47 protein-coding genes (2 of these 47 cut by a window edge) are annotated in these 57,671 nt (G+C 72.0%); 26 read left to right on the forward strand and 21 right to left on the reverse strand.

The window, feature by feature from the left end; translation table 11 throughout:
- Together IE237_RS36375 and IE237_RS36380 are read left to right on the forward strand one after the other, a co-directional pair.
- Window positions 1-2,161 carry the 3' portion of an RICIN domain-containing protein gene (locus tag IE237_RS36375; RefSeq protein WP_189806463.1) on the forward strand. Its footprint begins 89 nt before the window's first position, so the window shows 2,161 of its 2,250 coding nt (coding positions 90-2,250); its start codon lies beyond the left edge, outside the window; it ends in the stop codon at window positions 2,159-2,161.
- Window positions 2,162-2,190: 29 nt separating this feature from the next.
- On the forward strand, window positions 2,191-3,426 hold the full coding sequence (locus IE237_RS36380) for a ThuA domain-containing protein (protein ID WP_189806537.1): 1,236 nt from the start codon (window positions 2,191-2,193) through the stop codon (window positions 3,424-3,426).
- A 59-nt stretch (window positions 3,427-3,485) separates the two neighbouring features.
- Here IE237_RS36380 and IE237_RS36385 read toward each other — a convergent pair whose 3' ends face one another.
- Window positions 3,486-4,133 carry an alpha-ketoglutarate-dependent dioxygenase AlkB family protein gene (locus IE237_RS36385; protein ID WP_189806464.1) on the reverse strand — a complete coding sequence of 216 codons (648 nt, stop codon included), beginning with the start codon at window positions 4,131-4,133 and terminating at the stop codon, window positions 3,486-3,488.
- A 283-nt stretch (window positions 4,134-4,416) separates the two neighbouring features.
- On the opposite strand from IE237_RS36385, the gene IE237_RS36390 reads away from it, so the two are divergent.
- Window positions 4,417-5,271 carry a DMT family transporter gene (locus IE237_RS36390; protein WP_189806465.1) on the forward strand — a complete coding sequence of 285 codons (855 nt, stop codon included), beginning with the start codon at window positions 4,417-4,419 and terminating at the stop codon, window positions 5,269-5,271.
- 96 nt (window positions 5,272-5,367) lie between these two features.
- Here IE237_RS36390 and IE237_RS36395 read toward each other — a convergent pair whose 3' ends face one another.
- The 3 genes from IE237_RS36395 to IE237_RS36405 form a co-directional block, all read right to left on the reverse strand.
- Window positions 5,368-7,302: a serine/threonine-protein kinase gene (locus IE237_RS36395; RefSeq protein WP_229843894.1), complete on the reverse strand. Its 1,935-nt coding sequence runs from the start codon at window positions 7,300-7,302 to the stop codon at window positions 5,368-5,370.
- Between the two features lie 756 nt (window positions 7,303-8,058).
- Complete coding sequence (locus IE237_RS36400) at window positions 8,059-8,262, reverse strand: cold-shock protein (RefSeq protein ID WP_189806466.1); 204 nt, start codon at window positions 8,260-8,262, stop codon at window positions 8,059-8,061.
- Between the two features lie 152 nt (window positions 8,263-8,414).
- Window positions 8,415-9,149: an SDR family oxidoreductase gene (locus IE237_RS36405; RefSeq protein WP_189806467.1), complete on the reverse strand. Its 735-nt coding sequence runs from the start codon at window positions 9,147-9,149 to the stop codon at window positions 8,415-8,417.
- Window positions 9,150-9,220: 71 nt separating this feature from the next.
- Between IE237_RS36405 and IE237_RS36410 the strand changes: the two genes are divergently transcribed.
- Complete coding sequence (locus tag IE237_RS36410; protein WP_189806468.1) at window positions 9,221-10,165, forward strand: LysR family transcriptional regulator; 945 nt, start codon at window positions 9,221-9,223, stop codon at window positions 10,163-10,165.
- An 8-nt stretch (window positions 10,166-10,173) separates the two neighbouring features.
- Here the strand turns inward: IE237_RS36410 and IE237_RS36415 are convergent, their stop codons facing one another.
- Window positions 10,174-11,007, reverse strand: coding sequence for an aldo/keto reductase (locus tag IE237_RS36415; protein ID WP_189806469.1), 834 nt, complete (start codon window positions 11,005-11,007; stop codon window positions 10,174-10,176).
- 340 nt (window positions 11,008-11,347) lie between these two features.
- On the opposite strand from IE237_RS36415, the gene IE237_RS36420 reads away from it, so the two are divergent.
- From IE237_RS36420 to IE237_RS36430, 3 genes are all read left to right on the forward strand, one after another.
- Window positions 11,348-12,379, forward strand: a complete 1,032-nt coding sequence (locus IE237_RS36420) for a helix-turn-helix domain-containing protein (RefSeq protein WP_189806470.1) — start codon at window positions 11,348-11,350, stop codon at window positions 12,377-12,379.
- A 346-nt stretch (window positions 12,380-12,725) separates the two neighbouring features.
- Entirely contained in the window at window positions 12,726-16,115 is a 3,390-nt protein-coding gene (locus IE237_RS36425) for a S8 family peptidase (RefSeq protein ID WP_189806471.1), read from the forward strand.
- A gap of 250 nt (window positions 16,116-16,365) precedes the next feature.
- A complete protein-coding gene (locus IE237_RS36430; protein ID WP_189806472.1) occupies window positions 16,366-16,788 on the forward strand; it encodes a hypothetical protein in 423 nt (140 codons plus the stop codon).
- Between the two features lie 96 nt (window positions 16,789-16,884).
- Here IE237_RS36430 and IE237_RS36435 read toward each other — a convergent pair whose 3' ends face one another.
- On the reverse strand, window positions 16,885-17,280 hold the full coding sequence (locus tag IE237_RS36435) for a cupin domain-containing protein (protein ID WP_189806473.1): 396 nt from the start codon (window positions 17,278-17,280) through the stop codon (window positions 16,885-16,887).
- Window positions 17,277-18,695, reverse strand: a complete 1,419-nt coding sequence (locus IE237_RS36440; RefSeq protein ID WP_229843895.1) for an MFS transporter — start codon at window positions 18,693-18,695, stop codon at window positions 17,277-17,279. The genes IE237_RS36435 and IE237_RS36440 overlap by 4 nt, the downstream gene beginning before the upstream one ends.
- A gap of 88 nt (window positions 18,696-18,783) precedes the next feature.
- On the opposite strand from IE237_RS36440, the gene IE237_RS36445 reads away from it, so the two are divergent.
- Window positions 18,784-19,452: a TetR/AcrR family transcriptional regulator gene (locus IE237_RS36445; RefSeq protein WP_189806474.1), complete on the forward strand. Its 669-nt coding sequence runs from the start codon at window positions 18,784-18,786 to the stop codon at window positions 19,450-19,452.
- A 271-nt stretch (window positions 19,453-19,723) separates the two neighbouring features.
- On the opposite strand, the gene IE237_RS36450 is transcribed toward IE237_RS36445, so the two are convergent.
- Window positions 19,724-20,158, reverse strand: coding sequence for a MarR family winged helix-turn-helix transcriptional regulator (locus IE237_RS36450; protein ID WP_229843896.1), 435 nt, complete (start codon window positions 20,156-20,158; stop codon window positions 19,724-19,726).
- A gap of 116 nt (window positions 20,159-20,274) precedes the next feature.
- Here IE237_RS36450 and IE237_RS36455 point away from each other — a divergent pair, with 116 nt between their 5' ends.
- Window positions 20,275-21,402 carry an NADH:flavin oxidoreductase gene (locus tag IE237_RS36455; RefSeq protein ID WP_189806475.1) on the forward strand — a complete coding sequence of 376 codons (1,128 nt, stop codon included), beginning with the start codon at window positions 20,275-20,277 and terminating at the stop codon, window positions 21,400-21,402.
- A gap of 95 nt (window positions 21,403-21,497) precedes the next feature.
- On the opposite strand, the gene IE237_RS36460 is transcribed toward IE237_RS36455, so the two are convergent.
- The gene (locus IE237_RS36460) at window positions 21,498-21,776 is read right to left on the reverse strand and encodes a hypothetical protein (protein WP_229843897.1); all 279 of its coding nucleotides are present in this window, start codon (window positions 21,774-21,776) and stop codon (window positions 21,498-21,500) included.
- A gap of 237 nt (window positions 21,777-22,013) precedes the next feature.
- On the opposite strand from IE237_RS36460, the gene IE237_RS36465 reads away from it, so the two are divergent.
- Together IE237_RS36465 and IE237_RS41085 are read left to right on the forward strand one after the other, a co-directional pair.
- On the forward strand, window positions 22,014-23,222 hold the full coding sequence (locus IE237_RS36465; protein WP_189806477.1) for a serine hydrolase domain-containing protein: 1,209 nt from the start codon (window positions 22,014-22,016) through the stop codon (window positions 23,220-23,222).
- Window positions 23,223-23,401: 179 nt separating this feature from the next.
- Entirely contained in the window at window positions 23,402-23,890 is a 489-nt protein-coding gene (locus IE237_RS41085) for an ATP-binding protein (protein ID WP_229843898.1), read from the forward strand.
- 48 nt (window positions 23,891-23,938) lie between these two features.
- Here the strand turns inward: IE237_RS41085 and IE237_RS36475 are convergent, their stop codons facing one another.
- Window positions 23,939-24,688, reverse strand: coding sequence for an anti-sigma factor (locus IE237_RS36475; RefSeq protein WP_189806478.1), 750 nt, complete (start codon window positions 24,686-24,688; stop codon window positions 23,939-23,941).
- Window positions 24,685-25,248 (reverse strand): ECF RNA polymerase sigma factor SigK, encoded by a 564-nt coding sequence (gene sigK, locus IE237_RS36480; protein ID WP_370468342.1) that lies wholly within the window; start codon window positions 25,246-25,248, stop codon window positions 24,685-24,687. The genes IE237_RS36475 and sigK overlap by 4 nt, the downstream gene beginning before the upstream one ends.
- Window positions 25,249-25,796: 548 nt before the next feature.
- On the opposite strand from sigK, the gene IE237_RS36485 reads away from it, so the two are divergent.
- On the forward strand, window positions 25,797-26,192 hold the full coding sequence (locus IE237_RS36485; protein ID WP_189806479.1) for a YXWGXW repeat-containing protein: 396 nt from the start codon (window positions 25,797-25,799) through the stop codon (window positions 26,190-26,192).
- A 127-nt stretch (window positions 26,193-26,319) separates the two neighbouring features.
- On the opposite strand, the gene IE237_RS36490 is transcribed toward IE237_RS36485, so the two are convergent.
- The 6 genes from IE237_RS36490 to IE237_RS36515 form a co-directional block, all read right to left on the reverse strand.
- Entirely contained in the window at window positions 26,320-27,459 is a 1,140-nt protein-coding gene (locus tag IE237_RS36490; protein WP_189806480.1) for an FAD-dependent oxidoreductase, read from the reverse strand.
- A gap of 223 nt (window positions 27,460-27,682) precedes the next feature.
- A complete protein-coding gene (locus IE237_RS36495) occupies window positions 27,683-28,378 on the reverse strand; it encodes a TetR/AcrR family transcriptional regulator (RefSeq protein ID WP_189806481.1) in 696 nt (231 codons plus the stop codon).
- Between the two features lie 259 nt (window positions 28,379-28,637).
- Window positions 28,638-29,054: a hypothetical protein gene (locus tag IE237_RS36500; RefSeq protein ID WP_370468343.1), complete on the reverse strand. Its 417-nt coding sequence runs from the start codon at window positions 29,052-29,054 to the stop codon at window positions 28,638-28,640.
- Window positions 29,055-29,315: 261 nt separating this feature from the next.
- On the reverse strand, window positions 29,316-30,476 hold the full coding sequence (locus IE237_RS36505) for an agmatine deiminase family protein (RefSeq protein ID WP_189806482.1): 1,161 nt from the start codon (window positions 30,474-30,476) through the stop codon (window positions 29,316-29,318).
- A 326-nt stretch (window positions 30,477-30,802) separates the two neighbouring features.
- Window positions 30,803-32,629, reverse strand: coding sequence for an alpha/beta fold hydrolase (locus tag IE237_RS36510; RefSeq protein ID WP_189806483.1), 1,827 nt, complete (start codon window positions 32,627-32,629; stop codon window positions 30,803-30,805).
- Window positions 32,626-33,219 (reverse strand): TetR/AcrR family transcriptional regulator, encoded by a 594-nt coding sequence (locus IE237_RS36515; protein ID WP_229843899.1) that lies wholly within the window; start codon window positions 33,217-33,219, stop codon window positions 32,626-32,628. The genes IE237_RS36510 and IE237_RS36515 overlap by 4 nt, the downstream gene beginning before the upstream one ends.
- 324 nt (window positions 33,220-33,543) lie before the next feature.
- Here IE237_RS36515 and IE237_RS36520 point away from each other — a divergent pair, with 324 nt between their 5' ends.
- The 12 genes from IE237_RS36520 to IE237_RS36575 all read left to right on the forward strand — a co-directional run bounded on the left by IE237_RS36520 (window position 33,544) and on the right by IE237_RS36575 (window position 52,713).
- Window positions 33,544-34,416 (forward strand): class I SAM-dependent methyltransferase, encoded by an 873-nt coding sequence (locus tag IE237_RS36520; protein ID WP_189806484.1) that lies wholly within the window; start codon window positions 33,544-33,546, stop codon window positions 34,414-34,416.
- Window positions 34,417-34,516: 100 nt separating this feature from the next.
- Window positions 34,517-34,993 (forward strand): MarR family winged helix-turn-helix transcriptional regulator, encoded by a 477-nt coding sequence (locus tag IE237_RS36525; RefSeq protein ID WP_189806485.1) that lies wholly within the window; start codon window positions 34,517-34,519, stop codon window positions 34,991-34,993.
- A gap of 809 nt (window positions 34,994-35,802) precedes the next feature.
- Window positions 35,803-37,743, forward strand: coding sequence for an AfsR/SARP family transcriptional regulator (locus IE237_RS36530; protein WP_189806486.1), 1,941 nt, complete (start codon window positions 35,803-35,805; stop codon window positions 37,741-37,743).
- Between the two features lie 211 nt (window positions 37,744-37,954).
- The gene (locus tag IE237_RS36535; protein WP_189806487.1) at window positions 37,955-40,201 is read left to right on the forward strand and encodes a TOMM precursor leader peptide-binding protein; all 2,247 of its coding nucleotides are present in this window, start codon (window positions 37,955-37,957) and stop codon (window positions 40,199-40,201) included.
- Window positions 40,198-42,213: a TOMM precursor leader peptide-binding protein gene (locus IE237_RS36540; protein WP_189806488.1), complete on the forward strand. Its 2,016-nt coding sequence runs from the start codon at window positions 40,198-40,200 to the stop codon at window positions 42,211-42,213. Before IE237_RS36535 ends, IE237_RS36540 begins: the two co-directional genes overlap by 4 nt.
- Window positions 42,214-42,254: 41 nt before the next feature.
- On the forward strand, window positions 42,255-43,892 hold the full coding sequence (locus IE237_RS36545; protein WP_189806489.1) for a nitroreductase family protein: 1,638 nt from the start codon (window positions 42,255-42,257) through the stop codon (window positions 43,890-43,892).
- Between the two features lie 11 nt (window positions 43,893-43,903).
- The gene (locus tag IE237_RS36550) at window positions 43,904-46,726 is read left to right on the forward strand and encodes a lantibiotic dehydratase (RefSeq protein WP_189806490.1); all 2,823 of its coding nucleotides are present in this window, start codon (window positions 43,904-43,906) and stop codon (window positions 46,724-46,726) included.
- Window positions 46,714-47,874, forward strand: a complete 1,161-nt coding sequence (locus tag IE237_RS36555) for a lantibiotic dehydratase C-terminal domain-containing protein (protein WP_189806491.1) — start codon at window positions 46,714-46,716, stop codon at window positions 47,872-47,874. Before IE237_RS36550 ends, IE237_RS36555 begins: the two co-directional genes overlap by 13 nt.
- Complete coding sequence (locus tag IE237_RS36560; protein WP_189806492.1) at window positions 47,871-48,977, forward strand: metalloprotease; 1,107 nt, start codon at window positions 47,871-47,873, stop codon at window positions 48,975-48,977. Before IE237_RS36555 ends, IE237_RS36560 begins: the two co-directional genes overlap by 4 nt.
- A gap of 21 nt (window positions 48,978-48,998) precedes the next feature.
- Window positions 48,999-49,988, forward strand: a complete 990-nt coding sequence (locus tag IE237_RS36565) for an ABC transporter ATP-binding protein (protein WP_189806493.1) — start codon at window positions 48,999-49,001, stop codon at window positions 49,986-49,988.
- Window positions 49,989-49,990: 2 nt separating this feature from the next.
- On the forward strand, window positions 49,991-50,746 hold the full coding sequence (locus IE237_RS36570) for an ABC transporter permease (protein ID WP_189806494.1): 756 nt from the start codon (window positions 49,991-49,993) through the stop codon (window positions 50,744-50,746).
- Window positions 50,743-52,713: a TOMM precursor leader peptide-binding protein gene (locus IE237_RS36575; protein ID WP_229843900.1), complete on the forward strand. Its 1,971-nt coding sequence runs from the start codon at window positions 50,743-50,745 to the stop codon at window positions 52,711-52,713. The genes IE237_RS36570 and IE237_RS36575 overlap by 4 nt, the downstream gene beginning before the upstream one ends.
- A 100-nt stretch (window positions 52,714-52,813) precedes the next feature.
- Here IE237_RS36575 and IE237_RS36580 read toward each other — a convergent pair whose 3' ends face one another.
- Complete coding sequence (locus IE237_RS36580) at window positions 52,814-52,984, reverse strand: thiazolylpeptide-type bacteriocin (protein WP_030757923.1); 171 nt, start codon at window positions 52,982-52,984, stop codon at window positions 52,814-52,816.
- Between the two features lie 234 nt (window positions 52,985-53,218).
- On the opposite strand from IE237_RS36580, the gene IE237_RS36585 reads away from it, so the two are divergent.
- Both IE237_RS36585 and IE237_RS36590 read left to right on the forward strand, forming a co-directional pair.
- On the forward strand, window positions 53,219-54,463 hold the full coding sequence (locus tag IE237_RS36585; RefSeq protein WP_229843908.1) for an amidohydrolase: 1,245 nt from the start codon (window positions 53,219-53,221) through the stop codon (window positions 54,461-54,463).
- Between the two features lie 72 nt (window positions 54,464-54,535).
- Entirely contained in the window at window positions 54,536-55,120 is a 585-nt protein-coding gene (locus tag IE237_RS36590; RefSeq protein WP_189806497.1) for a DinB family protein, read from the forward strand.
- Between the two features lie 164 nt (window positions 55,121-55,284).
- On the opposite strand, the gene IE237_RS36595 is transcribed toward IE237_RS36590, so the two are convergent.
- The 3 genes in view from IE237_RS36595 to IE237_RS36605 are tightly spaced (at most 1 nt apart) and all read right to left on the reverse strand, a layout consistent with a single transcriptional unit that may run on beyond the window.
- On the reverse strand, window positions 55,285-55,584 hold the full coding sequence (locus IE237_RS36595) for a hypothetical protein (protein WP_189806498.1): 300 nt from the start codon (window positions 55,582-55,584) through the stop codon (window positions 55,285-55,287).
- Entirely contained in the window at window positions 55,577-57,088 is a 1,512-nt protein-coding gene (locus IE237_RS36600) for a S1 RNA-binding domain-containing protein (RefSeq protein WP_189806499.1), read from the reverse strand. Before IE237_RS36600 ends, IE237_RS36595 begins: the two co-directional genes overlap by 8 nt.
- Window position 57,089: 1 nt before the next feature.
- Window positions 57,090-57,671 carry the 3' portion of a recombinase family protein gene (locus IE237_RS36605; protein WP_189806500.1) on the reverse strand. 24 nt of this gene lie beyond the right edge of the window, so the window shows 582 of its 606 coding nt (coding positions 25-606); its start codon lies off the right edge, out of view; it ends in the stop codon at window positions 57,090-57,092.

Genomic DNA, 57,671 nt, shown 5'->3' on the forward strand with positions numbered 1-57,671 from the left:
CGCGGCGTTCTGCTCGGCGCTGGTCGCCGCCTCCCCCGGCTCCGCCACGGCCGCGGTCGGCTCGGCCGCCGCCGAGGTCCCCACGGGCCTGGTCACCGTCGTGAACTCCGGCAGCGGCAAGTGCCTCGACGCCCGCGCCGCCGCCACCGCCAACGGCACCGCCGTCCAGCAGTACGCGTGCAACGGCACCACCGCGCAGCAGTGGACCATCGCCCAGACCTCGGACGGCCACGTCAGGATCGGCAGCCGCAACGACTCCGCGCAGGTCGTCGACGTCAAGGACGTCTCCACCGCCGACAACGCCGCCGTCCACCTGTGGACGTACGGCGGCGGCCTCAACCAGCAGTGGCGGGCCGTCGACGAGGGAGGCGGTGCCTTCCACCTCGTCAACCGCAACAGCGGGAAGTGCCTCGACGTCCCCGCGGCGTCGACCGCCGACAGCGTCCCGCTCGTCCAGTACACCTGCAACGGCTCGGCCGCCCAGCGCTTCCAGGTCACCCCCGTGAGCACCGCGCCGGGCGACGTCGACCTCGGCCCCAACGTCGTCGTCCTCGACCCGTCGATGCCCTCGGCCACCGTCCAGAACCGTCTGAACACGATCTTCCAGCGGCAGGAGACCAACCAGTTCGGGCCGGAGCGGTACGCCGTCCTGTTCAAGCCGGGCACGTACAACAACGATGTCAACGTCGGCTTCTACACCCAGGTCATCGGCCTCGGTCAGTCGCCCGACGCCGTGACGATCAACGGCGCCGTGCACGTGGAGGCCGACTGGTTCCCGCCCCAGAACGCGACCCAGAACTTCTGGCGCGGCGCCGAGAACCTGTCCGTCAACCCCACCGGCGGCACCGACCGCTGGGCCGTCTCCCAGGCGTCGGCGTACCGCCGGATGCATGTGCGCGGCAACCTGGAGCTGAGCGACGGCGGCTGGTCCAGCGGCGGCTTCATGGCCGACACCAAGATCGACGGCCAGGTGCGCTCCGGCACCCAGCAACAGTGGCTGACCCGCAACTCCCAGCTCGGCTCCTGGACGGGCTCGAACTGGAACATGGTGTTCGTCGGCAGCCAGGGCGTCCCCGGCACCAGCTTCCCCAACCCGCCCTACACGACCGTGGACCGCACCCCCGTCGTCCGCGAGAAGCCCTTCCTCACCGTCGACGCCACCGGCGCCTACAAGGTCGTCGTGCCCGCCCCGCGCAACGACTCCACCGGCACCACGTGGGCCGCCGGCGGCGCCCCCGCCGGGACCCAGCTCGACATGGACCGCTTCCACATCGTGAAGCCGGGCGCGACGGCGGCCGGGATCAACGCCGCCCTCGCCGCGGGCAAGGACCTCCTGGTGACCCCCGGCGTGTACCACCTCGACCAGACCCTCCGGGTCACCCGCCCCGACACCGTGATACTCGGCCTCGGTCTCGCCACCTTCGTCCCCGACAACGGCGTCACCGCCATGACCGTCGCCGACGTCGACGGGGTGAAGATCGCGGGCATCCTCTTCGACGCCGGTACGGTCAACTCGCCGTCCCTGCTGGAGCTCGGCCCCACGGGATCGTCCGCCTCCCACGCGACGAACCCGACCTCGCTCCACGACGTCTACTTCCGGGTCGGCGGCGCGGCCGTCGGCAAGGCCACCACCAGCCTGGTCGTCAACAGCGACCACGTCATCGGCGACCACCTGTGGGTCTGGCGCGCGGACCACGGCACCGGAGTCGGCTGGACGACCAACACGGCCGACAACGGTCTGGTCGTCAACGGCGACGACGTCACCATGTACGGCCTGTTCGTCGAGCACTACCAGAAGCACCAGACCGTCTGGAACGGCAACCGCGGCCGCACGTACTTCTACCAGAACGAGATGCCGTACGACCCGCCCAACCAGGCCGCCTGGACGAACGGCACCACCCAGGGCTACGCCGCCTACAAGGTCGCCGACTCCGTCACCAGCCATCAGGCCTACGGGCTCGGCAGCTACTGCTATTTCAACGTCAATCCCGGCGTCGCCGCCGAGCACGCCATCGAGGCCCCCAACCGCCCGGACGTCCGCTTCCGGAACATGGTCACCGTCTCCCTCGGCGGCACCGGCACGATCCGCCATGTCGTCAACGACCGCGGCGGCCCGTCCAACTCCTCCACCAACGTCGCGAACCTGGTGAGCTACCCGTGAGACGACTCCTGCTCCGACTCCTCGGCCTCATGGCGCTGGTCCTCGGCCTCGGGACCGTCGCCCCCGCCCAGGCGGCACCCGCCGCGCCGGACTTCCGGGTGATCGCCTTCTACAACGGCACCTGGGACGCGGCCCACATCGACTTCGTCAAGGAGGCCAACGACTGGTTCCCCCGTACCGCGGCCGCCCAGAACTTCGGCTACACGGCGACCACCGACTGGAACCTGCTCGCCAACGGCGGCGTGGACGCGTACGACGTCGTCGTCTTCCTCGACGACGCCCCGCAGAGCGCGGCCCAGCGTGCCGGATTCGAGCGGTACATGCGGGGCGGCGGGGCGTGGCTCGGCTTCCACGTCTCGGCGTTCACCACGAACGCCCCGAGCTGGAACTGGTACTACAACCAGTTCCTGGGCAGCGGGAACTTCCGCTCCAACACCTGGGGCCCGACCACCGCCGTCGTACGCACCGAGAACGCGGCCCACCCCGCGGCGGCGGGCCTGCCCGCGACGTGGACCTCGGCCGTCAGCGAGTGGTACAGCTGGAGCAACGACCTGCGCGCCAACCCGTCCATCAAGGTGCTCGCCTCGGTCGACCCGGTCAGCTTCCCGCTGGGCACCGACCCGAACCAGTCCTGGTACAGCGGTGACTACCCGCTCGTGTGGACCAACACGCAGTACCGCATGCTGTACGCCAACTTCGGCCACAACGCCATGAACTACAGCACCGACACCCGGCTGTCCTCGACCTTCGCCAGCCCCACCCAGAACCGTCTCCTGATCGACGGCCTCAAGTGGCTCGCGGGCACCGGCGCCACCACGCCGCCGGGCACCTTCCCCGGGGACTCCTGGTACACGCTGGCCGCGGAGGCGAACGGTCTGTGCGTCGACGCCCGGGCGGCGGGCACGGCCAACGGCACGGCCGTCCAGCAGTACACCTGCAACGGCACCCAGGCCCAGCAGTTCCGCCTCACCCCGACGACCGACGGCTACACCCGCATCGGGGTCCGCAACGCTCCCCAACAGGTCGTCGACGTCGCCGACCGGTCCACCGCCGACGGCGCACCGCTCCAACTGTGGTCCTACGCGGGCGGCGCCAACCAGCAGTGGCTGCCGGTGAGCGAACCGTCCGGCCGCTACCACTTCGTCGCCCGCCACAGCGGCCAGTGCCTCACCGCCGGCGGCGGCACCACGCCGGGGATCCAGCTCGTCCAGCGCCCCTGCGACAGCGGCCCGTCGCAGAGCTTCCGCCCGACCGCGACGCCGTAGGGCCTGTCCGACCCTGATCCGATGGACACCCCCTAGCCCGTCGGCCTCCGCACCAGGTCTCAGCGCACTCCGCGAGGGCGGAACTGGACACTGATGCGGGGGCCGACGGCGCGGCTCGTCTTGGGGACGGCGTGCTCCCACGTCCGCTGGCAGGAGCCGCCCATCACCACCAGGTCGCCGTGTCCCAGCGGGAGGCGGAGGGCCGTCGGGCCGCCGGAGCGGGGACGGAAGGCGAGGTCGCGGGGGTCGCCGAGGGAGAGGATGGCGACCATCGTGTCGTGGGTGGCGGAGCGGCCGGTCCGGTCGCCGTGCCAGGCGACGCTGTCGTGACCGTCGCGGTAGAGGCAGAGGCCGGCGGTCGCGAAGGGTTCGCCGAGCTCGGCGGCGTAGTGGGCGCCGAGGGCGTCCCGGGCCTGGGCGAGCGCGGGGTGCGGGAGGGGCACGCCCTCCCCGTAGTGGGCCAGGAGCCGGGGCACGGCGACGACGTTGTCGTACATCGGGCGTTCCTCGGCCCGCCAGGGCACCCGCCCGGCCAGCTCCTCGAACAGCGCGTCGGCGCCGTGCAGCCAACCGGGCAGGTGATCGATCCAGGCACCGCCGTCGAGCACCGTCCTCCGGAGCCCGTCCAGCGGGCCGCACCGGATGTCGTCGCCCTGATCGAACAGGGAGGCCTGGAGTCCGGGCAGGGCGGGTCGTGCTGCGGTCATGGGTTCAGCGTAGACCATGAACCGAACACGTGAGCGAATCCTGGCGTGGTCGGCCCGATGGGCGGCACCGTCGAGGCGGCTACGCCTGACCGGCGCGGCGGGCCGGTCGCCCATGCGGCCTCGGAAGCCGCCGGCCCCAGCACCGCCGCCGCATCGATCCATGTCCGCGCACTCACACCTGGCATCGGCCGCCGTCCTCCGGCGTTGGCCCGACCGGGTCCTCCGTACGGGCGCCCGCCGGTGTCGCCCTCCGGGCGGCCGCAGCCCCGGTGAGGATCGGTGCATGGGCGTCGTCCTGCCGGTCCTCTTCGCACTGTTCGCCGCGTTCAGCAACGCGCTGGCCACGGTGCTCCAGCGGCGTGCGGCGCTCACCGTCCCGCAGTCCGACTCCTTCCGCCCCGGACTCGTCCTCGACCTGTTGCGCCGCCCCCTGTGGCTGGCCGGCATCCTCGCCGTCATCGCCGCCGGCGTCGGACAGGCGGCGGCCCTCGCGACCGGGCCCCTGGCCCTGGTGCAACCGCTCTTCGTCCTTGAGCTACCCCTTGCCCTGCTGATCGCCTCCCTCCTGACCCGCGAGCGGCTGCCCGCGCGGCTCTGGGCGGCCGTCGCCGGCGTCGTGGCCGGACTCGGGGTGGCGCTCGCGGCCGCCTCGCCCACAGGCAACCGCACCCACGTGGAACTGGACCGCTGGGTGCCGGTCCTGGTGGCCTGCGCCGTCGCCGTGGTGGTCCTCGCCACCGTCGGACTGCGCAGACCGCCGGGGCGCGCGAGGGCCGGCTGTCTCGGTACCGCGACAGCGATCTGCTACGCGCTCACCGCCGCCCTCATGAAGACGTCCATGCACATCCTCACCGACGACGGCATCGGCGCCTTCCTGACGGCCTGGCAGACCTACGCCTTCTGCGCGGCAGGGATCGCGGCCCTCCTGCTGCTCGAACACGCCATGCAAGGCGGACCACTCGTCGCCTCGCAGCCCGCTCTGACCCTCGGCGACGCCACCGTGAGCCTGGCCCTCGGCATCCTGCTGTACGAGGAACACGTACGGGCGGGCTGGTGGCTGCTGCCCCAGCTCGCGGGCATCGCACTGATCGTCCTCGGAGTGTTCGCCCTGACCCGCAGCGGCGCGGGCGCGACCTGACCGCTCGTCGCCCAGTCGGCCTCGGCGGGGCCCGTCCCCACGCCCTTTGATGAGGCAGGTCCAGGGCCGCCTACGGCGTCGCGGCGCTGCTCAGGCTCAGCCCTTCGGGCAGCTTCCGGAATCGAGGATCTGCTTCTCACCCTCGTTCCCCCAGTACAGGGCAACGACGTAGCGGTCGTACCGCCACCCACCGTTCGTGTCGGCCTCGGCGAGCAGTTTCCTGCAGCCGGTCTTCGCGACCACGTCCGTCAGGTGCGACTGCTGTGCGCGCCCGCCGAGCGGTCCGTAGCCGTCCTCGTCTGCCCACACGTACATCGCGTGCTCCACGGGGTCGAACCCGAGCTTGACCGTGCCCGCGCCAAGAGGCGGCAGGCTCATCTCGCCCGCCCTGGCGTCCCACGCCGCCTGGAGGGCCTTCACCGTGCTGTCCGCGACACGGATCTCGGCCTTGTCGCTGCTGGGGATTCCGGCGGTCGCCAGGCCGGAGTCGTCGCCCAGCCATCTGCCGGCGATCTCGCGGGAACAGCCGTCGGCCGCGTCTCCGAACCCGAGAACCGACTCGTCGTTCGCCTGCTTCCCGTACAGCCAGTACACGGAGAACCGCCCGTACGGCCATGTGGCCGGCTGTTCCTTCAGGTGGCGGGAGGCGACGGTGCATGCGGCCATCTCTCCGATGCGGCGGAACAGATCCTGGTGGTCTTCGGGGATCTGCGGGACGGGACCCGCGGTCACCACGACGGTTTGTGCCTCGCGGTTGAACGTGACGTCGGGAATCGACTGCTCCCAGCCCTTGGTGGCGAGCATCCTCCGGGCGAGGTCTCGGATCTCCTGGGCTGCCGCCGTCTCCTGTGAGGTCTCGGCGCGTGTGCTTGCCGCCCATTCACCGGGCATGGGCTGAGTCTCGTCTTCGGAGCGGGTGTAAGCCGGGTCGGGCACGGATGCGAGCGCGTCTCTGACGGACCGGGGCGTCGGAGGGGCTCCGGTCCGCGCGGCCGGGGTGGTGCTGGAGTTGCTGTCCGTCGACGGTGCGTTGCCATGACTCACGGGCATCGTGGACCGGGCTGTCGTGCTCTTGTCCGTGCTGCCGTGAGACGACGGGAACGCAAGGGCGCCGCCCGCGACTCCGCCGACGACACTCCCGATGACGATGGCGGTGATGACCGCGCGCTTCCGGGACGAGGGACGCCGGATCTGCCAGGCGGGGTCGTCCAGGGTGGGCATGTGCCACTCTGCCTCAATGAGGCCGCCGACCAGGGTCGGTTCCATGCCTGTCGGCACGGGCAGAACCTGCGTCGTCTGGCCGGAGAGCAGGCTGGTGCACCGCTCGGCGGCCTCGTGAGCGGAGGGCCGCTCGTCGGGATTCTTGGCGAGGGCCTTCTCCACGAGCTCCCCCAGAGGTTGAGGAAGACCCGCAAGATCGGGAGCTTCGGACATGACGCGGTACGCGACCACGTCCGGGGCGGCGGTGCCGAACGGAAGCCGTCCGGTGGCGGCGTACGCCACGATCGCTCCCCAGGCGAACATGTCCCCGGCCGGTCCGGCGGTTCCTGTGCGGTAGTGCTCGGGACTGATCCAGCCCGGTGTCCCCGTCATGACGCCGGTGCGAGTGACGGAGGTGCCGTCGGCGGCGTGCGCGATGCCGAAGTCCAGGACGCGGGGTCCGACGGGGGTGAGGATGACGTTCTGCGGCTTCACATCCCGGTGCACCACACCGGCCTGATGGATCGCGGCCAACGCCTGGGCCGTACCGGCGGCGAAGGCATACAGGCTGCCACCTGCGAGCGGCCCGTGCGTGGCCAGGTGCTGATTCAGGGTGGGTCCTGGCGCGTACTCGGTGGCCAGCCAGGGGGTTTCGGTCTCCGTGTCAGCCGCCAGCAGGGGTATCAGGCAGGGGCCCACGACGCGGGAGGAAAGGGTGACTTCACGGCGGAACCGAGCCCGGAACTCAGGGTCCTCCGCCTGCGCCGGGTGGATGACCTTCACCGCGACCCGTACCCCCTGGGGGTCGAGTCCGGCGTGCACCGTTCCCATGCCACCTGCACCGAGACGGCCGATGATCCGGAAAGGGCCCACCTTCTTGGGATCACCCGGGCGGGCAGGCAGAACCCTCCCGCCGGAGCCAGACACACTCACAGGGGCTTCTTCCTTCGACGTCGTTCCGTTGCGAGGAGAACGGGGCAGCCGCCCGAGAGGGCAAGCCCAACCAGCCACGCCAGTCTCACGGCGGATGCTATCCGCGGAACGCCCTGCTGGGACGGCATATCTCAGCAACAGGGCAGCAGCACCGTGGCAGGCACGGTGCGCCGACTCCTGCAGCGGCCTGAGTCTGGGTCAGACAAGGGGTGCGACGCAGACAAGTACGGTGCCGCCGGTCAGGCACGGACTCGACGGAGGAGCTCCTCGGAGCCGGCGTGGCGGCGATCTACGTCGCCGTTCTGGGCCCCAGTTCATCCCCGCCGGCGCAAGCCGCTTCACCATGGGGCTCCTGCTCACCACGGTGCACGTCCTCATCGGTCTGATGTGGTCGGCCGTCCTCACCGGGCACGTCAGCGCTTTCAGGCGGGTGCCGCGCGCGCCTGCGGCCTCCCGTGGGGAGCCGGGAGGCGGGCGCGGCCATGACCCGCACGGGGGACGCGGGGCAGGGCCGACGGCCCGGTCCGCGAGGAGCGGTGCGGTGGGCCGCTTTCCGTTCACCCTGCCACTGGGCCGGTCGGGTACGCCAGAGGCGTGCACGAACCGGCCACAGGCATCTGCGTCAGCGCCCCGGGGCGTCCGCTTGCGACCCGGTCAGATGGGGCGGACCTGCTCGGCCTGCGGGCCCTTCGGGCCCTGTGAGGTCGTGAACTCCACCCGCTGGTTCTCCTCCAGCGACCGGTAGCCGGAGGAGTCGATCGCGGAGAAGTGCACGAAGACGTCCGGCGTGCCGTCGTCCGGTGCGATGAACCCGAAGCCCTTCTCTGCGTTGAACCACTTCACAGTCCCCTGAGCCATGCGATGCCTTCCCTGTGCAGAACCGGACGCGTGACCGTGTCCGGGAATGTGAGGATTGTCTATCACTTCCTCGCGTGGAAGGTGGATTGCCGGTCATTGCATTCGTATGAGTGAGGGACTCGGGACGCTGTTGACCACGCGGGCTCGCCGTCTCACCAGGGGATCGGCCCCTCCTCGGCCAGAAGGGCGCCCGTCGGGCCGTCCTCGCCCGCCGTCGCCAGGTCGACCGCCACGGTCGCGCCCTCCTCCGCCGTGCGTATCCCGCTGTGGCGGTTGAGGTCGGTCGCGCAGTAGCCGGGACTCACCGCGTTGACCAGGATCCCTTCGGCGCGCAGTTCATTGGCGTAGAGCACGGTGACCGCGTTCAGGGCGCTCTTCGAGGTGCAGTAAGGGAGGAGGATCGAGGTGTAGGCGGCCCACGGGCTGTCCGGGTCGGCCTGGTGGGTGAGGGAGCCGAGTTCGCTGGACATGTTGACGATGCGTGCGGCGGCGGAGCGGCGAAGCAGGGGGAGCATGGCATGGGTCACCGCGATGACACCGAACACGTTGGTCTCGTAGACCTGCCGGACGGTGGCTGCTGGGGTCTCACTCGGCTTCTGCGGTCCGGCGGCGATCGCGGCGTTGTTGACGAGGATGTCGAGGCGGCCGAACGTGGCGTCGATGTGCTGGGCGGCGGCCTGGACCGAGGTCTCGTCGGTGACGTCCAGTGGTACGAACCGTACGTCGGCGCCGTCGGCGCGCAGCTCCTCGGCCGCCGCCTCGCCACGCTCGGCGTCGCGGGCGCCGATCAGCACGGTGATGCCGAGGGCTGCGAGCCTGCGCGCCGTCTCCTTGCCGATGCCCTTGTTCGCGCCGGTGATCAGAGCAGTCTTCTGTGAAGTCGTCATGGCACCCAGCCTCCCCTCGCCCACGGGCGGCAGGGAAAGACCAGCTGGCTCTGGATCTATAGTCCACAGATATGAGTGAGCTAGAGGTGCGGGAGCTGAGGTACTTCATCGCGGTCGCCGAGGAACTGAACTTCAGCCGGGCCGCGCAGCGCCTGGGAATGGCGCAGCCCCCGCTGTCGAAGGCGATCGCTCAGATGGAGTCCCGTGTCGGGGTACGCCTGCTGGAGCGCACCACCCGGCAGGTGAGGCTGACCAACGCCGGTCAGGTGCTGCTCGATCAGGCCCGGATCGCGGTCGACGCGGTGCACGCGGCGGCCCGGCGTGCACGCCGGGCCGGTCAGCCGACGCCCCAGCTCGTCGTGGCGGTCAAGCCGGGAGGCGATGCCGGGCTGCTGCGGGAGATCCTCGCCGCCTACCGGGGAACGGGTTCGCATCTGCCGCCGCCCGAAGTGGTCGTCGGCGGCAGCGGAGAGCCGATCGCCATGCTGCGGGACGGCCGTGCCGATGTGGCGCTGCTGCGCAGCCCGTTCGACGGTCGAGGTCTGGATTCCCAGACTCTCCTGGTCGAGCCGCGACTGGCCGTCCTCCCCGCCGCGCACCGCCTGGCCGGACGCCGACGACTGCGGCCGACCGACCTCAAGGGTGAACCGATCCCGCGCTGGAAGGGGGCCGCCCCCTCCACCATCGCCTACTACACCGGATGCGACGGAGCGGAAGCCGGCGATGGCGACACAGGCTCGGCGGCGACCGACCCTCCTGAGGGGCCGCTCGTGGCCAGCGTCGAGCAACTCCTGGAAGTGGTCGCGCTGGGCCAGGCGGTGGCGTTCCTGGCCCGCTCCACCACCGAGCGGCACCAGCGCCCGGACATCGCCTACCGGCCGGTCACCGGCCTCAGTCCCAGCGCGGTCATGGTCGCCTGGCCGGAGACCTCGCGATCCGCTGCCGTCGCCGCCTTCGTCCGAGCCGCCCACGACGTCGCCACCCACCACCCCGACCACCTGACCGCACTGGCCTGAAGTCCCTCCTACCCGGCCAACCGGTCGAGGCGGTCGAGGCGGGCCTGGTCGAGGCGGAGCTGCGCCGCAGCGAGGTTCTCCTCCAGGTGGCCGATCCGAGCCGTGCCCGGAATCGGGAGGATGACCGGGGAGTGGTGAAGGAGCCACGCGAGCGAGACTTGAGCCGGGGTGGCGTCGAGTTCGGCCGCCACGGCCGCGATCTCGGCCGACGCGGCCGACGCCGCCCCGGCGACCGGCCGCCACGGCAGAAAAGCGATCCCCGCCGCTTCGCACGTGGCGAGCACCGGCTCGTGCTCGCGGTCGAGCAGGCTGTATCGGTTCTGCACGCTGGCGACGTCGACGATCTCCCGTGCCCGTTCCAGTTCTGCGACGGTGACCTCGGACAGTCCGATCCGTCCGACCTTGCCCTCCGTCTGCAGTTCCCGCAGCGCGCCGAGCTGCTCCGCCAGGGGCACCTCCGGATCGATGCGGTGCAGCTGGAGCAGGTCGATCCGTTCCACGCGCAGCCGCCGGAGGGCGTGGTCGACCTGAGCGCGCAGGACGTCCGGCCGGGCGTCGAGTTTCCACCCGGCGGAGGAGGGCGATCGTGCGACACCCACCTCGGTGGTGATGAGCAGTCCGTCCGCGTAGGGATACAGGGCTTCGGCGAGCAGTTCCTCGTTCGCTCCCCAGCCGTACATGTGGGCGGTGTCGATCAGCGTGACACCCAGCTCGACGGCCCGTCGGGCGACCGCGAGCGATGCCTCGCGGGCGGGACCTGCCTCCGTCGGCAGCCGCATCGCTCCGAACCCGAGCCGCCGTACGCCCAGGTCCCCACCGATGTGGAACATGGTCGATGTCATGCCGTCTTCCCCCTCGATCAAGGGCCCACGCCAACAGCGCTGTTGGCCCTGGACCGTTCCGAGGGGCTGGTCCGCCGACTTCACGGACTGCGTGCCGGAGCGGGTTGGCGTTCTGGCCCGACTTCCTTGCTGCCGACCCTCGGATCGGACGGTCGGATCGCGTTCCAAGCGTGTCAGGATCCGTACGCCGCGGAGGCGTCCGGGCCCGTGGCGGAGTCCACGGTGGCGGCGGCCCGTGGCCGTGTCCGGACTGTGGGATAGGGTGCCGCCGAGGTGATCCGCTCGGTCCTCCCGAGCTGCGCCGAGGACAGACACGACGGCCGCCCGAGGGGGGACCTGGATGCTGCAGGCATTGGGGCTGGGGCGGGCCGAAGAGACCGTCTACACCGCGCTGCTGGGCCGCCCGACAGCCTCCGCGTACGAACTCGTCCGTCAGACCGGACTCGAGGAACCCGAGGTCGCAGGCATCCTGCTCGACCTGTCGGCGCGTGGCCTGGTGGCGATCGCCGCCGAGGCCGGGGGCGGGGCACCCGACGCTTCCGACCGTGGAGCCGCCGACCGCACGCCCGCCCGCTACCGGCTCACCCCGCCCTCCGTGGCCCTCGCCCCGCTGCTGGTCGAGCAGCGCAACGCGCTTCACCGGGCCGAGACCGCCTTCTCGATGGTGACCGAGCAGTACCGCAGCACCGCGGCACACCCCGCGGGCAGCGTCGTGGAGGTGGTCGTCGGCGTGGAGCAGGTCGCGCACCGGTTCCACCAACTGCAGCGCGGAGCTCAGCGGGAACTGCTGGTCTTCCTCGTCGGGGAGCCCATCGCCGTACCCCGCGAGGAGGCCGACATGTCGGAGAGTTCCGCGCTGGACCGCGGAGTCGACTTCCGCGTCGTGGCGTCCAAGGACTACCTCGACAGTCCCGGTGTGGGAAAGGACGTGCGGGCGGCCATGTCGGCGGGCCTCGAGATCCGGCTGGTCGAGTCACTGCCGTTGAAGATGGTGGTGTCGGACCGGGAGCGCGCCATGGTGCCACTGGACATGGCGGACTCCGGTGACGAGCCGAGCGCCATCGTGGTGCACCGCAGCGGTCTGCTGACGGCACTCGTCCACCTCTTCGAGCGGGAATGGGCCCAGGCCCGTCCGCTGTTCGCCACCACCACGGGTGTGGGCGCGGATCCGGCGGTCGACGACCGGCCGACCGAGGGGGAACTGGAGGTCCTCGCCTTGTTGCTGGCAGGGATCTCGGACCGGCGGGCGGCCTCACAGCTCGGTCTCTCGATCCGGACCGTGGAGCGACGGACACGCCGTCTGATGGACCTTGCCGGCGCGGATTCGCGCCTGCAACTCGGGTGGCACGCCGCCCGCGCGGGCTGGCTCTGACCTCCTCGGCGGCCGGCTGGGTGGCGGGAGTGAGGGGGGCCGGACACCCCCGAGGGGATGCAGCCCGGCAGGTGTCCGCCGCCTCAGTGACCTGGAGCGGACCGGGGGCTGTCCGACGAGGAGCGGTCGTGACCCCTGCGCGGAGTGCGGGGTCCATGCACGGCGCGGGGCCGACCCTCGCCCGCACGCCCCGGACTCCCCGTCGGACGCAACGTTGCCGGATGCGATCGCGTGTCGGGTATCCGCCATGCGCGGAACCCGCCACTCCGGGCCCTCCTCGGTGATCCGCGGGTCTGCCAGGCTGCAGCTGCATCCCGACATGTTCACGGTTTCCAGTGGGAGATTCATGCGCTCCATAACGCGTACAGCCCTGGGCGCGGCGACCGCCGCCGTCCTGACCGTCACCGCGGTCGCGCCCTCCGGCGCGGCGGACACGCCACCTGACGGCACCTCGGGCAAGAGGCCCGTCGTCGGCAGTGGAACCACCCCGGTGGGTGGCAAGCAGGCGTCGGTGACGCTCGTCACCGGTGACAAGGTCGTGGTGACGACGGACCCGTCGGGTCGCAGTTCCGCGGCCGTCCTGCCCCGCGAGGACGGCACGCAGCCGACGGTCCAGACCTACCAGGAGGGCAAGGACCTCTACGTCTACCCGGAGGACGCCACCCAGGCGATCGCCGAGGGCGCGGTGGACGAGCAGCTGTTCAACGTCACCGGGCTCATCCGGCAGGGATACGACGACGCGCACGCCGACGCGCTGCCGCTCATCGCCACGTACGAGCCCGGTGTGAACGTCCTCGGCAGCGCTCCGGCCCCTCCGCGCGGTGCCGAGCGGGGCCTGAGCCTCCCCGCGGTGAACGGTGTGGCGCTCAAGGCCGGCAAGGACACCGCCGCCGCGTTCTGGCAGGACGTCACCAACCCCCGCTCGCGTTCCGCCTCCACGCTGAAGAAGCTGTGGCTGGACGGCAAGGTCGAGGCCACGCTGGACCGCTCCACCGCCCAGGTGCACGCCCCCGAGGCGTGGGCGGCCGGGTACGACGGCAAGGGCACCAAGGTCGCCGTCCTCGACACGGGCGTGGACGCCGGGCACCCCGACCTGGCGACCCGGGTCGCCGCGTCGAAGAACTTCACGGACTCCAGGACCACCGACGACCTGGTGGGCCACGGCACGCACACCGCCTCCACGGTCGGCGGGTCGGGAGCGGCGAGCGAAGGCCGTATGAAGGGCGTCGCTCCCGGCGCCTCCCTGCTCATCGGCAAGGTCCTCAACGACGGGGGTTACGGGCAGGACTCCTGGGTCATCGCGGGCATGCAGTGGGCCGTCGACCAGCAGGCCGATGTCGTCTCCATGAGCCTGGGCAACGCCACGATCCGTGACTGCACGGACCCCGTGGCCCAGGCCACGCAGCAGCTCTCGCAGAGCAGCCGCACACTGTTCGTCGTCGCCGCCGGCAACGCCGGTTCGGGCACCGAGACCGTCTCCTCGCCCGGCTGCGTGCCCAGCGTGCTGACCGTGGGCGCCGTCGACCGCGACGACACCACGGCATGGTTCTCCAGCCGCGGACCGGTGGCCGTCACGCGCACGCTCAAGCCCGAGATGGCCGCGCCCGGCGTCGGCATCTCGGCGGCCAGCGCGGGCGGCCGGGGCGTCTACGCCTACCGGTCGATGTCCGGCACCTCCATGGCCACCCCGCATGTCGCGGGCGCCGCGGCCATCCTCCGCCAGGTCCACCCGGACTGGACCGCACAGCAGCTCAAGGCCGCCCTCGTCTCCTCCGCCCGCACCGGCGGGAAGGTCGCCGGCGCCGATCAGACCGGCGCAGGCGTGCTCGACGTGATCGGAGCGGTCGAGCAGAAGGCGCTCTCCGCGCCCGCCGTCCAGGCCGGCAGCTACAACTGGCCGCAGGACGCCTCGGACCGCTCCACCGTGCAGGTGCCCTTCACCAACACCGGCGGCAGCGACCTCACCCTGAACCTGAGGGTCAGCGGGGTGCACGGCAACGACGGCAGCGACATCCACTCCGGCATCGCCAAGCTGGAGGACACCAGGGTGAGGATCCCCGCGGGGGCCACCGTCCAGGTGCCGCTGCGGATCGACCCCACCGCCCGTCTGAAGGCCTCCCAGTACGGTGCGGTCACCGGCCGGATCCTCGCCACCGGCGGCGGGGCGCACGTCTCCGTGCCCTTCACCCTCTACGTCCAGCCCGAGACGGTCACGCTCCGGATCAAGGTCGTCGACCGCAACGGCAAGCCCGCGACCGGCCCTTCCTCCCTGGAGCTCGTCGATCTCGACACCGACAAGGGCGAGCGGCGCTTCAACGCGGGAGCGGCGGAACAGACGTTCAGCCTACGCCCCGGCGACTACGCCCTGAGCAGCTTCGTGGCGTCGTACGACGCGAGCAACACGACCGAATCGCTCAGCTACCTGGGGCGGCCGCAGTTCCGGATCACTGGTGACACCACTGTCGTCCTCGACGCCCGTGAGGCCCACCGGCTGAGCCTGCGGACCGAGCGTCCCTCGGCTTCGGACAGCACCACGTTCAGCTACTCCCGCACGTGGGACGACACGTGGCAGGCCGGCGGATCGCTCGTGATCCCGAACAGCATTCACCACCTGTACGCGGACGTCGACGGCCGTGCGCACAACGGCACCTTCGAGTTCCGCTCCACCTGGCGCGCGATCGGTTCCGAGGGCGGCTCCCCGTACGTCTACAACCTGTCGTTCCCGACCTCGGGTCCGCTGCACTCCGACCAGGTCTACCGGCCCAAGGACGCCAAGCTGGCGCAGGTGAGGGAGACCTGGAAGGCCCTGGGCAAGGAGGCCGACTACCTCGACGCACTGCACGTCCGCCCCTCCGGCGGCGACAGCGGCTTCGTCACCGTCGCCGCGTTCAGGAACGTCAGGGCGCCGGGGATCCGCACCGCGTACTACACGACCGGCAACGACTCCTGGTACCACGGCGCGATGACCAGCTTCCCGTTCGCCGCGTTCATGGGCGACCAGGAGCGCACCTACCGGGAGGGGCAGCGCAGTGCCGAGGAGTGGTACGGCGGCCCCCTGCGGCCGGGTGCGCCGCGCGACGCGGACGGCAAGCTGATGCTGGCCGCCGAGCGGCAGGGCGACCTGATCGGCTTCCAGAACGCGCTCTGGATCGACGGTTCCGGGGACCACTGGACCTTCGGCGGCTCGTTCGGAGACCTCGGCAACCTGGTGCTGAAGCGAAACGGTGAGCGGATCGGCAGCCGCGTCGACCCGTACGGCGTCTTCCAGGTGCCGGACGAGGACGCGGCGTACGAGCTCACCCAGAAGCTGGACAAGATCCTCTCCGGGGACCGGAACTGGCTGCGCTCGACGTCGGCCACCACCACGTGGAGCTTCCGCTCCCACCGGGAGCCGGAGGTCTACTCGCGCGGTCTGCCCATCCTCTCGCCGGCGTACGACCTGCCCGTGGACGGCATGAACACCCTGCCGGCGAAGAGCGGCATCGAGGTCGGCCTGTCGGTCGAGGGCCACGCCGGGTACACGCCGGCCGCGATCACGGCGGCCTCTCTGTCCTACTCGTACGACGGCGGCGCCACGTGGACCGAGGCGCCGACCCGGCAGCAGGACGGCAGGTGGACGGCCGTCCTCGACCACACCGGCGCCGCCGGCAAGCAGGTCATGACGAAGGCCTCCTTCACCGACGCCAACGGCAACGCGGTCACCCAGACCATCACCCGCGCCTACGACGTGCGGTAGTCACAGGCCCCGTCCGGGCGGCCGCCGACCATGGCGGCCGCCCGGACGGGCTTCCGGCTGTTCGATCCGGCCCGGACGGCGGTGGCACCGACCGGGCCCGGCTTCGGAGCCGATCCGCTTCTGCGCCGGTCAAGGCGCCTCGGTCCCCGGGATCCCGGCCGGGTAGGCAGCCCTGAGCTGCCCGAGCACGACTGTCTGCACCACACTCTAGGCTTCGCCTCGAACGGAAGATCGAGGGAAAGGCGGGGCAGTGGGCGGCAATTGTTGGTGGCAGACGGGACCGTACGACGGCGACCTGGGGGTCGCGTTCCGGCGGGCGCAGGAGGCGGAACTGGCCAAGGACGACCACGGCTTCCCCGGACGTACCGTGGCGGAGCTCTGGGAGAGCGAGGACTGGGCCGAATACATCTTCACCGGTGGCACCGCCACCGTCCTGGACCAGGTCCACACGATCGATGCGGGAGAGCCCGAAGACGGCCCCTACATGCGGCCGGTGACGGAGGAGGAGCTTCAGGAATGGTGTCCTCACGGTAAGCCCACTCTCGCGGAGTGGGAGGCGGCCCTGCGCGCCGACCACGAGCTCTTCCCCTCTCGCGGCCTCGGCCGCTGCACGGTCCTGTACGAGGACGGCGAGCCGTCAGAGATCGGGTACTGGGGGGTGACGGCGGACTAGGCGGTGTCCCGCGGACGGCCCATGAGCACCCCGGTGTCCCGCTCACCCATGAGAGCGGGTGGTGGCCCGGCGGTGCCGTGCCGGGCCACCTGTCGATCAGTGGGCTTCTGCGCGCCTTTCGAGGCGGGTGCCGTTGCGAAGGGTGATCGACATCAGGTCACTGGGGGCGTCCAGTTCCAGGCGGTGCCAGCGGCCGCGCGGGACGATCACGGCAGCGCCTGCCCGCAGCTGCACCATCTCCTCGCCCCCGTCGGGCATGTCGGGACGGAAGTAGAGGCGGACAGCGCCGGTCAGACAGCACACCGCCTCCTCGGCCTCCGGGTGCATCTCCCAGTGATCCGCGTGAACGTCGGCGTCGGTCTCCACGTGAAACGTGGCGATCTGCCAGGCACCGGAGTCGCTGTTCGTCATCTGCCGTTCGACGGCCCGGACGTCGCCGCCGGGATGGAACTGCAGCGCCGAGGTGAACAGGTCGACGAGGGTGGCCGTCACGAGGGACTTCCTTCCAACTGGTTCTCTGCGGGGGCGGCGCTCCGCGGGACAGGCGTGACCGGTCGCCGGCGTGGCAGCACGACGATCGCCACGACTGCCGCGAGCACGAAGATGGCGGCGGCGATGGCCAGGCCCAAGGCGTAGCCGTCGTTGAGCGCGGCGGGCCGGGTGGCCGTGCCGGTGTGGTGCGCGGCGATGGTGGCCAGGGCCGCCAGGCCGATGGAGCCGCCGAGTTGGCGTGAGCTGTTCATGAGGCCGGATGCCATGCCGGCCTCACGCGGGGCGACGCCGGTGGTCGCGGCGGCGGCGACCGGAGCCAGGACGAGCCCCGCTCCGACACTGGTGACGAGGGACGGGCCGAGTACGTCGGTGAGGAAGCTGCCGTCAGGGCTGATGAGAGCGAACCAGGCCAGGCCCGCGGCGGCCAGCAGGGCGCCGGGCACCAGGGATGCCCGGGGGGTGCGGGACGCGGTGACGCGGGTCGCGACGACGGTTCCCGCGACCAGGCCCAGGGAGAACGGAAGAAACGCCGTGCCGGTCGCTGCGGCACCCATGCCCAGGACCTGCTGCAGGTACAGGGAGACGAAGTAGAACGCCGTGAACTGCCCGGCCGCGGCCAGGAACACCAGCGCGTTCGCTCCGGCGACCCAGCGGCTGCGCAGCAGGCCGAGGCGCAGCAGGGGTGCGGCGACCTTCGCCTCGGTGGCGACGAAGGCGAAGAGGAGTACGGTCGCGGCGGCGAGGGTCGCCCAGGTCACCGGGGAGCCCCAGCCCAGGGTGTCGGTACGGACGACACCGAGCACCATCAGCCCGACTCCCCCTGTCGCCAGGACGGCACCCAGCACGTCCAGCTTCTCGCGCCGGGCGGGCGCCGCCTCCGCGGGCGCCCCCGCGAGCACCAGGGCCAGAGCCACCGCGACGATGGGCAGGTTGATCAGCATGATCCAGCGCCAGCCCGCGTTTTCGGTCAGCAGGCCGCCGGCCAGCACGCCCAGCGCGCCGCCCGCGGCGTTCACCGCGCTCCACACACCCAACGCCCGGACGCGCCGGGGGCCTTCGGCGAAGGTGGTGGTGAGCATCGCCAGCGCTGCCGGCGCGGCCGCGGCGGCGCCCAGGCCCTGCCCGGCGCGTGCGGCGATCAGTTGCCAGGGGTCCTGGGCCAGCCCGCCCGTCAGCGAGCACAGCCCGAAGACGGTCAGACCCAGCACGAACATCCGACGCCGGCCGTACAGGTCGCAAGCGCGGCCCCCCAGCAGCAGGAACCCGCCGAACGTGAGCGCGTACACGTGCACGACCCACGACAGGTCCAGCGGCGCGAATCCCAGCGCCGTACGGAGCGCGGGTAAGGCGACGTTGACCACGGACATGTCCAGGGCGACGACGAACTGGGCGACGGCGGCTGCCGCCAACACCACGTCGGGCCGCCCGCGAGAGTTTCTATATATGTACGAAAAGTTAGCGCCGGGGTTCGCCGTTGTCGACCCGTGGGGAATGATGGGGGGCATGCCGCAACCGTCCGAACCGCGCAGAACCCTGGGCCGACCTCCCCGTATCTCTCGCGAGGAGATCATCGAGACGGCCCGCCGGATCGTGGACGAGGGAGGTGTGGGCAAGCTGACCATGCGGCGGCTCGCCACGGAGGTCGGCAGTACGCCGATGGCCCTCTACCACCACGTCCGCGACAAGGAGGAACTGCTCGTCCTCCTGCTCGACGACTACGCCGACCGGAACCTGCGCCGACCGGAGCTGCCCGCCGACCCTCGCGAGCGGATCCTCGTCGCCGCCACCGCGGTCCACGACGCGCTCGCCGCCTGCCCCTGGATCGTGGAGGTCCTGACCGCCGACGACCTGATGTCCACGCACGCGCTGTGGTTCGTCGAGCAGATCGTCGACGGGCTGATCGCATGCGGCCTCTCCCCCGACCGGGCCGTACACGCCTACCGCGCGATCTGGTACTACACCGCCGGAGAGATCGTGGTCAGGACGACAGCGACCCGACGGCGCGCAGACGATGAACGCGCCACGTACCGGGAGCAGGTCTTCGCCGATCTCGACACGAGCGAGCTCCCGCGCCTTGCACAGGTCGCGGACCGCTGGGCACCGCTGACCGCCGAGGACACCTACCCGAACGGACTCCGGGCCCTGGTGGACGGCCTGCTCCTCAGCCGCTGAAGCCGCCGCCGACTCGCCGCCGACGAGACGCCCTGACCGCGGGAGCGAGCGGACCGAGCCGGCGGGAGGTCCTGACCGGGGAGCCAGCGGACCGAGCCGGCGGGAGGTCCTGACCGGGGAGCGAGCGGACCGAGCCGGCGGGAGGTCCTCAGCTTCATGCTGCACATGGGGCGCGGGCCCTAGGCCCGGAGGCGGACCGTCGCCCGGCGCGGCGACGCGGCCTTGTCCTGCCGATGACGGGAGGTTCGACGCAGACGCGAGGCGGCCAGGGTCAGGCGGCGGGCAGCGTGACGAAGACCCGTTCCAGCAGGGTGTACAGCGCGTCCCGGTCCTGGTCGCCGAGCCTCTCCAAGCCCTCCTGGGTGGTGCGCATCTTCGCGCGGATCGCGTCGGTGACGCGCTCGCCCTCGGCGGTGAGGATGACGTACTTGACGCGCCGGTCGGAGGCGCCGGCCTCGCGGCGCACCAGGCCGCGCTTCTCCAGCCGGTCGATGATCCCGGTCATGTTGGAGGCGTCGCAGGTCATGGTCTCGGCCAGGGCGCGCATCGCGGCGGGGCCCCGGCGCAGCACGGTCAACGCCTTGCCCTGGCTCGCCGTGAGGTTCTCGCTCGCCGCCGCGACGGTGAAATCGCCGTAGTAGACGCCGAGCGACACGGAGAGCAGCTCCATGAGCTGGGCCGTGTCGACGCGGGGAGCTTCTGTCATGAGACCACTCTAGTCAGAGATACTTGACTATCTCAAGCATCGACCTCTAACGTCCTCCCATTGCATGAAGTTCTCAAGCATCAAGGTTGTCAAGTAGTTGCCCTGAGGAGCGCCCTGTGACCGTCACCGAGTCCCCCACCTCCCGCGCGGCCGAGATACTGTCCCGGCCCGTCACGCTGAACGGCCTGACCGTCCCGAACCGCATCGCGATGGCGCCGATGACGCGCATGTTCTCCCCCGGTGGCGTGCCCGGCGAGGACGTGCGGTCGTACTACGCCCGCCGCGCCGCCGCTGGCGTGGGTCTGATCGTCACCGAGGGCACCTACGTCGGCCACGACTCGGCCGGGCAGAGCGACCGCGTGCCGCGCTTCCACGGGGAGGAGCAGCTGGCGGGATGGGCGAAGGTCGCCGAGTCCGTGCACGCGGCGGGCGGCACGATCGTTCCGCAGCTGTGGCACATCGGCATGGTGCGCCGGCAGGGCCAGGCGCCCTACGCCGATGCCCCGGCGATGGGCCCCTCCGGCATCCGCCCCGACGGCACCGAGGGCACGGGCGAGGCCATGACCCAGAGCGACCTCGACGACGTCATCGGCGCCTTCGCCGAGGCCGCCGCGGCCGCCGAGCGCATCGGCTTCGACGGCGTCGAACTGCACGGCGCCCACGGCTACCTCATCGACCAGTTCCTGTGGGCGGGGACGAACCGCCGTACCGACGCCTACGGCGGCGACCCCGTGGCCCGTACGAAGTTCGCGGCCGAGATCGTGAGCGCGGTCCGCGAGACCGTCTCGCCCGACTTCCCGGTGATCTTCCGCTACTCGCAGTGGAAGCAGGACGCCTACGACGCGCGGCTCGCCCAGACCCCGCAGGAGCTGGAGGCGATCCTGAAGCCGCTCGCCGCGGCCGGTGTCGACGCCTTCCACGCGTCCACGCGGCGCCACTGGATCCCCGAGTTCGAGGGCTCGGACCTCAACCTCGCGGGCTGGACCAAGAAGCTCACCGGCAAGCCCACCATCACGGTCGGCTCGGTCGGCCTCGACGGCGACTTCATCCACGCCTTCGCGGGCGAAGGCGCCCCGGTCCAGGGCATCGACGACCTCCTCGACCGCCTGGAGCGGGACGAGTTCGACATGGTCGCCGTCGGCCGCGCGCTGCTCCAGGACCCGGAGTGGGCGGCGAAGGTCCTGGCGGGGCGGACCGACGAGCTCAAGCCGTACGACGCGGCCGCGGTGCAGACGCTGAGCTAGCCTCGAACCTTCGCGCAACGGTTCGCCGACGAAGCCGGCGAACCGTTGCGCGTTCCGCGCCGGGCGATCGCGTCAGCCGCACTCCCCCGTGGTGATCACAGCCAACCGGCCCAGCCGAACGTCAGGAGATAGGCGCGCGTGGCGGCCGCCTTCCCGCGACGCCCGCCCCGCGCGACTACGGCAAGAGCGGCGGTGAACCAGAACGCAACCGCTCCGCCGACGATCAGAGCCCACGCGGCGTTACCGACAGCAGCCACCAACGCCACGACGCAGACCGTGATGGCGAGCCCCGCATGGGCACCGCCGATCGTCACGCGGAACAGCCGGCGTACGACCTCACGGTCCTCGGCGAAAACCCGCTCGTACGCGTTCAACTCTGGCTCCCGGCCGTCGTGTTCTTCCGCATCCCGTCCCACGCACCCCCTCGACACAGCCGGGCCCAGCTGAGCCCGGCATTTCTCTGGACGCTCCAGGCCGCCAGGGCGTTGCCTGCCGGCGCCATCCCCTGATTCCGGAGGGCATCCGCGCGAGGGACGGGATCGGGGTGTGATCGGGGATCGATCCGGGGCGACCCCGATGCTCGGGCGCACTTCCTACGGCAGCGTGGAGTCATGACCTCAACGCGTATGTCACGAAGGGCCTTTGTCGGCGCCACCCTGGCGGGGACCGCTGCGCTGGTCGCCACTGCGGCACTGCCCGGACGCAGTGCCGCAGCCTCGCCCACACCACTCCCACCGCTGGACCCGGCCGCCCTGCGAGCCGCGATCGACGACCTGGAGCACCCTCCGTCGACCGCGGCCCAGCTGCGCGTGGGCGGCACGGCCGGCGACTGGTACGGCGCCTCGGGAGTGGCCGACGTCGGGACGCGGCGGCCGGTGACGGCCCACGACAAGGTCCGGATCGGCAGCATCACCAAGGTCTTCGTCGCCACCGTGGTGCTGCAACTCGTGGCGGAGGGCAGAGTCGGACTGGAGACACCGGTGCGGAGTGTCCTGCCGGGGTTGCTGCCGGCCCGGTTCACGCCCGTCACCGTCGCGCACCTGCTGAACCACACCAGCGGGCTGCCCGACCATGTCGGCGTCCCTGAGCCGAAGACCGCAGAGGAGGTCTTCCTTCACCGTTTCGACCACTGGACGCCGCGCGAGTGGGTGGCGACAGCGACGTACGGACCGCTGAAGTTCGCCCCGGGCAGCCGGCAGGAGTACCGCGGCATCAACTACGTACTGGCCGGGCTGCTCATCGACGAGCTGACCGGCCGCCCGTACGGGAAGGCCGTCGAGGCCCGCGTTCTGCGCCCGCTGGAGCTGGCGCACACCACGGTGCCCGGCGACGACACGCGCATGCACGGGCGGCACGTCCACGGCTACCTCGCGATGGCGGACGGCGGCCTGCGGGACATCACCACGTACGACCAGTCGTCCAGCCGCGGCGAGGGCGACATGATCTCCACCACGAGCGAACTCGACCTGATGCTCGCCGCGCTGTTCTCCGGCGAACTGCTGCCACCGGAACTTCTGGAGCTGATGTTCACCCTGCCGCCCAAGGACGTCGTCATGCCGGACGGCTCCCCCGCCCGCTACAGCACCGGGCTGCAGCGGGCCGTCGTCAACGGCGTCACCCTCTGGGGCAAGACCGGCGAGACCTACGGCTACAGGAACGCCGTCTTCTCCACGCGTGACCAGCTGCGCCGCTTCACGCTCGCCCACCATCCGACGGGCGTCCGCAACGCCGCGGACAGCCAGTTGGTCGCCCGGGTCGCCGACCTGCTCACGCGCAGTCCGAGCGGTCACCGCGTCCGCGGGAGCGCTCCTTGGGTATGAGGACGGTGTCGATGCTGTAGATGACCGGGGCGTGGCCGGGCAGGGCACCCGGGCGAACTCAGAACTTCGCGTCGCACACGCAATCCGTCAGGTGGTTCGCCACGAACTACCCATGTGAAGCTCCTGAGAACGAGGGGCGTCAGAACGAACCGCTTGACGAGTTGCAGGAGGTGAGTGCGATGACCGCATCCCTGCGCGTGCGACAGCTGAGGACCGCGACGGCGGCCCTACGTGAGCCACTGGGTTCCGTCATGGACACCGCCATCGCGTCCCGTGGAGCTCCCGCCACGCTGCACATACCGCTCCCGCCCGGTGCGGAGGCGGCGCGGCAGGCCCGTCAGACCACAGCACTACTCCTGGCCCCGGGGACGGCGGACTGCCCCCGCCACATCGCCGAGGACCTCGTGCTCATCGTCTCGGAGCTGGTCACCAACGCGATGCTGCACGCCGACGGGCCCTATGCACTCACCGTCGCCCTGGAGCGGGGACGAGCGGGCATCGCCGTCAGTGACGGCTCGTCAGCCATGTCCGGGCATCGTGGCACGGCGCAACGGACCGAAGCGGGCGGGCGCGGACTGCAGATCGTCCGGGCGCTGGGAGCCGATCTTTTCGTCAGCCGCTCCGGACCCGGCAAGCAGGTCATCGCTGTCCTGACCTGGGAGCCGTGACGCACGACGCGAGCATGCCGTCCTGAGCGAGTGGTCCGCCTTTTCGTTTCATGTCCCGATCGAGATGATCCCGAGGGGATCCGAGGTGGGCTGGGCCGAGCCACCCGCGGGTTCGACGGTGATACCCACCGCGACGGCGTCGCCGAGAGGCCCTTCGAGCAGGCGGGCGGAGTCCCGGCCGGAGCCGGGCAGCAGTCCGGCGGGCCGGAGGCCGCCCGCTTCCGCGGCGTACCAGAGTTCGTACACACGATTGCCCGTCAGGGCCGGCAGGTCACGGGCGGTGAACGCCGCCCGGTTCTGGCTCTGGGAGACGACGACTGCGGCCGTCGCACCGTCGGACAGCTTCCCTGCGTGAAGGGTGGCGTCGGGGGCGGTGAGGAGGTCGGCGAAGGCCGTGCCGTTCCCGCGTGCCTGCTGCTCGGCCTGGACGGCCCTGGCGCGGGCGTCGTCGGCCTCGGAGTGCTGCCACAGGGCGAGGCCGCCGAGCGCGGCGGCTGCGGCGAGCGAGGCGGCCAGGGCCATGCTCATGACGCGTCGGTGTGGCCGCGGCGGGCGGGGGGCATGCTCCTGACGGACGGTTCTGATCCGTTCAAGGGTCCGTTGCCGCAGCTCAGGGGGCGCGTCGATGCTCTCGGCGGTGGCGAGCCGGGCCGCCGCCCGTCGGAGTTCGTCGACCTCGCGGCGGCACGCTTCACAGCCGGCGAGGTGCTTCTCGAACGCGGCCTCCTCCGCCGAGGGCAGGGCGTGCAGGACATACGCGCCGACGGCGGCGTGCGGGTCGCCCGGAGACGTCGTCATCCGTCCTCCAGACAGGCACGGAGCAGTCGCAGGCCGGCACGCATGCGCGACTTCACCGTGCCCGGCGGGGTCGACAGAGCCTGGGCCACCTCGACGTAGGTGAAACCCTCGTAGAAGGCGAGCACCAGCGGAACCCGGTGCATGCTGCCGAGCCGGCCCAGACAGCGATATACACGCCGGCGCTCGTCACGGCCTTCCACCGCCTCGGCCACCTCGTCGACGGGGCGCCCGGCGGACAGCAGCGCGGCGCGCCGGTCCCGCTCCGCGCTCGCCTGGACGTTGCGTACCCGGTCGACCGCCCGACGGTGTGCGAGGGTGAGGACCCAGGTCCGGGCCGTGCCCCGTTCGGGCCGATAGCGGTCAGCGGTCCGCCATACCTCGATCATGACGTCCTGGGTCACCTCCTCCGCCAGCGCGGTGTTCCTCAGGATCCGGCAGGCCAGTCCCATCACCGGGCCGACGAGGGCGTCGTACACGCCGGCGAACGCCTCATGGTCCCCGTCGGCCGAACGCATCAGCAGCTCCTCCACCGCTACGTCCTCCGCGTGTCCCTGCGGCACGCGCTGCTCACCGTCCTCTGCGTCAGCCGTCCCCCGCGTCAGCCGTCTCTTGGGTCAGCCGTCCCTTGCGTCAGCCGTCCCCTGCGTCCGTCGTCCGCCGCTCCTGCGGCGTGGATCTCGTGCTTCGGCGCTGTCCCTGCCCGCCCGACTCTGCCCGTGATCCCCGAGCGACGCCGGGTGGCAGCGGCAACCGAGTGAGGGCCTGCCGAGGAGTCCATGCTGTGGCGGGCCGCGGCGACTGGCGACAGAGTGGTAGTAGGCATGACCGTCCTCTGGCGACTCGGTTGGGACGTGTGCTCCTGCTGGGTATTCGAAACCGCGCCACCGGTGGATGACGAGCATGCAGCGCCACGACATAGGCGTCGCACACGTCCCTTCCAACAATCCGGGCACCGGTTCATCCACAGCGCCTGCTGCTTCGAACCCCATGCGAAGTGCACAGCGAGACCCACGGCCTCCGGCAATCACCACGCGAGCCGGAACGTCCCCTCACGCCGGCTCTCGCCGCGTGCACACCCATATCGGTTCGTACGAAGGAGGTGTGTTCGATGACCAGGTCCATGCGAGTCCGCCGACTGGTGGCGGGTGCCGCCGCGTCCGGCCTGCTGGCGGGCGGTGCCGCGCTCGGTATGTCCGGCTCGGCGGCAGCCGCTCCTGCCCCGACGACCGTCGCCACGACCGTCGTGCCCAGCGACCACGGCGACGGGCACGACCGTCACGACCGCTGCGAGTGGAAGAAGGGCCACTGGGAGAAGAAGTGGGTCAAGGGCCACTGGGAGAAGAAGCGGGTCCACCACGACTCCTGGCACAAGGGCCATCACGACAAGCACGGGAAGTGGCAGAACGGCTACTGGGAGCATGACCACGGGTACAAGTGGGTCTATGTTCCCGGGCACTGGGACAAGGTCTGGGTGAAGGGGCACTGGGACTGCCATCACCGGTGAAGCGTTGAAACGGTGAAGCGTTGAAACGCACCGACAGGGACCGGGGATCAGCCCCCGCCCTGTCGGTGCGTGACGTGTGCAGCGCACGGATGGCGTGGAACGGCGCCAGTGGTGTCGTCCGCCGCAGTCAGTCGGCTGCCGGTCCGGAAGTGAAGAACTCGATCATCTGCTCAAGCCCCCGCTCGCCGAACATCGTCTCCAGGCCGGCGGCGGACTCGGCGGCGGACGCCTCGCTGCGCGGGAAGAGGGCCTGCTCGTAGGCGGTCAGCGCGGCCTCGGTGTCACCGGGGTGGGCGGCGACCGCCTGGGCGAGTTCTGCGCCGTCCAGCATGGCCAGGTTGGCGCCTTCTCCGGCGAAGGGGGACATCAGGTGGGCGGCGTCACCGAGGAGCGTCACGCCCGCGATCCGCTCCCAGCGGTGTCCGACGGGGAGGGCGTGGATGCGGCGCGGGGTGATCGTGTCCGCGTCGGCGACCAGGGCGCGCAGGTCGTCGTGCCAGCCCTCGAAGCGGGCGAGGACGGCGGTCTTGGCGGCAGCGAGATCGCCGAAGTCGATGGTGTCGAGCCAGCCCTCCTCCGCCCTCAGGGCGGCGTAGACGTGAAGGCTGCCGTCGGTCTCGCGGTGCGCGAGGAAGCCGGACCGACGGCCCAGGCTGATGAAGAATCCGCCGCCGATGGCGGCCGCGCTGCGCGGGTGGCGGGCGTCGGCGTCGTGCAGATCGGTCTCGGCGAAGGAGATGCCGGTGTACGTGGGTGTGGCGTCGGAGAGCAGCGGCCTCACGCGTGACCAGGCACCGTCGGCACCGATCAGCAGGTCGGTGGTGAGGGATGACCCGTCGCTGAACGTCACTTCGTGGCGACCGTCGCCCAGCGCCCGGGCACCGGTGGCCTTCCTGCCCCAGTGGATCGTGTCGTCGGGCAGCGAGTTCAGCAGCAGGTCGCGCAGGTCGCCGCGGTCCGCCTCCGGGCGGCCGCCGGTGCCGTCGTCCTTCTCGGATACGTGGACGGTGGCGTCCGGGCCGACCAGGCGCATCTCCTGACCGCCCTCGTGGACGATCTTCAGGAAGCCGCCGTGGAGGCCGGCGGCGCGCAGCGCCTGCTGGCCGCTCTCCTCGTGGATGTCGAGCATGCCGCCCTGGGTGCGGGCCGCGGCGGACGCCTCCGCTTCGAAGAGGGCGGCCTGGATGCCGTTGACGTGCAGGACGCGGGCGGCGGTGAGGCCACCGAGGCCTCCGCCGATGATCGCGATGGGGTGATGGGTGTGCATGGGGGCCTCCAGAGGTCTGACCGGGTGCGCGGGGAGCACACTGCCCGGGAAGGGGTGCGGAAGCCGGCACCGCTCGGTTCGCCGCAGGGCGACGGGCGGCTCGGTCGCGAGGCGACCCGGCCGGGCACCTCTCCAACGTAACGAACATGTTCGTCGCGAACAAGTTCGTAGCGGGGCGCGCCGAGAGCCCGGCGGAGGCGGCCGGGCTACAGGGTGAGCGGCGTCAGTCCTTCGCGCCAGGGACCGGGGTGTGCGTGATGCCGTTGACCAGAACGTCGAAGCTCCAGCCCATGCGGTCGCCGGGCGAGCCGCTGACCAGGGCGGGCATGTGTGCCTTGATGGCCGGGTGGACGGTCCCGTCCACCGACTGCAGGGCCCGGGTGGCGGCGTTCCAGTCGTCCTCGGCCATGGGGTCGTGTTCCTGCGTCGCATGCTCGGCGGCCGTGGCCGTGGCGTCCTGGAGCAGCTTGTCCACGCCCCAGGCGACCTGCTCGCGGGAGGCTCCGCTGCGGGCGAGCAGGTCCACGACGCGCTCGACCAGCCGCAGGTAGTTCTCGCCGCTGGGGCGCGCCACCAGGGCGGACCGGGCCAGCTGCGGGTGTGCGAACAGCACGCCGGTGTAGGAGGCCAGTACGGCGCGGAGCCGCTCACGCCAGTCGTCCCCGTCGCTCCCGCCGGTCAGGTCGACCTCGCCAAGCAGGGCGTCCAGCACGGCCGCGTGGAGTTCGGCGGTGTTGGCCACGTACACGTACAGCGAGGCCGGACCGGTGTCCAGTTCCTTGGCGAGGCGGCGCATGGTGACCTTGTCCAGCCCCTCGGCACGCATGACCCGCACGGCGGTGTCCACGATCCACCGCCGGGAGAGGGCGGGCTTGGCCGGACGTTCCCGGCGGCTGATCGGCTCTCTGCTCGGTGTCATACGCCGATCGTAACGAACATGTTCGCGCCTGCCTGCCGGGGAGGGCCGGAGCACCCGGCCCTCCCCGCATCACGTCCAGGGCCGGAAGCCTCACCCCTCGGTGAAGTACAGGTAGCCCTTCCAGAGGAGGTTCTCGATGTCGTACGCGAACGGTCGGCCGCGGTGCGCAGCAGGTCCGCGACGTCCTGGCCGCTGCCGGCCGGGATCCCGAGACTGAAGTGATGCGTCGTCCACATCTCGTTCTTCGCGGCTCTCATGCTCAGCCTGTGGTTGCGGCTCCTGCGCGCCATGACTCCTCCAGGACGTGACTGGAACGGCCGGGCGCGCCGGTCCTGCCGGACAGCTTCAGCCCCTGCGGGTGGGCCTTGGCGGCGACCGAACCGTCCGGCTGCGCGGCCAGGGCCACGTCGACGTCTCGCCAGTCCCCCGTGACCGGGTCCGCAAAGCGGACGGGCCCGGCGGACAGTTCGGCGGTGAGGGAACCGTCCTTGTTGACCCAGGTGGTCGACGTCTCGGACCGCTCCGACACCGCCTCCACCCGCTTGCCCGACAACCGCGCGGCGACCCGCGCCGAGGGAATGTCCGCCGCCTGCGTGACGGCGGACCTGTCGGGTGCGGCCACTGCCTGGAGCGGCGTGGCCATCGCCTCGGAGCCGGCCAGGAGCGTGGCGGACATGGCCAGGGCGAGGCTTCCCCCTATGCAGCCGGAAGCCCTCCACGCCAGAGGCGTCCGCGTCTTGATGACGCAGACCTACCAAGCATCATGATGATTCGATCTCCAGCTCGATCACGTGCGTGCACGTGCTGGTGCTGGTGCTGGTGAGCTGGGGGCGCGGACGGCCGGGACATGCCCGGCCGCGCGCGAGGGGTGGTCACGAAGCGGTGGGTGGTCACCAAGAGGGGACGGTGACCACCCACGTGCTCCGGCGTCCGTGGATCAGACCGCCGGAGGTACGGCCGGCTGGGACTGGGTGGCGCAGTGGATGCCACCGCCGCCGCTGGCGATGTTGTCGATCTTGACCTGGACGACGGTCCGGCCGGGGTACGCGCCCCGCAGGATGCCGTAGGCCACGTCGTCGGCATAGCTGTCGCCGAACTGGGGCACGAGGAGCGCGCCGTTCACGGTGTAGTAGTTCGTGTAGCTGGAGAGGAAGTCCGTGCCCCTGCCCCGGATGTACCGCCGGTCGGGTCCAGGGAGTTCCGTGATGTCCAGTCGGCGCCCCTGGGCGTCGGTGGCGCTCTGCAGGACCTTCTTCGTCTCGTTGTAGACGGCGACCCACTTGCTGCTGGCGCCGGGGCCGGGCTGGTCGAGGATCACCTTGCCGGGCGCGACGAAGCGCGCGAGGCAGTCGATGTGGCAGTCCGTGATGTCCTGTCCGGCCAGCCCGGGGACCCAGATGACCTTGTCGACACCGAGGGACCACTTGAGCGACTGCTCCACCTGGTCCTGGGTCATGCCCGGGTTCCGGTTGCCGTTCACGAGGGAGCTGATCGTCGCCATCAGGGTGCCCTGGCCGTCGGTCTCCAGCGAGCCGCCCTCGCCGACGAACGGGGCTTGGATCCTGTTCACCCCGTACCGGCCCAGCAGCGTCGTGGCCGCCGCGGCGTCGTTGGCGAAGGGCTGGTAGTAGCTCGTGCCCGTCTTGCCCCACCCGTTGAAGTTGGTGTCCACACCGGCGATCGCGCCGGGCGCGACGACGAAGGTGGGGCCGAAGTCGCGGATCCAGAGGTCGTCGTTGGCTATCTCGACGACGTCGATGGCGTGGTAGGCGCCGGAGCCGCAGACATACCGGGCATCGGCGGCCTGCGAGGGGCGCGCCAGGACGACGACCGGCTCGAAGCGGGAGATGGCGTGGGCGATGCGTGCGATGTCGTTGCGGACCCCTTCGAGCTGCGTGGACCAGACCGACGACAGCGCCGGCCAGGCCATGAAGGTGCGGACGTGCGGGTCGGTCTCCGCGGGGATCCGGAGAGTGGTGCCGGATGAGGCGGTGGCCGCCACGGCGTCCGCGGGCAGCGCGGAGCCGAGGGCGGCCAGCGGCACGGCGGTCGCGCCGAATTGGAGGAGCCGGCGTCGGGATGTGAGGGGCGTGGTCATGGGCGTTCCTTGATGAGGGACGGGAGGATGCGTCGCTCATCCTGGCCCGGACTGAAAATTCAGTCAAGATCGCTGGATCACTTCTCCCGAGACCCTGACCAGCGAGTTCCCCCTTCGGTAGGGAATGTGACGGTTGTACGCCCCCAGGTCGGGCCGAGAAGGCCCGAGGCGAGCCGCGAGGTGGGGCACTCGTGACGGCAGAGCCCACAGCACCTTGAGAGAAATCGACCTCGGCCCTGACTTTTCAGTCAGGGCCGAGGTCGTGAGGCCTTGCTGCGGGCATGCCCGCCCATGTCAGCCGGATGTACGCGACGCCTGACGGCTCGTCACTGCAGGCCTCCGCGTGCCGCGCTGACGCCGTTCTCTCCCCTCAGGCCCCGCGAGGTGTCACGGATGGCTTCGGCGACGTCCTCCGGATGTGTCAACTGGGGGTGGTGCCCCGCGCCGTCGATGACTGTCACGGTGGCGTCCGGGAGGACGCTCAGCAGGGACTCCCCTTCGGCGGTGAGCGGATCGCGGGAGCCCACGACGATGTGGACGTGCCCTGGGTAGCACCGCAGCTTCTCGCGCAGATCCGCGCGCCATCGCGCGTTCCCGCCGGCGGCCAGGAGCCGGGCGGTGGTGGCGGCGACGCTGCCGCGACGGAGATCCGCGACGGACGACCGGAGCGCGGTCGCGTGGTTCGTGCCGCCTGTCAGCCGCGCGGAAAGAGCCGTGGGAGTCGTACGGCGCAAGTACGGGCGGGTCAGGAGTGGCGACTTGGCCGTCCGGGGCGCGGACGCCTGGAGGAAGAACGGCGCTACGAGCGTGAGCCGGTCCACCGCATGGGGGTGGGCCGTCGCGGCTTCGACGGCGGCTGCGGCGCCGATGGAGTGGCCCACCAGGTGACGGGCACCGGTCTCGGTCACCAGGGCGGTCAGCCAGGCAGGCCAGTCGTCGTGACGCCCGGTGCTCATGCCCAGGCCCGGCAGGTCGACGGCCCGGGCGTCCCCGACCGCCGCGACGACCGGTGCCCAGGTGTCGGCGTTGACCGGAAGACCGGGCAGTACCAGCGTGGGTGCGCCCGGCTCGCCCAGTTCGAACGTCCGGATCCCACCCGGCTCGGTGAACCGCCGGTCGCCGGAGGGGGCGTCGCCGAAACGGTGGGCCGCCAGATGGTCGGCCCAGCGGTGGATCGTCGTGACGGTGTCCGGCACGGCCAGCCGGTGCCGGGCGGCGAAGACGTGGGCCGAGTCGGTCGGGTAGCGGTCGGCGGACAGGAACGTCAGCGTCTCCGGATCGGCTTTGGTGAGCCGGCGGGGAAGCCGCTTGAGCAGAGCCACCGGCACGCGCGCCCGGGGTGCCCTGACACCGTAGTGCTCCGCCACGAGCGTGAGCAGATCATGCAGTGCGGGAGTGTCGTCGTCCAGCAGCCAGTACGAGGTGCTCCGGGTGGCGGCGTCCATCGGCAGCAGAGTCATGAACCGGGCGAGATGGTCGGCCGCGACCACGGGGACGAACGTGCGCCTGTCGCCCGGCAACGCGGCGAGCGAGCCCTGCCAGAGGTCCTTCATGGTGGAGGCGAGTCCCAGGTACTGGTCGGATTCGCCGGTGATGCTGTCCCCGATGACGCTGGCCGGGTTGACGATGGACCAGGGCACGCCCGACTGCGTCGCCAGGTCCTGGAAGACGGCGTCCGCCTCGACCCTCGACGCCTCGTAGGCGCCCAGCGTCCGATAGGCCTCGCGTCGGCGCTCCTCGGTCCACGGCTCGGGGTCGTGCCCGCCCACGCGGTACCCGGAGACCTGAACCAGCCGACGCAGGTCGGGCAGCCGCGCCGCGAACGCGACGACCGCGCGGACGCTGTCGACATTGGCACGACGCGCCTCCTCCGCCGACATCCCGAACCGGTAGGCACCGGCGCAGTTGTAGATCTCGGTGATGTCGTCGCACTCGCCCTCGATCAGTGAATCCGTGGCGAAATCGACCCGGAGGTCGGCCGGGACCTGGTCGTGCCCGCGCCCCGCGAGCCAGTGGGCCAGCCGTTGACGGGACGCATCGCTCCGGTTCGCCGCGCTCACCCGAACGCCCGCCTGCCCGAGCGCGAGCACCACATGGCGCCCGATGAAGCCGCTCGCGCCCAGCACCAGGGCGTGCCTGCCGTCCGGGCTCATGCCGAGGCCTCCGCACCCTGCGCCAGGAGCACGTCGATCGCCTGGGCGGCGCAGTACAGGGGCTCCGTGGACCGCTGGGCGCGCGACACGATCACCGCTCCCTCCACCATGCTGACCATGGCGGTCGCCAGGGCGCGCGCGACGGGGCGAGGACGGCCATGGGCGATCAGCAGCTCGCTCACCGGCGCGATCCACGACTCGAAGGCCTGGGTGCAGGCCTCTCGCAGCCGTTCGCTCTCCGCCCCCATCTCCAGCGTCACCACCGAGACCGGGCAGCCCAGTCGGAACCCGCTGCCGTCGAGCATCCCGGCCAGTTCGTCGATCACACGACGCAGAACCTCGCCCGGCGTCGCCTGCTCCAGCGCCGCGTCGGCCACGAGGGAGCCGAATCGCTCCGCCGCGAGTTCGACGGCCTTCTCTCCGAGGGCCTGCTTCCCCTGGGGGTAGTGGAAGTAGAGGGACCCCTTCGGGGCGCCGGCGTGCTCCACCACCATGTTGAGCCCCGTGCCGCTGTACCCGTGCCGCTGGATCAGCTCCAGCATCGACTCCGCCAGCCGCAGGCTGGTCTTGGCTCCCTTGGTTTCAACCATGACTCGAAGAATAGACCGGTCTACATATTCTATCCAGCCCCCGATCGCAGAGAGGTCTGCGATCGGGGGCGCGAGCACCAGAAGGTTCTGCGGACGACGGAGGCCGAGGGCGAGCCCGGACCCCTCGCGTCGTGCCCCGTACGGCCCAGGCACGGCGCGCCCCGCCCGTACGGCCCGGAGCATGGAGAGGACGGCCCGCGCCGATTCCGCACCACCGGCACCGCCGCCACCGCCCCAGCACTCCCCGGAAAGGGCTCGGCCCATGACGTCGATGTCGTTCGACGACCCCGTATCCCCGCCCGAGGCGTCCGTCCGGGTGGCGGAGTGAGTACCGGCGCGGGCGGAGCCGCGGCAGGCCGGGGCCGCTACGGCCGGGACGAGTTCCGGCCCGAGCAGGCCGGCGAGGCCGAGCGGATCGATCTCGGGGCGCTCGCGTACGACGACCTCACCCTGACACGGTTGCGCGCCCTCGGAGTCGGGCCGGGATGGCACTGTCTGGACATCGGCGCCGGTACGGGCACGGTCTCGCGGCGCCTGTTGCGCGAGGCGGAGGTGGCGGGCGTGCTGGCCGTCGACCGTGATGTGCGCTTCCTCGCCGAACGGCCCGTACCGGGGCTCGACGTCCTTGAGGCCGACGTCACCGCGCCGGACTTCGCGCCGGGCCGGTTCGATCTGGTCCACGCGCGGTTCGTGCTGATGCACCTGCCGGAGCCCGAGCGGATGGTGTCGGCGCTGGCCGGGCTGGTCGCTCCGGGAGGGGTGCTGGTCCTCAGCGACGCGGTCGACCTGACCAGCGACCGTACGGGCGCAGAGCACTCGGCCTCGGACGGCGGGGCGGCGGCGGACACGCCGTACGCCGCGGCGATGCGCGCGATGTGGCAGGGGTTGCGCAGTTCCATCGGCACGGACGTCTCCTGGGTGCCGTCGTATCCGCAACTGCTGCGCGGGGCCGGCCTGAGGGGGGTCGGCGCCGAGATGTACGCTCCGCCGCTGCTGCGCGGCAGCCCGATCAGCCGGTTCTGGGCGGACACGTGGGAGCGGAGCCGGGCGTCGATGGTGGCCACCGGGCTGATCGACGGTGCCGGGATCGACGCGGCGGTCCGCTACCTGGACTCGGACGCGTGCGCGGCACTGTCCGCCGGGATGCTCACCGTCTGGGGCCGCAATCCGACGGCTCCGGGGGCGGCTCCACACTGACGCCCCCACATACTTGCAGTCGCCCCATATCGGCTCTCGCCGATTTTTGCCTTGCTGACGTATCCTGGGGTAAGACGCCACCGGAAGGAGACCGGACCCCATGACCGCCACGGACCCCGCACTCACCGCACTCGCCAGCGGCTGGGGCGCGCTCTCCCTGCTGCACGGCCGGATCGAGTCGCACATCGAGCGCGCCCTGCAGTCGGGGCACGACCTGAGCGTGCGGGAGTACTCCCTGCTCGACGTGCTCAGCCGACAGCACGACGGGGAAGGCGGACACCTCCAGATGAAGCAGGTCGCCGACGCGGTCGTGTTGAGCCAGAGCGCCACGACGCGCCTGGTCACACGCATGGAGGACCGCGGCCTGCTCTCGCGGTACCTGTGCCCGACCGACCGGCGCGGCATCTACGCCGACGTCACCGCGGCCGGCCGGAAGCTCCTCGCCGAGGCCCGGCCGACCAATGACGCCGCCCTCCGCCAGGCACTGGACGAGGCCGCCGAGAACCCCGAGCTGACCTCACTGGTCGCGGCGGTCGAGGCCGTCGACGCCGTGGACGTTCCGGCACAGCGCGCATAGGCCCCGCCGGGACCCCGCAGCCGCCCGCCGCTACGTCGGCACCACACCAGCCCCACCGTGAACCCCTACGCCCGCGATTCCGGGCATGCTCGTGCCGTTGGCCTGAAGTCACCAGACCTACCCCGCGGTCGGTGGCCTTCCGGGGGCCTCCGGCGGTGACGGGCCCGGCTCATCCCCTGTTCGCGTATGGGACGTTTCGTCGAGATCTGTCGTTCACGCTGGTCACGGGCCGCGGGGTGAGCCGCCTCGCGGGGGCCGTGAGGCCTCGACCCCCGGAACCCTCGGGTACACCACCGTTCATGGCCACCGGGGCCGATATCAGCCGGTCGGAAAGCGGCCATTCTTTGCCTCTGGCGTACCCCATCGACGATCTCCCGAGGGCGGCGGCTCGTTCCGGACGGTCGTCCGGATAGCGGGCAGAGAGTGTCATGACCTCATCACCACGCATCCTGGCCACCCTCTCCCCGCACCACTGCACGCTCCGCACCGCACCGTCAACCACGCACCGGCGGATGTCCGGAAGGGCTCACGCCCCGTCCCCTCCCCGGCACCGCCGCTGTACCTTCCTCCTGACCCGCCGACCCTGACGCCGACCGGGGTCACCCACGCTCTTGCTCCCCCAGGCCGCTTCGGCGGCCGCAGCAGCCCAGCGCACCACACTTCCCCCCGTGCCTCCCTCTGCCTTCCCCGGTGGTTCGTCATGCCCGCTGCACCCGCCCGGCCCCCCACCTCCCTCCCCAGGCCGTACGACTCCGGCCACCGGTAGGGACTCACCTGGCACCCAGCGGACGAGGAAGGCGAACACGACGGTGCGATTCCAATTACTCGGGCCCCTGAGCGTCACCGACGGGCGGGACGTCGTGATGCTCCCGCCCTCCAAACCGACGGCGCTGCTCGCCGCGCTGCTCGTCCGGCCGGGTTCCGTGGTCTCCGCCGACCGCCTGCGCGACATCGTCTGGGGCGAGGAGCACCCCACGACGGCCAAGACCGCCCTGCAGAGCTGCGTCCTGCGCCTGCGGCGGCTGTTCGCCAAGTACGGCATCGAGCACCAGGCCGTCGTCGCGGTGGCCGGCGGCTACCGCATCGATGCCGACGCCGACACGCTCGACCTGCTCCATTTCCGCCGGCTCGTCGAGCAGGCCGCGTCGTCCGGGAACGACTCCGAGCTGTACACGCTGCGCAGCGCGCTCGCCCTGTGGCAGGGGGGCCTGCTCTCCAACGTCCCCTCCGACCTGCTGCACCGGGACGAGGTGCCCCGTCTCGCGGAGGAGCGGCTGAGGGTGCTGGAACGGGTCTGCGACATCGAACTGGAGCACGGCCGATGTCGCGAAGCACTCGTTGATCTTTGGGAGGTTACGCGCGTATACCCGGCCCATGAGCGGTTCGCCGAGCAGCTGATCGAGGCCCTGTACCGGACGGGGCGGCAGACCGAGGCGCTCGCGGAGTACCGCAGGGTCAAGGGCCATCTGCGCGAGCGGCTCGGCGTCGATCCGCGGGCCGAACTCCAGCGTCTGGAAATGGCGATCCTGCGGGGTGAGGACCTCGGCCGCGTCGAGGCGGCGCGAAGACCGGACGCACCGACGGAACAGACCGCGACCCCTGCCGCCCAGGACCGCCAGACTTCTCCGGACTCTCCGGACTCCCCGGACTCCCCGGACTCTTCGGCTTCCGCGGAGCGGAATGCCCTCGCCGGCCCAGTCCCACCCCCACCCCCGCCCCTTCCCTCCGTCCCCGGTTTCACCGGACGGGAGCACGAAGTCGACTCCCTGGTACGGCTGCTGACGAACGAGAGACCCGGCGGCGGCTCCGAGCGGGCTCCGCTCGCCGTCCTCTCCGGAGCGCCCGGCATCGGCAAGACCGCCCTCGCGCTGCACGTCGCCCACCTGGTGAACGGTCACTTCCCGGACGGTTGCCTCCTGGTGTCGCTGACCCGGCCGGACGGCAGTCCCCGCCCGGCCGAGGAGGCCGCCGACGAGCTCCGTCACGTGCTGCACGCCGGGCCCGGAGCGGGCCGGGGCCGTGTCCTCCTCGTCCTGGACGACGTCGTGCACCCCGATCAGGTCCGCCCGCTGCTGACCGCGTACGCCCGCGGCGCGGCCATCGTCACCAGCAGGATGGGGCTCGCCGCGCTCGTCGCCACCCACGGCGGCACCGTGCACCGGCTCGGAGCCCTCGGCCCGGAGCAGTCGCAAGCGCTGCTCACCGCCGTCCTCGGCCGGGAGCGGATGGCCGCCGAGCCCACCGCGGCGCTCCCCCTCGCGCACGCCTGCGGCCACCATCCGCTCGCCCTCCGCATCGCCGCCGCCCGGCTGCTCACCCGGCCCCGGCTGCGCCTCGCCGACTACGCCGAATGGCTCCGGCACGACCCCGTCGGCCGGCTCAGCCTCGCCGACGACCCCCGCATGTCGGTGCCGCAGCGGCTCGACGAGGCTCTGCGGCGGCTCCCTCCCGCGCTCGCCGAGGCACATCTGCGCCTCGCCTCTTCGCCCCACGACCCGCTCACCACCGCCAGGGCAGCCGGCCTCCTCGGCCTTCCGGAGGACACGGCGGAGCAGGTGATCGAGCACCTTCTCGACGCCGGCCTCCTGGAGGAGGGGCAGCCCGGCGCCTTCTGGACGCACGATCTGCTGCGGGCGCACGCCCGCCGTGCGGCGGGTTCCTCCGCCGGCCATGCCCCCGCGCTGCTGCGCCCGCCCCGGCACGGGGAGTTCCCGCAGCTGGACGGGACCAGGCCGGCCGCCCTGAGGTGACGACGGGGCCCCGCCCCCGTTCGCCGAACCCAGCACGCCGGACACGGCCCACAGGCCCCACGCACCCGAGCCCACCCGTACACCCCGCAGGCCCCACGCACCCGAGCCCACCCCGCACGCCCCGCACGCCCCGCAGCATCCCGAGCAGAGCAGTCGGCCCACCACCCCGGGCTCCGTCTCGCCGCCCCGTAACGAGAGGTGTGACGCACGCATGACCCTTACGTCGTACGCGGAGATCGCCGGAACCCGGCCCCGAGTCCGTCGAGATGTCCTGTTCACCCAGACCCCCAACGGCGTGATCTTCCACAACGCCGACGGCGGTTTCCAGCTCACCGCGAAGTCCGGCTATCGCTTCGCCACGCTCCTCATGCCGTACCTGGACGGCAGCCGAGCCGTCGAGGAGATCTGCGCGGGGTTCGGCGACGCGCAGAAGGCGATGGTGGGCGAACTGGTGCAGGCGCTCTACGGGCGGGGCTTCGCCCGCCCCGTGCCGGCGCCGGACGAGACGGCCGCCGAGCCCGCGCCCTCTCCGGAGGCCGCGGCCCGCTTCGCCCGGCAGATCGCGTACATCGACCACTACGCCGACGCCGCCGCGAGCCGCTTCGCGCGCTTCCGGGAAACCCGGGTCGCGGTCGTCGGCGACGGTCCGGTGGCCCGCTGGTGCGTGCTCTCCCTGATCCGGAACGGCTGCGCCACCGTCGGCGTCGACCGCTCGCTCGCCGAGGGCACCGCCGGTGTGACGCCGGAGGAGTTCGCGGCCGTCCGCGCGGAGGCCGCCGTCCTCGCCGAGGAAGGGTGCCCCGTCGAACTGCCGCTGCTGCCGGGGCGGGACACGGTCCGCGGCCGGGAAGCCTGGTCCGCGTACGAGGGGTACGACGTGGTGGTGGCCGCCGCCGGGTCCGACGTCCCGGGCCTTGTGCTGCCGCTGCTGCGGGAGGGCGTGCCTCGGGGTCGCACGCTGCTGCCCGCCTGGACGTTCGGCGGCTCGGCCGTCGTCGGCCCGGTGACGACCGCGGACTCGTCGTCCTGCTGGTCCTGCGCCGCGCTCCGGCTCGGCGCGGCCGGTGGTACCGCCGCGTCGGACGCCGCCGAGCTGTGGAGCGGTCTCGCCCTCGGCACCGGGACGCCCGGGCCCCGGCCCGCCGGGCCGCTCGCCGCGATGCTCGGGAACCTGCTCGGGTACGAGGTGTTCCGGCTGGTCACCGGGGCTCTGTCGGCCGAGACCCGGGACCGGGTGCTCGTCCAGTCCATGGCCAGCCTCGACGTCGCGTCGGAGCCGCTGCTCGCCCACCCGCGCTGTCCGTTCTGCTCGTCCGCCTCGGGCCTGCCCGAGCCGGTCGACGTGACGTCGGCGCCGGCGCGTCCCGCCTTCCTGCCGACGGTCGCCACCGCCCCCGACGACGACGCCGCCCAGGGGCCGCTCGCCGAACTGGAGCGGCGCTCGGCGCTCGTCCGCCCCTTCACGGGGGTCTTCACGTCGTACGCCGACGAACCGCTGACGCAGACCCCCCTCAAGGTGGGCTCGGTCGTCCTCGGTCTGGGCGCGCGGGGCACTCGTACGATCACGGCCTTCGACGTGCACCACACCGCCGGGGCCCGGCTGCGGGCGCTGAACGCGGCGGCGGCGGTCTACGCCGAACACGTGGTCCCGCCCGGTGTCTTCACGGAGCCGCTGGACGCCCTGCCCTCGGTGGCCGCCGACACCCTCACCATCGCGTCGGGCACGGGCGGCTCCGGCGGTGCGACGCGCTGGACCCCGGCCACCTCGCTCCTCACCAAGGACGTCGTCCGGGTGCCCACCGGCGCCGTGCGCCCCTTCGGCCCGGACAACGCCGACCGCCGCTTCGAGCCGACCCGGGCCGGAGCCGGGGCGGGGTCGGACCTCCCGGAGGCGGCGGCCGCGGGGCTGCTGTCGGCGCTCGCCCACGACGCCCTGCGCCGGGCCGTCACCGGCTCGGGTGACACGACCCTGATCGCACCCGAGGTCTTCGGCACGGACCCCGAGACGACGTTCCTGCTCCGGTCGGCCGCGCTGCTCGGCCTCACCGTCGAGCTGCTCGACCTCGGCGAGCGGGCGCACTCCGGCGCGTCGGTCGTCCTGGCGCGGACGGCGCCCGGCGACGCGGGCCCCTGCCGCTGGGCCGTCGGCGCCGCCCTCGACCTGAGGTCGGCCGCCGTCGACGCGGTCCGGGACCTGCTGGGAGAGGTCCAGCTCGCCGGGGAGGAGGTGGCCGACGACGAGGGCGATCCGCTGCTGCGCGACCTGGCCGCCTCCCTCGTGCCGGTCAAGGGGAGCGGGCCGGCGCGGTCGCCCGGCGCCCCCGTGGAGTGGCCCCACGTCCTGGAACGCCTCGCCGTCACGGGCCGGGACGCCTTCGTCGTCCCGACACACGCCACCGACCTGCCGACGGCGGGCATCCACACCGTACGTGTCCTGCTCACCCGGGACCCCCGATGAGAGCCGAGGCCGTGGCCTCGCCCGAGGCCGACACCGCGCCCCGGCCGCACTCCGGTGCCGCCGGTGCTCCCGCCGCGCCCGCTCGCGCCGGGTCCTCGTCCCGGTTCGCCGTCGCCCTGCGCGCGGCGCTCGACGAGATCGGGGCCGCCTCGGGCGATACCGTCGGCCCCGTGCCGGCCGTGACGGTCGCCGCTCTCGGTGTGCGGGACGCGTACACGGACACCGCCGACGGGCGCGGCCCCCGGCACGACTCCGCAGCCGCCGGCCGCCCGGTCCCCGTGCACCTCTACGGGCGCCAGGTCATCGTCGGCCCGTGGCCCGCGGCGCCCGGGGCCACCGAGCGCGCGGACCGCGCCGGCTGCGCGATCTGTCTCCGTCGCCGCTGGCAGGGAGTCCGCTCCGTGCCCCTGCGGGAGGGGCTCGAGCTCGGGTCGGAGACCCGCTCCGCGGGCGACTGGCCGTACGCCGTCCCCTTCGCCGCCACCGCGGTCGCCGCCCTGGTCGCGGGGCTCGCGGAACAGGAGCCGGCGCCCGGCCCGTACCCCCGTGTCCATCTCGTCGACCTCGACACCATGACCGTGCGGAACCATCCGCTCGTGCCCGACCCGGAGTGCCCCTGCTGCGGGACGCCCGAGGAGGACACCGCCGAGGCCGCCACGCTGACGCTGCGTCCGGCACCCAAGTACCGGCCCAGTGCCTTCCGGGTCCGCCGGATCGAGGACTACCGGCTGCCCGTGGACGCGTTCGCCAACCCCCACTGGGGCGCGATCGGCCCGTCCGTCGTCTGCGACGTCGCCTCGACCACCACCTCGGCCACCGTCGGCTGCTTCTCGTCCCGCTCCGGGGAGTACCTGCGCGAGACGTTCTGGGGCGGCCACGCAGACACCTACGCGCACAGCCAGCGCATCGGGGTCCTCGAAGGCCTTGAGCGCTACGCGGGGATGCGCGCCCGGACCCGGACGGCGCGTCTCCGGGCGTCCCTCGACGACCTCGGCCCGGTCGCCGTGGACCCGCGCGAGACCGGGCTGTACGCGGACGCGTTCCACCGCGACAACCCCCGGGTGCGGCCCTTCGCGCCGGACCGGGAGATCCCCTGGGTGTGGGGCTGGTCGCTGCGCGACGCGGCGCCGCGCGCGGTGCCGGAGATCCTGGCGTACTACCACGCCCCGGGCCTGGAGAACCGGTTCGTGCAGGAGAGCTCCAACGGGTGCGCGTCCGGCGGCAGCAAGGAGGAGGCCGTCTACTTCGGCCTGATGGAGGTCATCGAGCGGGACGCCTTCCTGCGCGCCTGGTACGGGCAGGTGCCGCTGCGTGAGATCGACCCGTCGACCAGCGCCCGGGCGAGCACCCGGCACATGGTCGACCGGCTGGCCATGTACGGCTACCGGGCGCGTTTCTTCGACACCCGCGCCGACCTCCCGGTCCCGGTGGTCACCGCGTGCGCCGAGCGGTTCGACGGGGGCGTGGGCCGCATGTGCTTCGGCGCGGGCGCGGGACTCGACCCCGAGTCCGCCCTGGACTCGGCGCTCTGCGAGATCGCCACCGACTCCGTCAACCTCGTCGGCCGGACCCGGCGCGACGAGGCGCGGCTGCGGGCGATGGCCGCCGACTTCGACCGGGTCACCACGCTCCACGACCATCCGCTGGTCTACGGCGTCCCGGAGATGGGCCGGCACGCCGACTTCCTGCTGCGCCGGCCGGACGGCCTGCCTCCCCTCGCGGTCGCCGACCTCGCGTGGCCGGACGCCGACGGTGCCACCGTCGGCACGGACCTGCGCGAGGACCTGCTGCGCGCCGTGGGCGCGGTGACCGCCGCCGGCTTCGACGTGGTGGTGGTCGACCAGACCCTGCCGGAACAGCGCGCGCTCGGTCTGCACACCGTCAAGGTCCTGGTGCCCGGACTCCTGCCCATCGACTTCGGCTGGTCCCGGCAGCGGGCCCGCCACATGCCCCGGATGCGCGCGGCCCTGGGCGCCGCCGGGCTCCACCCCGCACCCCATCCCTTCCCGTAGCGGCGCCCGTCCCGCATACCGTCCGAAAGGAGGCCGACCCCATGGGGTACGCCCATGAGTACGCCGATGCCGTCCTGCACCGCGGCCGCGTTCCGATGGAACCCGCCGACTTCGTCCCCGACTGGCCCGACGGGCCGCGCCGGGGGAAGTTCTATCCGGGCGTGGAGTCCTACACCCTGCCCGACGGGGACGACCTGGCCGACGCGCCCGCGTGGGCCGGCCTTCTCCCCCGGCCCGGCGGCGGGCCCTCGGCCGCGGATCCGGCCGGTCCGACAGGGGTGCCCGGCGGTTTCACCCTCCCCCTGCTGTCCGCGATGCTCAAGGACTCGTACGGGCTGACCGGCCGCCGTCTCGGCATCCAGGCCAACAGCGACCTGTCCGGGCTGCCCTTCTACACCCACGCCAACTGGTCCCGCGGCACGGCGGGCGGCGGCGGTCTCTACCCGGTCGGCGTCTACTGGGCCTCGGGTCCTTCGGGCCCGCTCACGCCCGGCATCCACTACTACGACGTCCAGCGGCACGCCGTACAGCGGCTGTTGACGGGGGACGTGACGGCCCGGGTGCGCGAGGCGCTGGGGCAGGACGCCCCCGCCGAGGCCCTGGAGACCGACCAGTACCTGATCCTCGGTGTGAAGTACTGGCAGACGGCCTTCAAGTACAACAGCTTCGGCTACCACGTGGTCTGCACGGATGTCGGGACGCTCGTGCAGACCTGGCGCATCTGGGCCGCCGCCCACGGGCTGCGGACCGCGCCCGTCCTGTGGTTCGACGAGCCCCGGCTGAACGGGCTGCTCGGCACGGTCGGCGAGGAGGAGGGTGTCTTCGCCGTCGTGCCCCTGCGCTGGGACGGCGACGGCACCGTGCCGCGTACGGCGGTGGCCGACGGCCCCGACCCGGCGGTGCGGCACCGGGATGTCGAGCGCTCCCGTACCGTCATCGCGTTCCCCACGGTGCTCGCGATGCACGCGACGACCGTGGCGGGCGCCGCCGAACGGCCCGCGCCCGGAGCGCTCGCCCCGGCGGCCGCCCGTCCCGTCCCCGCGGGCGGCACCCGGGTCCCTCTGCCCGCGCCCGCCTTCCCCGAGGTGCCGGTGCGCCGCGTCCTGCGGAGCCGGCGCAGCAGTTTCGGGCGCTTCGACGCGGCCGACCCCGTCACGCCCGGCCAGCTGTCGTCCGTACTCGCGGCCTGCGCGGCGACCTCCCTCGGCGGGGAGGCCGATCCGGACGGCACGCTCCAGCAGGTCCGTCTCTACGCCTTCGTCAACCACGTCCAGGACATCGCCCCCGGCGCGTACGTCTACGACCCCGACGCGGGTGATCTCGCGCTCGTCGTCCCCGGCCCGCAGGGAGCGTTCCTCCAGGAGAACTACTTCCTGGCCAACTACAACCTGGAGCAGGCCGGCGTCGTCCTCGTGCCGACGGTGCGGACGACGGCCGTCCTGGACGCGGTCGGGGACCGCGGCTACCGGCTCGCCGTCGGCACGGCGGGCGCCGTGGCGCAGACGTTCTATCTGGCGGCGTCCGCCCTGTCGCTCGGCGCGGGGGTGGCACTGGGCTTCGACAACGTGTCGTTCGTCGAGAGGCTCGGCCTGGAGGGCACCGCCGAGGCGCCCCTGCTGATCATGCCGCTCGGCAACGAACGACCGGGCCCCGCCGACTTCCGTCACGAGATCGCCTGAGGGGGCCCGCGATGACACCGCTGACCAGTTCCGGGACCGGCACCAGAGCCGATGCGAGCACCGGCATCCCGCTCCCCTCTTCGGTCACATGGGAGGTGGGCCGGCGCTTCCTGCTCCGCGCCGCCGGCCTGCCCGTGGAGACCGTGCACGGGCTGCGCTGCCCTCGGACCCACGCCTGGGCCGACGAGGTCCTCGCCCGCGAGGAGCGTCTCGCCCACGACGCCGCCGCCCTGAGCGAGGAGCTCCATGCCCTGGTCGAGGCGGCCGACGCCGACGGCGACGAGGCCCGGCGGGCGCTCCTCGCCCTGCGCCGCCAGATCTTCAACAACCGACTGCCCGCCGACCCCGGCGCGGCCGAGCGGCTCGTGGCCGGGCTCGACGAGCCGGCCGGCGCGCGGGTCTCCGCCTGGCTGGACGAGCGCCTCGCGTACGGCGAACTCCTCGGCGCGGGCCCGGCCCTCCTCGCGGAGGAACTGCGCACCGCACGCGGCGAGTTGCGGACCGCGCTCTCTCGCGAGCCGCTGCGCCGGGGGCTGCTCCTGGCGTCACCGGTGCTCGACAGCCGGCTCGACGCCTACCTCGGCGACACCCGCGCCGACCCGGGCAAGCGGATGCGCAAGATCGAACGGTCGGCGCTCGCGTACCTCTACCGCACGGCGTGCAAGACCAGCCCGTTCAGCACGCTCACGCCGGTCGCGACCGGGGTCTTCGAGGCCGGGGCCGGCGAGGGCGCCGACCTGCGCGTCGACGGGCCGGAGGCCTGGACAGGTCACGTACGGCTCAACGTGGTCGCGCTGGGGCGGCTCGCCGAGCTGATCCTGGCCGACCCCGTGCGCCGCCAGGACCTCCCCGTCGCGCTGTCCCCGGGATGGGGCCGTGACGAGGACCGGATCCGCTACGTACGGCAGTGGGTGACGAGCGGCGACGACGACGCGTCCGTCACGTTCGACTCCGTCCGCGACCGGCTGTTCTACCTCCGGGGCAGCGGCACCCTGGAGCGTCTGCTCGCGTTCCTCGACGAGCGTGCGGGGCTGCGCCACCGCGACCTGGTCGAGTGGCTCAGGACCGAGCACGGTGCCGACCCCGGCGAGTGCGAGCGGTACGCCGCCGCGCTCCTCCAGCTCGGTATCGTCCAAGTGCCGTGCCTGCGCACCGATGTGCACAGCCCCGACCCGCTGCGTTCGTTCCAGCTCGCCCTGCGCGACCTGGCGGCCCCATGGGCCGATGCGGTGGCCGGCGCCCTGGACGGCCCGACCGCATGCCTGGCCGCGTACCCCGCCGCCGGTCTCGCCGAACGGCGCGCGCTCCTGCGGACTCTCCGCGAGCAACTCCTCGACGTCCAGCGGGATCTTGGAGCGGCGGAGCCCACGCTGCCGCGCACGCTTCTCTACGAGGACGTCAGCGCGGGCTCCGACCTGACCTGCGGAACGGGCCTTCTGACGGGTGCGACGGGGCAGGCCCTGAGGGCGGTCGAGGGCGTCCTGCCGATGTTCGACCTCACGCTGCCCCACCGCATCACGCTGCACGGCTTCTTCCTGGCCCGCTTCGGGCGCGGCGGCCGCTGCGACGACCTGCTCGGCCTCGTGCACGACTTCCACGAGGACTTCTTCGACCAGTACGTCTCCTTCGCCGCGAAGCGCACGACGTTCGACGCGAACGGGGAGTACGTCCCCGAGGAGAACTGGCTCGGCCAGCCAGCGCTGCGCGCCCTGGACGGCGCCCGGCGCCGCTTCGTCATGGGAATGCGGGAGTCGTGGGAGTCATGGGAGCCGAACGGAACGGACGACGAACTACGGCTTCCGGCCTCTCTGCTCGCCGCCGTGTCGGCTGAACTGGAGCCGCTGGTCGGCGATTTCGTCCCGCAGAGCCATCACCTCCAGGTGGCCCTTCCCTCCCCGGACAGCGAGGCGGGCCCCCGCGTGGTCCTCAACCGCTCGTACGGCGGACTCGCCTTCCCCTTCAGCCGCTTCACCCACGCCTACGACGGGATGCCGGGGTCCGTACCGCCCGGCGGGGCCGGACTCTCGGAGCGGCTGCGCGCCGAGCTGCGCGACCACCGGCCTCGGGGGGCCGTGTTCGCCGAGCTGACCGGTGGTCCCGTCACCAGCAACCTCAATCTGCACGGCAGGCTGACGGACTACCAGATCGTGTGCCCCGGCGAGACGTCCACGGTTCCGGAGGATGCCCGACTCGACCTGAGCGACCTGTCGTTGGAGCACGACGAGCAGACCGACCGTCTCGTGCTGCGCTCGCGCCGGCTCGGCCGTGAGGTGGTCCCGGTCTATCTCGGGTACCTCGTGCCGGTGGCCCTGCCGGAGATCCCCCGTACCCTGCTGCTGCTCTCGCCGAGCTCCATGACGCCGACCGATGTCTGGGGCGGTGTTCCCGAGGGGCCGGCCGTCGACGGTGTCACGCGCAGGCCGCGGGTGGTCCACGGCGACATCGTGCTGAGCCGTCGCAGCTGGACGGCCGACGCCGCCGTGCTGCCGGTCCGCCGCCCCGGCACGGACGAGGCGTCGTGGTACCTGGAGTGGCGGCGCTGGCAGCACCGGCACGGCCTGCCCGACCAGGTCTTCGCCACGGTGCTGCGCGAGGGCCGCAGGGCTCTGGGCGCCAAGCCCGTGTACGTGGACTTCGCGAGTCCGCTGTCGCTGACCTCGTTCGACGCCCTGGTGGACCGGGAGCCGGGCACCGGGGTGGCGCTGCGCGAGATGCTCCCGGCCGAGGACGCGCTGCACCTGACCTCTCCCCAGGGCCGGCACGTGGCCGAACTGGCCGTGGAGACCTTCACTTCCCGCCACCGCACCGAGGACGGCCCGACATGCCCGAACTGATCTCCCCGCACCCCGTCCCCGCGCCCCACGTCGCGCCCGGCCCGGGCGCTCCCGGTCTCCCGGCCCAGGAACCGGGAGCGTGGATCGCCCTGCACGTCTTCTACGCCGCCAGCCCGCGGCCGATGCTGGTGGACTGCGTCCGGCCGCTCGTCGCCCGGCTCGCCGAGGAGGGGCTGCTCGCGGGTCACTTCTTCATCAACTACTGGCTGGAGGGCCCGCATGTGCGGCTCCGCCTGCGCCCCGCGAGCCCGGCCGCGGCTCCCGAGGTGAGACGCCGGGCCGAGGAGGCGCTCACCGCCTTCCTCAGGAGCCGTCCCGCGCTGTACGAGGTCGACTCCGGCTTCCTCAAGGACTTCTACAACGCGCTGTTCGACATTGAGTTCCCCGGGGAGGACCGGGGGCGGTACATGGGCGACGACGGCCGGATGAGGCTGCGACCGAACAACAGCTTCAGCGAGGAGCCGTACGCCCCCGAGTACGCCAAGTACGGCGGCCCGGCCGGTGTCGAGCTCGCCGAGTGGCACTTCCGCCACTCCAGCGAGCTGGTCGTCGACGCCTTCCGCACCATGAACCTCCACCTCCGCACCGTGCTCCTCGGCACGTCCGCGCAGCTGATGATGGTGATGGCGAGCTGCTTCCTGCCGGAGGAGGACCGGCTCGCCGACTACCTGGACGGCTACTACGAGTTCTGGCACCGGGCCTTTCCCGGGACCGGGTTCATCGGCTCGAAGGAGTACGAGCGGAACTACGCCGAGATGGCGCCCGCCCTGGGCCGCCGGTTCGCCGCCGTCCGGGCCGCGATCGCGAGCGGCGAGCTGGAGCGGCTCCCCTCCTTCCTGCGGGGCTGGGCCGAGCACTGCCTGGAACTGAGGAATCGTATCGAGGAGTTGACGGGGCGGGGCGAGCTCCTGTTCCCGCTCCGGGAGGGGCCCGCCCGTGAGGACACCGGGCAGATCCGCGCGGAACCGGCGGACGCCGTCCCCACAGCGCCGCTGACCCATCTGCCGTCGGTCCTCCCCCGGCTCCTCTCCCCGTACATGCACATGACCAACAACCGGCTGCATGTGACGATCCGCGACGAGGCCTACCTCTCCTTCGTCCTCGGCCAGGTCCTCAGAGACCCGCACGTCGCGGCGGCGGACGCATGACCGCCGCCGCAGCGCGGGCCTATCGCCCCACCCTCCGGCCGGGAGTGCTCCTCAGCCCGCCTCTGCTGCGCGGTCCCCGGACCGTGCACCTCGTCAAACACCCCGTGACCGGGGCCGCGTTCGAGGTGGGGATCAAGGAGCACTTCCTCATATCGCGCCTCGACGGCACGCGGAACCTGGAAGACCTCGCACCCGTGTACGCGGAACAGTTCGGCCGCCGGCTCGGCGAGGAGCACTGGAACCGGCTCCTCGGCCTCCTCGGGACCCGGGGCCTCCTCGACGGCGCGCCCGATCCGGCCGCCCCGACCCCCGCCCCTCAACGCCCCAACTCCCTCTGGCGCGGGACCCGTCCGATGGTCGCGGACGCCGACGCGACCACCGCCCGACTCCACCGCCTCCTGCGTCCCCTCCTCCACCCGGCCATCCAACTCCCGCTCCTGGCATCCGTCTTACTCCTCATCGGCGCGCTGGCATGGCGGACGGGTGCGCTGCTCGACGGCACCGCCGAACTGGTCCGGCAGCCGTTCGCGCTGATGGGCGTCGCACTGTTCCTCTGGGCGAGCATCACGCTCCACGAGCTGGCGCACGGCGTCGCCGCTCAGCACTACGGGGGGCACGTCGCCGAAATCGGCCTCCGCTGGCGCTTCCCCGCCGCCCTCCTCTACTGCACGGTGGACAACTACCTCTTTCTGCCGGGTCGGAGGGCCAAGCTGGTCATCGCCGGAGCCGGCGCCTACCTCAACATGCTGCTCCTGCTGCCCTTCGGCATCTGGTGGTTCCTGCTTCCCGCCGAGGCGCCGGAGCGTCCCCCGCTCGCCGGACTCCTGGTGCTCGGCACGATCCAGGCGCTGAGCAATCTCGTACCGCTGCCACCGCTCGACGGGTACCGGATGCTCGGACACGCCCTCGGAGCCGATCACCTCGCCCCCGAGACCCGTGCCTATCTGGCGTTGCGCCGCCGCGGCGCAGAAGGGGCCGAGGCCCTGGCCGGCTACTCGGCGCGAGCCCGGCGGATCTACACGGCGTACGCGCTCGGCTCCACCGCCGTGGTCCTGCTCTCCGCGGCGGCCACGATCACGTTCGTGCTCCACCTGCTCGGCTGACCCGAAGGAACCACGCACCACATGAGTGAGGTACAGGCCATGTCAACCACATCCGCCGCGGACGGCTCGCCGACCGCCGCCGTCCAGGTCCGGGGAGTCTCCAAGCGGTACGGGGACCGCCAGGCCGTGGACGACGTCTCCCTGGAGATCCACCGGGGCGAGTTCTTCGGTCTCCTCGGCCCCAACGGTGCGGGCAAGTCCACCCTGATCGAGATCATGGAGGGACTGCGCCGGGCCGACACGGGCACGGTCGCGGTCCTCGGTCAGTCGCCCTGGCCCCGCAACACCGCGCTGCTCCCCCGGCTCGGCGTGCAGACCCAGAGCTCTGCGTTCTTCGTACGGCAGACCGCCCACGAGCATCTGCGGACCGTCGCCGCGCTCTACGGCGCGCCCCGCAGCGCCGTCGACGCCACCCTCGAGTCCGTGGGTCTCACCGAGCAGCGGGGCGTCCAGGTCGAGAACCTCTCGGGTGGTCAGCGGCAGCGGCTGGCGATCGCCTCCGCGCTCGTCCACGGTCCCGAGCTGATCTTCCTCGACGAGCCGACCGCCGCCCTCGACCCGCAGGCGCGGCGCGCCCTGTGGGAGGTGCTCCGGGGGCTGAAGGCGGAGGGGCGCACCATCGTGCACACCACCCACCACCTCGACGAGGCGGAGGCGCTCTGCGACCGGATCGCCATCCTGGTGGACGGCCGGATCGCCGTGACCGACTCCCCGCACAACCTGGTCGGCGCCTCGCGGGCCCCGAGCCGTCTTCTGCTTCCCCTGGGCCTCCTCGACGAAGGACGGGCCGCGGCGATCGAGGGCGTCGAACGGGTCAGCGTCGAGGGCGGCTCGCTCGTCCTGGAGACCCACGCGTCCGGCCGTGTCCTCTCCGCCGTGGACAAACTGGTCGGTCTCGACGGCGTCCAGACCCGCTCCGCCAGCCTCGAGGACGTCTACCTCGACCTGACCGCCCGCCTCGCCGGCACCGGACGGTCCGCCCACCCGCACGCCGAGACCACGGAGGCCTGACCATGAGCGCCTACGCCGCACTGACCGGGGCGGGCTACCGGGCCCAGGTCCGCGACAGGACCACCCTCTTCTTCACGTTCGCCTTCCCCCTCCTCTTCCTCGTCGTCTTCGGGCTGATCTTCCGCGGCCAGGCCGTGGAGGAGAGCGGCCTGTCCTACCTCTCGTACACCGCGTCCGGCGTGCTGTCCTGGGGTGTCGCGAACGCCGCCGTCTTCGGCATCGCCTTCACCCTCATGCAGTGGCGGACCGACGACATCCTGCGGCTGATCCGGATGTCCCCGGCCCCGCTCTCCGCCGTCATCGGCTCCCGCTACGCGATCGCGCTGGTCGTCGGCGCCGTCCAGTCGGTGCTCTTCGTCGGGGTCGCGATGCTGCCGGTGTTCGGCCTCGAACCGGCTTCCGGCTGGCCGCTGTTGATCCCGGTCCTGATCCTGGGCATCACCACCTTCCTGCTCCTCGGGGTGATCATCGGGTCCTTCGCCAACACACCGGAGTCGGTCGCGGCCGTCGCCAACTTCCTGATGCTGCCCATGGCGTTCCTGTCCGGGTCGTTCTTCCCGCTCGACTCGATGCCGTCCTGGCTCCAGAACGTCTCGCTCGCCATGCCGCTGCGCTATCTCAACGACGCCGTGTCCCACGCGCTCGCCGGCCGCGGCGACTCCTCCGACGTGTGGGTGGGATGCGTCGGACTGCTCGTGTTCGCCCTGGTCTTCGGCGCGATCGCGGTGAAGACCTTCCGCTGGACCAGGACGTCGTGAGCGCCGCCGGGAGCACCAGGGGCGGGACCGCACCGCCGCTGCCGCTGGACGAGGCGCGGGCCGGCCTCCGGGCCGCGCTCGCCGTGCGTCTCGGACGCGACATACCCGTCGTCCCGGTCGGGGTCACGGACGCCGGCGCACCGCACGGCGGCCGGGGAGCCCCGGACCCTTGGGCGGCCGAGCGCGCCGGCGCCCGCGTCCACCTCACCGCCTCCGCGGTGCTCGTCGGCCCCTGGGGCGGCGACGGCACCGCGCCCGCCTGCGGCCGCTGCCTCGCCCTGCGCTGGCAGCGGCTGCGCAGCCGCAGCGAGCGCGACGCGCTGGAGACCGGCGGTCCGGACGGGCCGCGCCCGGCCGGCGTGTGGCCGCTGCTCACCGACCATGTGTACGACGCGGTCGCGGCCCTCCACCAGGCGTTGCTCGACGGCAGCCCCGGCGCCGCACCCGCGTCGCCGGACCCCGCCGACCGGGCGCTGCCGCAGGTGTCCCGTATCGACCTGACGACGCTCGCGGTCCGCACGTATCCGATCCTCGCCGATCCTCTCTGCCCCGACTGCGCTCCCGACCGCGCCCCGGCCGGGCCGCGCCCGATGGCCCTCGCCGAGCGGCGGAAGCCGGACCCGGGCACGTACCGGCTGCGTACCGCGTCCTCGTACCCCCTGCCCCGCGAGGCGCTCGCCAACCCGGTCTGCGGCGCGCTCGGGGGCGGCACGTGGATCAGCGTCACCTCGCCGACGACGGCGCCGGTCGCCGGGAGCGTCTTCGTCCGCGGTTACGCCGGCCTCAACGACGTCACGTGGAGCGGCCAGGACAACACCTTCTCCACCAGCCGCACCCTGGCCTTCCTGGAGGGCCTCGAACGGTACGCGGGAACCCACCGGCGCGGCCGGCACACCCCCGTGACCGGCTCCTGGAACGAACTCCGGGACGACGCCGTCGACCCCGCCGCGTGCGGCTTCTACGATCCGCGCACCTACCGCGACGATCCGCTGGTCGACCCGTTCGACCCGGACCGCGCGATCCCCTGGGAGTGGGGCTGGTCGCTCCGCGACGAGCGTCCGGTCCTGGTCCCCTCCCGGCTCGTGTACTACAGCGCGGGTCTCGCCGCCGACAACTTCGTCTTCGAGTGCTCCAACGGCTGCGCCATCGGCGGCAGCCTCGAAGAGGCGGTTCTCGGCGGACTGCTCGAACTCGTCGAGCGGGACGCCTTCCTGAACGCCTGGTACGGCGACGCCCGGCTCACCGAGATCGACCTGGCCACCGTCGGCGGCCGGACGTCCGCGGCCATGGCGGAACGTGCGGCGCTCCAGGGGTACGACGTCCACGTCCTGGACAACCGCATCGACCTGCCCGTGCCCGTCGTCACGGCGGTGGCCGTACGCCGGGACGGCGGCCCCGGCACCCTCTCCTTCGCGGCGGCGGCCTCGCTCGACCCCCGGTCCGCGGTGGAGGGCGCGCTGTCGGAGGTGCTCACCTACATCCCGCACCTCTCCCGCCAGACGCAGGAGCGGAGGGCCGAACTGGAGTCCATGGCCGAGGACTTCGGCCTCGTCCGCCATCTGAAGGACCACGCACAGCTGTACGGGCTGCCGCGGATGGCGGTGCACGCCCGGGGCTATCTGGAGCCCCTGGCCGTACGTCGCTTCGGCGAGGTCTACCAGGACTGGGAGTCGACCGGCCGGCCCCGGACGGACGATCTCCGGGACGACGTCCGGGCCGTGACCGAGATGCTCGCGGGGGCGGGCCACGACGTGGTCGTCGTCGACCAGACCACCCCCGAGCAGGAGCGGATGGGGCTGTGCACGGTGAGCACCCTCGTGCCGGGTCTGCTGCCGATCGACTTCGGCTGGAACCGGCAGCGGGCTCCCCTGCTGCCCCGGCTGCGGACGGCCCTGCGGCGGGGCGGTCACCGGGCGACGGACCTCACCGACGCCGAGATCCGCAGGGTCCCGCACCCGTTCCCGTAGCCGGGATGCCGTGGAAGCGGCGGAACGGAAGGCGCCCGGTGTCCGGGGAAACCGGACACCGGGCGCGCCTCCGGCCGTGATGGGGCCGGTGGGACGTCGATCAGGCCGAGCAGGAGGTGGTGCTGGTGGTGGAGCTGCACGTCGAGGTCGAGCTGGTGCTGGTGGAACCGGCCAGGACGACCTCGCTGGCGTCCGAGTAGTCGGAGATCTCGAACGTCTCGGCCTCGAGCTCGAGGATCTCGTCGGCGAGCGTGCTCAGGTCCTTGTTCATGGCGCCTCCTCTTGACCACGGTCCCGAACGGGACCGTCCGGGGGTGTGTACGTCCCTCATTCCACCGCCGCCCGCTCACCGTTCGGCATGTCTCCCGCACGCACATCGCTGGCACGCGACGCCAGCGGCGCGCCTTCTCCCCTCTGGAGCCCCGTGAACCAGCCCGAAGCCCTCGGCCCCGCCGCGGCGAGCCGACCCGGACCGCCAGGCCCCACCCCGGCAAGCCCGTCCGAACTGCTCCGCCCCGTCCTCGCCTCGGCCGGGGAGGCACTGCGTCCCGCCCTCACCCTCTACCTGGACGTCCACCGGACCCCTGAGCTGTCCGGCGAGGAGCGCCGCACGGCCGGGCTCTTCGCGGACCGGCTCGCGGACCTGGGCCTCGACGTCACCCGGGGCGTCGGCGGCCACGGTGTGGTCGGCGTCCTGCGCAACGGCGAGGGCCCGCGGGTGTACCTGCGAGCCGAACTCGACGCCCTCCCCCTGGAGGAGCGGACCGGGCTGCCGTACGCCAGCGGGAACGGCGCCATGCACGCCTGCGGCCACGACCTCCACCTCGCCGCCGCGGCCGGGGCGGCGGACGTCCTGGCCCGCGCCGCCGCGCACTGGCGGGGAACCCTCGTGGTCCTCGGCCAGCCGGCCGAGGAGACGCTGACGGGTGCGTGCGCGATGCTGGAGGACGGTCTGTACGAGCGATTCGGCAGGCCGGACGTCGTCCTCGCCCAGCACGCGGCGCCGCTGCCCGCGGGCATGGTCGCGCACGGCACCCCGCACGCTCCGATGACCGCGGCGAGCACCGCGCTCGACGTCCTGCTGCACGGGCGCGGAGGTCACGCCGGCACCCCTCACCTGGCCGTGGACCCGGTGGTGACGGCCGCGGCCGTGATCACCCGTCTGCAGACGATCGTCTCCCGCGAGAGCGCCCCCGGCGATCAGCTCACGCTCACCGTCGGCACACTGCGGGCGGGCACGGCGGTGAACGTGGTGCCGGACACGGCGGAGTTGGGAATCGGCCTGCGGGCGCTCACGGACTCGTCCCTGGACCGCGCGCTCGCGGCGGTGGAGCGCATCGTCCGGGCCGAGTGCGCCGCCTCCGCCTGCCCGCGCGAGCCCGAGATCACGGTCGCCTCCCGCACTCCGGCCCTGTGGAGCGATCCGGCGGCGACCCGGGCCGTCCGCGCCGCCCACACGGAGCTCTACGGATCCGCCCGGGTCGCCGACTGGCCGCCGTCGCTGGCCTCGGAGGACTTCCCTCTGTACGGCGGCGCCGGCGCCGCGCTCCACGGCGAGAAGGACGTCCCCCTCGTCTACTGGATGATCGGCACCGCGAGCCCCCGCCAGTGGACCGCCTCTGCGGGCCGGCTCCCGCCCAACCACTCCCCTCTCTTCGCCCCCGACCCTCGTACGGCCCTGGCGCCCTCCATCACCGCCCTGACGGCGGCGGCACTCACCAGGCTCGCGGGCCCGGACCTTCCGAGCTGAGCCGCCTCCCGGTCGTCGAGGACCACGTACGAGATTTGAGACCACGAGCAGCCCATGGCAGGCTCATGCCGCATGATCGACGAATTCGCGAAGGACAACCTGCACGGGAGACTGCGCCGGGACCGCAAGGCGCTGCTCTGGAAACTCGACGGCTTGTCCGAGTACGACGCCCGCCGACCTCTGACAGCGACCGGGACCAACCTCCTCGGGCTGGTCAAACACGTGGCCACGGTCGAGGCCAGGTACTTCGGCGAGGTCTTCGGCCGCCCTTCCCCGGAACCGCTGCCCCGGTGGCAGGACTCCGACGGCAGCGATCTGTGGGCGACCGAGGACGAGACTCGCGATCAGATCATCGGGTTCTACCGGCGCACGTGGGAACACTCGGACGCGACGATCGACGAGCTTCCCCTGGACGCCCCCGGCCACGTGCCGTGGTGGCCGGAGCCTCATCCCAACACGAACCTGTTCGCCGTCATGGTCCACGTCCTCAGCGAGTCCGTCCGGCATGCCGGGCACGCCGACATCCTGCGCGAGAGCCTCGACGGCCGGACCGGGTTGCGCGCCGAACACGAGAGGCAGATCGACGAGGAAGCCCGCGCAGCCCACTACGCGAAGATCGAACGGGCCGCCAGGTCGGCCGCACCCATCGAGGCCTAGCCTCGCGCTTTCACAAAGCGCTCTGTCCGGTTTCTGGTTCCCGAACCAGGTGGAGGACGACCCCGGCTCCGTCCGGGTGCTGGAACGCACCGGGTTCGGCCCTGTGCTCCCGAAGCTGCCGCGAAGTGACAAGTAGCTCTACACAATCAGAGGGCCACTGTAATTCACCTGGGGTTTTGCCGTAATAGGGCCTGATGGTCCTGCCCAACTTCCGCTGGATCGACCGGAGAGCCCGGATGGTCGACTCGTCGCTGAGGCCCGTGGTAGTGGACCATTCGACAGTGGGCCGGTCCGCCCCATTCAGCCAGTGCCCGTCGAAGGAGTTTGATCTCGCCGTCGGTGAGCAGATCGCTCCCCGCCGCTTCGCTTCTCACCATCAACCGGATCCTCCCCCGAATCGCGTCGCGCCGCGCGAGCGCCTCGTCGAACGCGACCTGCATCTGAGTCGTCTCATCGTCAGGCATGCGGCTGACTCTCTGTGCTGGCGGCAGAGGTCTGGACATGCGATAGGGCAATGCGGCGGCGCGCGAGATCAACATCGGTGATCTTCACTGTAAGGGCGTCGCCAACCGCGAGGACATCTCCAGGCGATTCGTCCAGCGCGCTGGTGTGCACGAGCCCCTGGAAGCCGTCCTCTCGGTCTTCGATGCGGACGAAGACGCCGAACGGCACGATCTTGGTGACCGGTCCGGTGACCACCTGCCCGATCCGCCGCGCCACCTGCGGCCACGGGTCTTCCTGCACTGCTCGGAGCGACAGCGGAACCCGTTCCCGGACCATGTCGACATCGAGGACCTCGGCCGTGATCTCCTGGCCGACACTGACGACGTCGGACGGGTGGTTGAACGGACGCCAGGACAGCTCGGGAATGTTGATCATTGCGGTGAAGCCGCCGATGTCGACGAAGGTGACGCCGAAGGAGGCGATCTCGGTGACGGTCCCCGTACAGATCTGTCCTCGGCGCAGGGTCTTCAGGAAGCCCCAGTCGCGGTCGCTGGAAGTCGGCTCCGTCCTCCAGCGTGCCCGAAGGACGCCGTCATCATCAGGCAAGACGGCGGTGAACAGCGGGTGGCGTTCGTCGACGTACATGGGCAGAACCGCTGCGGCACGGGCCTCGGTGATCTGCGCCGCGATTTCCGCGAACTGGGTCTCGTCAGCGACGGTGCTGGTGATGCGACCGTCTTCGTCCTCCCAGACGAACTCGAGCAGGCCCTCGTCCGGTAGATCCGCGAGGAGGGCGGGAACGTCGGTGGACAGCTCCGGCCAGACAGCCAGCCGGGCACGCGGGGTCAGACGAGTGCGGACCTCATCGAGGGGTCCGTCGCCGAGCCGGTGCCAGCGGGTGGCGTTGTCGACGTAGGTCTCCTCCAGGATTGCCGCTTGGCGCATGGCTACGCACCAACGCACCCGGGCCCAGAAGATGTCGTCGGCGGGGCGCTGTTCGCCGGGTTCATCGTCATCGAAGGCGGCGTCATAGGGTGATGCGTCCAGTCGTTCCGGGAACAGCCCGAGTGCGCGGATACGGGACAACGCCTGCTCGGAGGGCTCGCTGCTGCCAATGTATAGGTACTGGTCCCATCCGACGTGGACGCTAAACCTGTCCTCGACCTCCAGGCGGCACCAGGCGCCGTTGTCTCGGAGCATCACCCGCACCAGGGCCAGGCCCAAGGCGAGCGGGACCTGGGCGCCGTCGTGGAATCCCGCGAGGTCGGGCGGGAAGAGCCCCGCCAAACCGTGGCCCTCGATGGCCGGCTCCGCGCCGAAGTCGACGAGGCTCGGCGCGATCTGTGGCTCACGAATGGCCACGTGGTCGATGCCGGTGTCTTCGGCGAAGGCGGCCACGGCCTGCAGATAGGCGGCTTCGATGGGCCCGTGGTCGCTGACCGCCGGCTCGGTGCCGGTGTAGCTGCCGTGTTCGTCGCGGTCGGCGGGGTCGTACTTGGTGACTCGGTAGACGTAGGGCAGCACGTCACTGCCCCACCGAGGTCGAAGGCACCGCTGTTGGGGTCTGGTGGCGTTCCAGGACGCGGTAGACGGTGGCGCGGCTGACGGAGAAGAGCTCGGCGAGGTCGGCGATGGTGTGCTCGCCGGACTGGTGCTGCTGGACCAGGTGGGCCTGCTGGCGGGCGGTGAGCTTGGGCTGCTTCCCCTTCAGTTTGCCCTTGGCCCGCGCCACCGCCATGCCTTCGCGGGTGCGCATGCGCAGGAGGCCGACCTCGAACTCGGCGAAGGTGGCCAGGATGTTGAAGAACATCTTGCCCATCGGGTCGGCAGGGTCGTACAGGGTGCCGCCGAGCGAGAGCTTGACGCCGCGGGCGGTGAGCGAGTCGCCGATGTCGCGGGCGTCGGGCACCGAGCGTGCGAGGCGGTCGAGCTTCGGGACGACGAGGGTGTCGCCGGCGCGCACGGCCGCGAGGGCCTGAGCCAGGCCGGGCCGCTCGCGGTTGGTTCCGGTCAGCCCGTGGTCCAGGTAGATCCGCTCCTCCGGGACATCCAAGTTGAGGAGGATCTCGCGCTGGGCGGTGAGGTCCTGCTTGCCCAGACTGCATCT

The sequence above is a fragment of the Streptomyces tanashiensis genome (assembly GCF_014648895.1).
In the GTDB taxonomy this organism is placed as follows: domain Bacteria; phylum Actinomycetota; class Actinomycetes; order Streptomycetales; family Streptomycetaceae; genus Streptomyces; species Streptomyces tanashiensis.

Excerpts from the sequence above, each read along its gene's own strand:
- IE237_RS36525 (WP_189806485.1), top strand. The coding sequence starts at position 34,517 with ATGACCGCCACGGACCCCGCACTCACCGCACTCGCCAGCGGCTGGGGC.
- IE237_RS36515 (WP_229843899.1), bottom strand. The coding sequence starts at position 33,219 with ATGGTTGAAACCAAGGGAGCCAAGACCAGCCTGCGGCTGGCGGAGTCG.
- IE237_RS36475 (WP_189806478.1), bottom strand. The coding sequence starts at position 24,688 with ATGACGACGTCTCCGGGCGACCCGCACGCCGCCGTCGGCGCGTATGTC.
- IE237_RS36545 (WP_189806489.1), top strand. The coding sequence starts at position 42,255 with ATGGGGTACGCCCATGAGTACGCCGATGCCGTCCTGCACCGCGGCCGC.
- IE237_RS36495 (WP_189806481.1), bottom strand. The coding sequence starts at position 28,378 with ATGACACCGAGCAGAGAGCCGATCAGCCGCCGGGAACGTCCGGCCAAG.
- IE237_RS36565 (WP_189806493.1), top strand. The coding sequence starts at position 48,999 with ATGAGTGAGGTACAGGCCATGTCAACCACATCCGCCGCGGACGGCTCG.
- IE237_RS36385 (WP_189806464.1), bottom strand. The coding sequence starts at position 4,133 with ATGACCGCAGCACGACCCGCCCTGCCCGGACTCCAGGCCTCCCTGTTC.
- IE237_RS36390 (WP_189806465.1), top strand. The coding sequence starts at position 4,417 with ATGGGCGTCGTCCTGCCGGTCCTCTTCGCACTGTTCGCCGCGTTCAGC.
- IE237_RS36510 (WP_189806483.1), bottom strand. The coding sequence starts at position 32,629 with ATGAGCCCGGACGGCAGGCACGCCCTGGTGCTGGGCGCGAGCGGCTTC.
- IE237_RS36580 (WP_030757923.1), bottom strand. The coding sequence starts at position 52,984 with ATGAACAAGGACCTGAGCACGCTCGCCGACGAGATCCTCGAGCTCGAG.
- IE237_RS36550 (WP_189806490.1), top strand. The coding sequence starts at position 43,904 with ATGACACCGCTGACCAGTTCCGGGACCGGCACCAGAGCCGATGCGAGC.
- IE237_RS41085 (WP_229843898.1), top strand. The coding sequence starts at position 23,402 with ATGACCGCATCCCTGCGCGTGCGACAGCTGAGGACCGCGACGGCGGCC.
- IE237_RS36445 (WP_189806474.1), top strand. The coding sequence starts at position 18,784 with ATGCCGCAACCGTCCGAACCGCGCAGAACCCTGGGCCGACCTCCCCGT.
- IE237_RS36500 (WP_370468343.1), bottom strand. The coding sequence starts at position 29,054 with ATGTCCGCCACGCTCCTGGCCGGCTCCGAGGCGATGGCCACGCCGCTC.
- IE237_RS36555 (WP_189806491.1), top strand. The coding sequence starts at position 46,714 with ATGCCCGAACTGATCTCCCCGCACCCCGTCCCCGCGCCCCACGTCGCG.
- IE237_RS36535 (WP_189806487.1), top strand. The coding sequence starts at position 37,955 with ATGACCCTTACGTCGTACGCGGAGATCGCCGGAACCCGGCCCCGAGTC.
- IE237_RS36415 (WP_189806469.1), bottom strand. The coding sequence starts at position 11,007 with ATGACATCGACCATGTTCCACATCGGTGGGGACCTGGGCGTACGGCGG.
- IE237_RS36465 (WP_189806477.1), top strand. The coding sequence starts at position 22,014 with ATGACCTCAACGCGTATGTCACGAAGGGCCTTTGTCGGCGCCACCCTG.
- IE237_RS36395 (WP_229843894.1), bottom strand. The coding sequence starts at position 7,302 with ATGGGAACGGTGCACGCCGGACTCGACCCCCAGGGGGTACGGGTCGCG.
- IE237_RS36540 (WP_189806488.1), top strand. The coding sequence starts at position 40,198 with ATGAGAGCCGAGGCCGTGGCCTCGCCCGAGGCCGACACCGCGCCCCGG.
- IE237_RS36590 (WP_189806497.1), top strand. The coding sequence starts at position 54,536 with ATGATCGACGAATTCGCGAAGGACAACCTGCACGGGAGACTGCGCCGG.
- IE237_RS36405 (WP_189806467.1), bottom strand. The coding sequence starts at position 9,149 with ATGACGACTTCACAGAAGACTGCTCTGATCACCGGCGCGAACAAGGGC.
- IE237_RS36450 (WP_229843896.1), bottom strand. The coding sequence starts at position 20,158 with ATGACAGAAGCTCCCCGCGTCGACACGGCCCAGCTCATGGAGCTGCTC.
- IE237_RS36485 (WP_189806479.1), top strand. The coding sequence starts at position 25,797 with ATGACCAGGTCCATGCGAGTCCGCCGACTGGTGGCGGGTGCCGCCGCG.
- IE237_RS36595 (WP_189806498.1), bottom strand. The coding sequence starts at position 55,584 with ATGCCTGACGATGAGACGACTCAGATGCAGGTCGCGTTCGACGAGGCG.
- IE237_RS36420 (WP_189806470.1), top strand. The coding sequence starts at position 11,348 with ATGCTGCAGGCATTGGGGCTGGGGCGGGCCGAAGAGACCGTCTACACC.
- IE237_RS36425 (WP_189806471.1), top strand. The coding sequence starts at position 12,726 with ATGCGCTCCATAACGCGTACAGCCCTGGGCGCGGCGACCGCCGCCGTC.
- IE237_RS36505 (WP_189806482.1), bottom strand. The coding sequence starts at position 30,476 with ATGACCACGCCCCTCACATCCCGACGCCGGCTCCTCCAATTCGGCGCG.
- IE237_RS36410 (WP_189806468.1), top strand. The coding sequence starts at position 9,221 with ATGAGTGAGCTAGAGGTGCGGGAGCTGAGGTACTTCATCGCGGTCGCC.
- IE237_RS36570 (WP_189806494.1), top strand. The coding sequence starts at position 49,991 with ATGAGCGCCTACGCCGCACTGACCGGGGCGGGCTACCGGGCCCAGGTC.
- IE237_RS36380 (WP_189806537.1), top strand. The coding sequence starts at position 2,191 with ATGGCGCTGGTCCTCGGCCTCGGGACCGTCGCCCCCGCCCAGGCGGCA.
- IE237_RS36400 (WP_189806466.1), bottom strand. The coding sequence starts at position 8,262 with ATGGCTCAGGGGACTGTGAAGTGGTTCAACGCAGAGAAGGGCTTCGGG.
- IE237_RS36490 (WP_189806480.1), bottom strand. The coding sequence starts at position 27,459 with ATGCACACCCATCACCCCATCGCGATCATCGGCGGAGGCCTCGGTGGC.
- IE237_RS36560 (WP_189806492.1), top strand. The coding sequence starts at position 47,871 with ATGACCGCCGCCGCAGCGCGGGCCTATCGCCCCACCCTCCGGCCGGGA.